General features: G+C 61.8%; 52 protein-coding genes and 1 pseudogene (1 of these 53 only partly in view). 28 read left to right on the plus strand and 25 right to left on the minus strand.

The annotated features are described in order from the left end of the window. A pseudogene (locus tag KH208_RS01705) lies at positions 1–168 on the minus strand (helix-turn-helix domain-containing protein); the annotation flags it as partial. A gap of 127 nt (positions 169–295) precedes the next feature. Here KH208_RS01705 and KH208_RS01710 point away from each other — a divergent pair. Both KH208_RS01710 and KH208_RS01715 read left to right on the plus strand, forming a co-directional pair. Beyond that, entirely contained in the window at positions 296–829 is a 534-nt protein-coding gene (locus KH208_RS01710; RefSeq protein WP_291433259.1) for a helix-turn-helix transcriptional regulator, read from the plus strand. 60 nt (positions 830–889) lie between these two features. Then, entirely contained in the window at positions 890–1,441 is a 552-nt protein-coding gene (locus tag KH208_RS01715) for a DNA-binding protein (RefSeq protein WP_291433261.1), read from the plus strand. Positions 1,442–1,947: 506 nt separating this feature from the next. Here KH208_RS01715 and KH208_RS01720 read toward each other — a convergent pair. Further along, the gene (locus KH208_RS01720) at positions 1,948–2,940 is read right to left on the minus strand and encodes a GyrI-like domain-containing protein (RefSeq protein WP_291433262.1); all 993 of its coding nucleotides are present in this window, start codon (positions 2,938–2,940) and stop codon (positions 1,948–1,950) included. Between the two features lie 298 nt (positions 2,941–3,238). Between KH208_RS01720 and KH208_RS01725 the strand changes: the two genes are divergently transcribed. Together KH208_RS01725 and KH208_RS01730 are read left to right on the plus strand one after the other, a co-directional pair. Further along, positions 3,239–3,646 carry a thioesterase gene (locus KH208_RS01725; RefSeq protein ID WP_291433263.1) on the plus strand — a complete coding sequence of 136 codons (408 nt, stop codon included), beginning with the start codon at positions 3,239–3,241 and terminating at the stop codon, positions 3,644–3,646. Positions 3,647–3,832: 186 nt separating this feature from the next. Continuing rightward, positions 3,833–4,381 (plus strand): NADPH-dependent FMN reductase, encoded by a 549-nt coding sequence (locus KH208_RS01730; protein WP_291433264.1) that lies wholly within the window; start codon positions 3,833–3,835, stop codon positions 4,379–4,381. Between the two features lie 120 nt (positions 4,382–4,501). On the opposite strand, the gene KH208_RS01735 is transcribed toward KH208_RS01730, so the two are convergent. From KH208_RS01735 to rnhA, 4 genes are read right to left on the minus strand one after another with little or no spacing between them, the layout of a single operon-like run. Further along, complete coding sequence (locus tag KH208_RS01735; RefSeq protein ID WP_291433266.1) at positions 4,502–5,797, minus strand: hypothetical protein; 1,296 nt, start codon at positions 5,795–5,797, stop codon at positions 4,502–4,504. Then, complete coding sequence (locus KH208_RS01740) at positions 5,794–6,234, minus strand: C-GCAxxG-C-C family protein (protein ID WP_291433268.1); 441 nt, start codon at positions 6,232–6,234, stop codon at positions 5,794–5,796. The genes KH208_RS01735 and KH208_RS01740 overlap by 4 nt, the downstream gene beginning before the upstream one ends. A gap of 12 nt (positions 6,235–6,246) precedes the next feature. After that, on the minus strand, positions 6,247–7,221 hold the full coding sequence (locus KH208_RS01745; protein WP_291433270.1) for a hypothetical protein: 975 nt from the start codon (positions 7,219–7,221) through the stop codon (positions 6,247–6,249). A 13-nt stretch (positions 7,222–7,234) separates the two neighbouring features. Further along, a complete protein-coding gene (rnhA, locus tag KH208_RS01750; RefSeq protein ID WP_291433272.1) occupies positions 7,235–7,714 on the minus strand; it encodes a ribonuclease HI in 480 nt (159 codons plus the stop codon). Positions 7,715–7,878: 164 nt separating this feature from the next. Between rnhA and KH208_RS01755 the strand changes: the two genes are divergently transcribed. The 4 genes from KH208_RS01755 to ltnD all read left to right on the plus strand — a co-directional run bounded on the left by KH208_RS01755 (position 7,879) and on the right by ltnD (position 10,340). Then, the gene (locus KH208_RS01755; RefSeq protein ID WP_009303380.1) at positions 7,879–8,061 is read left to right on the plus strand and encodes a hypothetical protein; all 183 of its coding nucleotides are present in this window, start codon (positions 7,879–7,881) and stop codon (positions 8,059–8,061) included. 72 nt (positions 8,062–8,133) lie between these two features. Continuing rightward, the gene (locus tag KH208_RS01760; protein ID WP_367114932.1) at positions 8,134–8,538 is read left to right on the plus strand and encodes a hypothetical protein; all 405 of its coding nucleotides are present in this window, start codon (positions 8,134–8,136) and stop codon (positions 8,536–8,538) included. Positions 8,539–8,625: 87 nt separating this feature from the next. Beyond that, positions 8,626–9,417 (plus strand): 2-oxo-tetronate isomerase, encoded by a 792-nt coding sequence (otnI, locus tag KH208_RS01765; protein WP_291433277.1) that lies wholly within the window; start codon positions 8,626–8,628, stop codon positions 9,415–9,417. 29 nt (positions 9,418–9,446) lie between these two features. Further along, the gene (gene ltnD / locus KH208_RS01770; protein WP_291433279.1) at positions 9,447–10,340 is read left to right on the plus strand and encodes an L-threonate dehydrogenase; all 894 of its coding nucleotides are present in this window, start codon (positions 9,447–9,449) and stop codon (positions 10,338–10,340) included. A 29-nt stretch (positions 10,341–10,369) separates the two neighbouring features. Here ltnD and KH208_RS01775 read toward each other — a convergent pair whose 3' ends face one another. Beyond that, positions 10,370–10,567: a hypothetical protein gene (locus KH208_RS01775; RefSeq protein WP_291433281.1), complete on the minus strand. Its 198-nt coding sequence runs from the start codon at positions 10,565–10,567 to the stop codon at positions 10,370–10,372. A gap of 268 nt (positions 10,568–10,835) precedes the next feature. Between KH208_RS01775 and KH208_RS01780 the strand changes: the two genes are divergently transcribed. Next, positions 10,836–11,744, plus strand: a complete 909-nt coding sequence (locus KH208_RS01780; protein ID WP_291433283.1) for an AraC family transcriptional regulator — start codon at positions 10,836–10,838, stop codon at positions 11,742–11,744. 79 nt (positions 11,745–11,823) lie between these two features. On the opposite strand, the gene KH208_RS01785 is transcribed toward KH208_RS01780, so the two are convergent. The 5 genes from KH208_RS01785 to KH208_RS01805 form a co-directional block, all read right to left on the minus strand. Continuing rightward, the gene (locus KH208_RS01785) at positions 11,824–12,339 is read right to left on the minus strand and encodes a hypothetical protein (RefSeq protein ID WP_291433285.1); all 516 of its coding nucleotides are present in this window, start codon (positions 12,337–12,339) and stop codon (positions 11,824–11,826) included. Then, on the minus strand, positions 12,320–13,735 hold the full coding sequence (locus KH208_RS01790; RefSeq protein ID WP_291433287.1) for an HD domain-containing protein: 1,416 nt from the start codon (positions 13,733–13,735) through the stop codon (positions 12,320–12,322). The genes KH208_RS01785 and KH208_RS01790 overlap by 20 nt, the downstream gene beginning before the upstream one ends. Positions 13,736–13,920: 185 nt before the next feature. After that, the gene (locus KH208_RS01795; RefSeq protein WP_291433289.1) at positions 13,921–14,469 is read right to left on the minus strand and encodes a pyruvate kinase alpha/beta domain-containing protein; all 549 of its coding nucleotides are present in this window, start codon (positions 14,467–14,469) and stop codon (positions 13,921–13,923) included. A gap of 108 nt (positions 14,470–14,577) precedes the next feature. Beyond that, positions 14,578–15,999, minus strand: a complete 1,422-nt coding sequence (gene ahcY / locus KH208_RS01800; RefSeq protein ID WP_291433291.1) for an adenosylhomocysteinase — start codon at positions 15,997–15,999, stop codon at positions 14,578–14,580. A 211-nt stretch (positions 16,000–16,210) separates the two neighbouring features. Beyond that, positions 16,211–17,134 carry a metalloregulator ArsR/SmtB family transcription factor gene (locus KH208_RS01805; RefSeq protein ID WP_291433293.1) on the minus strand — a complete coding sequence of 308 codons (924 nt, stop codon included), beginning with the start codon at positions 17,132–17,134 and terminating at the stop codon, positions 16,211–16,213. Positions 17,135–17,237: 103 nt separating this feature from the next. Between KH208_RS01805 and KH208_RS01810 the strand changes: the two genes are divergently transcribed. Together KH208_RS01810 and KH208_RS01815 are read left to right on the plus strand one after the other, a co-directional pair. Then, positions 17,238–17,795, plus strand: coding sequence for a DUF721 domain-containing protein (locus KH208_RS01810; protein ID WP_291433295.1), 558 nt, complete (start codon positions 17,238–17,240; stop codon positions 17,793–17,795). Positions 17,796–18,242: 447 nt separating this feature from the next. After that, on the plus strand, positions 18,243–18,614 hold the full coding sequence (locus tag KH208_RS01815) for a hypothetical protein (RefSeq protein ID WP_291433297.1): 372 nt from the start codon (positions 18,243–18,245) through the stop codon (positions 18,612–18,614). A gap of 271 nt (positions 18,615–18,885) precedes the next feature. Here the strand turns inward: KH208_RS01815 and KH208_RS01820 are convergent, their stop codons facing one another. Continuing rightward, positions 18,886–19,761, minus strand: a complete 876-nt coding sequence (locus KH208_RS01820) for a hypothetical protein (RefSeq protein WP_291433299.1) — start codon at positions 19,759–19,761, stop codon at positions 18,886–18,888. 516 nt (positions 19,762–20,277) lie between these two features. Here KH208_RS01820 and KH208_RS01825 point away from each other — a divergent pair. Beyond that, the gene (locus KH208_RS01825; protein WP_291433301.1) at positions 20,278–23,823 is read left to right on the plus strand and encodes an FAD-binding and (Fe-S)-binding domain-containing protein; all 3,546 of its coding nucleotides are present in this window, start codon (positions 20,278–20,280) and stop codon (positions 23,821–23,823) included. A 397-nt stretch (positions 23,824–24,220) separates the two neighbouring features. Here KH208_RS01825 and KH208_RS01830 read toward each other — a convergent pair whose 3' ends face one another. After that, the gene (locus KH208_RS01830; protein ID WP_291433303.1) at positions 24,221–24,889 is read right to left on the minus strand and encodes a methyltransferase domain-containing protein; all 669 of its coding nucleotides are present in this window, start codon (positions 24,887–24,889) and stop codon (positions 24,221–24,223) included. A 385-nt stretch (positions 24,890–25,274) separates the two neighbouring features. Between KH208_RS01830 and KH208_RS01835 the strand changes: the two genes are divergently transcribed. From KH208_RS01835 to KH208_RS01860, 6 genes are all read left to right on the plus strand, one after another. After that, positions 25,275–25,949, plus strand: a complete 675-nt coding sequence (locus KH208_RS01835; RefSeq protein ID WP_062254113.1) for a site-2 protease family protein — start codon at positions 25,275–25,277, stop codon at positions 25,947–25,949. A 175-nt stretch (positions 25,950–26,124) separates the two neighbouring features. Continuing rightward, positions 26,125–26,562, plus strand: a complete 438-nt coding sequence (ruvX, locus tag KH208_RS01840) for a Holliday junction resolvase RuvX (protein WP_035073122.1) — start codon at positions 26,125–26,127, stop codon at positions 26,560–26,562. Beyond that, positions 26,559–27,611: an endolytic transglycosylase MltG gene (mltG, locus tag KH208_RS01845; protein ID WP_291433311.1), complete on the plus strand. Its 1,053-nt coding sequence runs from the start codon at positions 26,559–26,561 to the stop codon at positions 27,609–27,611. The genes ruvX and mltG overlap by 4 nt, the downstream gene beginning before the upstream one ends. Before the next feature lie 30 nt (positions 27,612–27,641). Then, positions 27,642–27,878, plus strand: coding sequence for a hypothetical protein (locus tag KH208_RS01850; RefSeq protein ID WP_062254109.1), 237 nt, complete (start codon positions 27,642–27,644; stop codon positions 27,876–27,878). Positions 27,879–28,134: 256 nt separating this feature from the next. After that, on the plus strand, positions 28,135–29,733 hold the full coding sequence (locus tag KH208_RS01855; RefSeq protein WP_291433314.1) for a cobyrinate a,c-diamide synthase: 1,599 nt from the start codon (positions 28,135–28,137) through the stop codon (positions 29,731–29,733). Positions 29,734–29,742: 9 nt separating this feature from the next. After that, the gene (locus KH208_RS01860; protein ID WP_291433315.1) at positions 29,743–30,393 is read left to right on the plus strand and encodes a precorrin-8X methylmutase; all 651 of its coding nucleotides are present in this window, start codon (positions 29,743–29,745) and stop codon (positions 30,391–30,393) included. A gap of 23 nt (positions 30,394–30,416) precedes the next feature. Here the strand turns inward: KH208_RS01860 and KH208_RS01865 are convergent, their stop codons facing one another. Together KH208_RS01865 and KH208_RS01870 are read right to left on the minus strand one after the other, a co-directional pair. Continuing rightward, positions 30,417–31,043 (minus strand): DUF4272 domain-containing protein, encoded by a 627-nt coding sequence (locus tag KH208_RS01865; protein ID WP_291433316.1) that lies wholly within the window; start codon positions 31,041–31,043, stop codon positions 30,417–30,419. A gap of 598 nt (positions 31,044–31,641) precedes the next feature. Next, positions 31,642–32,520 carry a hypothetical protein gene (locus tag KH208_RS01870; RefSeq protein ID WP_291433317.1) on the minus strand — a complete coding sequence of 293 codons (879 nt, stop codon included), beginning with the start codon at positions 32,518–32,520 and terminating at the stop codon, positions 31,642–31,644. Between the two features lie 113 nt (positions 32,521–32,633). On the opposite strand from KH208_RS01870, the gene KH208_RS01875 reads away from it, so the two are divergent. The 4 genes from KH208_RS01875 to KH208_RS01890 all read left to right on the plus strand — a co-directional run bounded on the left by KH208_RS01875 (position 32,634) and on the right by KH208_RS01890 (position 40,419). Next, the gene (locus KH208_RS01875; protein ID WP_291433318.1) at positions 32,634–33,653 is read left to right on the plus strand and encodes an NAD-dependent epimerase; all 1,020 of its coding nucleotides are present in this window, start codon (positions 32,634–32,636) and stop codon (positions 33,651–33,653) included. Next, positions 33,650–35,830, plus strand: a complete 2,181-nt coding sequence (locus KH208_RS01880; RefSeq protein ID WP_291433319.1) for a peptidase U32 family protein — start codon at positions 33,650–33,652, stop codon at positions 35,828–35,830. The genes KH208_RS01875 and KH208_RS01880 overlap by 4 nt, the downstream gene beginning before the upstream one ends. A 423-nt stretch (positions 35,831–36,253) precedes the next feature. Continuing rightward, positions 36,254–37,066 carry a methyltransferase domain-containing protein gene (locus KH208_RS01885; protein WP_291433320.1) on the plus strand — a complete coding sequence of 271 codons (813 nt, stop codon included), beginning with the start codon at positions 36,254–36,256 and terminating at the stop codon, positions 37,064–37,066. Between the two features lie 8 nt (positions 37,067–37,074). Further along, positions 37,075–40,419, plus strand: a complete 3,345-nt coding sequence (locus KH208_RS01890) for a UvrD-helicase domain-containing protein (protein ID WP_291433321.1) — start codon at positions 37,075–37,077, stop codon at positions 40,417–40,419. A gap of 235 nt (positions 40,420–40,654) precedes the next feature. Here KH208_RS01890 and KH208_RS01895 read toward each other — a convergent pair whose 3' ends face one another. From KH208_RS01895 to KH208_RS01905, 3 genes are all read right to left on the minus strand, one after another. Further along, positions 40,655–40,912, minus strand: a complete 258-nt coding sequence (locus KH208_RS01895; protein WP_291433323.1) for a hypothetical protein — start codon at positions 40,910–40,912, stop codon at positions 40,655–40,657. A gap of 141 nt (positions 40,913–41,053) precedes the next feature. Continuing rightward, positions 41,054–42,496: a sigma-54 dependent transcriptional regulator gene (locus KH208_RS01900; protein WP_291433325.1), complete on the minus strand. Its 1,443-nt coding sequence runs from the start codon at positions 42,494–42,496 to the stop codon at positions 41,054–41,056. Further along, positions 42,496–44,868, minus strand: a complete 2,373-nt coding sequence (locus KH208_RS01905; RefSeq protein ID WP_291433327.1) for an ATP-binding protein — start codon at positions 44,866–44,868, stop codon at positions 42,496–42,498. The genes KH208_RS01900 and KH208_RS01905 overlap by 1 nt, the downstream gene beginning before the upstream one ends. Positions 44,869–45,106: 238 nt before the next feature. Between KH208_RS01905 and KH208_RS01910 the strand changes: the two genes are divergently transcribed. The 4 genes from KH208_RS01910 (at position 45,107) to KH208_RS01925 (ending at position 48,871) form a co-directional block, all read left to right on the plus strand. Further along, the gene (locus KH208_RS01910; RefSeq protein ID WP_008682949.1) at positions 45,107–45,574 is read left to right on the plus strand and encodes a NapC/NirT family cytochrome c; all 468 of its coding nucleotides are present in this window, start codon (positions 45,107–45,109) and stop codon (positions 45,572–45,574) included. After that, the gene (locus KH208_RS01915) at positions 45,567–47,138 is read left to right on the plus strand and encodes an ammonia-forming cytochrome c nitrite reductase subunit c552 (protein ID WP_291433332.1); all 1,572 of its coding nucleotides are present in this window, start codon (positions 45,567–45,569) and stop codon (positions 47,136–47,138) included. Before KH208_RS01910 ends, KH208_RS01915 begins: the two co-directional genes overlap by 8 nt. 332 nt (positions 47,139–47,470) lie before the next feature. Continuing rightward, the gene (locus KH208_RS01920) at positions 47,471–47,869 is read left to right on the plus strand and encodes a C40 family peptidase (protein ID WP_291433334.1); all 399 of its coding nucleotides are present in this window, start codon (positions 47,471–47,473) and stop codon (positions 47,867–47,869) included. Between the two features lie 411 nt (positions 47,870–48,280). Next, positions 48,281–48,871: a MerR family transcriptional regulator gene (locus KH208_RS01925; protein ID WP_291433336.1), complete on the plus strand. Its 591-nt coding sequence runs from the start codon at positions 48,281–48,283 to the stop codon at positions 48,869–48,871. Between the two features lie 231 nt (positions 48,872–49,102). Here KH208_RS01925 and KH208_RS01930 read toward each other — a convergent pair whose 3' ends face one another. The 3 genes from KH208_RS01930 to KH208_RS01940 form a co-directional block, all read right to left on the minus strand. Beyond that, on the minus strand, positions 49,103–49,564 hold the full coding sequence (locus tag KH208_RS01930) for a GNAT family N-acetyltransferase (protein ID WP_291433337.1): 462 nt from the start codon (positions 49,562–49,564) through the stop codon (positions 49,103–49,105). A gap of 1 nt (position 49,565) precedes the next feature. Then, positions 49,566–50,378 (minus strand): thioredoxin domain-containing protein, encoded by an 813-nt coding sequence (locus KH208_RS01935; RefSeq protein WP_291433338.1) that lies wholly within the window; start codon positions 50,376–50,378, stop codon positions 49,566–49,568. A 497-nt stretch (positions 50,379–50,875) separates the two neighbouring features. Then, a complete protein-coding gene (locus KH208_RS01940) occupies positions 50,876–51,253 on the minus strand; it encodes a response regulator (protein ID WP_291433373.1) in 378 nt (125 codons plus the stop codon). Between the two features lie 560 nt (positions 51,254–51,813). Between KH208_RS01940 and KH208_RS01945 the strand changes: the two genes are divergently transcribed. Further along, a complete protein-coding gene (locus KH208_RS01945) occupies positions 51,814–52,602 on the plus strand; it encodes a ParA family protein (RefSeq protein ID WP_291433340.1) in 789 nt (262 codons plus the stop codon). A gap of 5 nt (positions 52,603–52,607) precedes the next feature. On the opposite strand, the gene KH208_RS01950 is transcribed toward KH208_RS01945, so the two are convergent. After that, on the minus strand, positions 52,608–53,012 hold the full coding sequence (locus KH208_RS01950; protein ID WP_291433341.1) for a hypothetical protein: 405 nt from the start codon (positions 53,010–53,012) through the stop codon (positions 52,608–52,610). A 120-nt stretch (positions 53,013–53,132) separates the two neighbouring features. Between KH208_RS01950 and KH208_RS01955 the strand changes: the two genes are divergently transcribed. Next, positions 53,133–54,059: a ParB/RepB/Spo0J family partition protein gene (locus KH208_RS01955; protein WP_291433342.1), complete on the plus strand. Its 927-nt coding sequence runs from the start codon at positions 53,133–53,135 to the stop codon at positions 54,057–54,059. A 271-nt stretch (positions 54,060–54,330) separates the two neighbouring features. Here the strand turns inward: KH208_RS01955 and KH208_RS01960 are convergent, their stop codons facing one another. Then, positions 54,331–55,731, minus strand: a complete 1,401-nt coding sequence (locus KH208_RS01960) for a transcription antitermination factor NusB (RefSeq protein ID WP_367114933.1) — start codon at positions 55,729–55,731, stop codon at positions 54,331–54,333. After that, positions 55,728–56,415, minus strand: the 3' portion of a protein-coding gene (locus tag KH208_RS01965) for a DUF116 domain-containing protein (protein WP_291433346.1). Its footprint extends 146 nt past the window's final position; only the last 688 of its 834 coding nucleotides appear in the window; its start codon lies beyond the right edge, outside the window; its stop codon occupies positions 55,728–55,730. The genes KH208_RS01960 and KH208_RS01965 overlap by 4 nt, the downstream gene beginning before the upstream one ends.

Genomic DNA, 56,415 nt, shown 5'->3' on the forward strand with positions numbered 1-56,415 from the left:
CAGCTTTTCAAAGAGCGTCATATACCAGGCCCCCGGCACGGATTGCCGTCTTTTGGCGTCGGCAATGCTCGATTGCCTGATCGCAAGGATTTCAGCCAGGTCGTTTTGGGTGCGGGTGCGGGTTACAGCCTTAATCCGCTCTATCGTTTTTTCATAGATATGATCCATTTCATACTCCCCGCGAATAGAATTTGTATGATCGCCCTTGTTTCAAAAAATATAACATTTTTGGGTTAATTCAAAGTATGATTTAGACCGTCTAGCTTGATTCAGTATTTTCTGGCAATAATTTTTAATGGGTAAAAAAGTATGTATTTTTGGCCGGTTATTTCGAGAAGTCCGGAGAAACAGCGAACTTTCTCAATGGAATGCTTCAGTTAAGGCCGGAATTCATCTCAGTAGTGTCCACCAAATTGAAGCAGGCCATCAGGAGCCGCGCATCCTTGTGGCGATGCGGCTTGTCAGTGCATGCGGCGCGGATTTGAATTCTTTTTTTTCAGAATTAGCTGAAAGAATGGGTTTGTATTCTCATGCGGTACGAACAAATTCTTTCATGGAAGAACTGGAAAAAGGCAAAACTTCTTATTCTTCTGAATCCGTTGAAATTACCGGATATGGGGGCTTACTGCGCTACTGTCGAACCCAAAAGGGACTGTCCCAGAAGACTATAGCAAACAGCATTCATTACGACTTAAGAAGCTTGCAGCGCGTTGAGAAAGGAGAACAAGAGCCGAAGGTAACGACTGCGGTGAAGCTCGTTGCCGCAGTCGAAATGCCACCGGGGCAGTTCTTTGAGTGGTTAGGATTTTTTTTATCCCATATTGGGTAAATACCAAGTATGCTTTCAACCATCTAGTATGATTTCAGGCTTTGGGGCATTTGCTATGACATGGGCAAGGAATCATGCATATTCGGCAGCCTTTTTCAGGCAGTTCGTTCTCAAACCACGTTGTCACAGTGGGAGATTTCCGTCAGGGCGGGAACCCATCTGAGCAATGTGAATCAAGTAGAAGCCGGAAATCAAGAACCTAATGTTATTATTGCAGTAAAGATGCTTCTTGCCGCAAATGCCGATATACAATCTTTTTTTACTTCTTTATCATCACAATTATTGCAATCTATTGAATCTTCAAAAATTCCTGTCTTGTCTCAAGATGAATTTAAAAAAGAATTAAATTCCACTTCTCTCCCATCAGATGAGACTAAATTTTTTGGAATACTTTTATTTAAATGCAGATCTATAACAAATTTATCACAAAATTACATTTCTTCTATAGCAAAATATGACCATAGAAGCCTGCAAAGAGTAGAAAAAGGGATACAAATTCCCGGCGTTATTAATGCAACAAAGATTGTTGCAGCCACAGGTATTGATGTTGGAATATTTTTTGATATTTTTAGCAAAAAATTGCAAGAAATAAATTCAATAAAAAATAAATAAAAAATATACAATATATAGCAATATCATTATCAAATTATATACAGAGTGACGATTAAAGACTTGTTTGATGAGCGCGCTGTTTCCCATAAACAAACAGGCCGACACGTTTCCTCATCGGCCTGACTGAGTTTTACACGTTTTCTTCAACTCCGCGGCGGCTCTTTATCCCCAATCCCCCACCTTCCAAGATGCTAACTTAAAGATTCTGATTGACAGCGCCCGGCCCGTTCGACGGGGCACCACATCCACCTGGACTACGAGCGGCCCGGTTGCACAGATCGAGAGAGTGCCCGCTACCGGAGTTTAAGCGGCAGGCCGGATGCAATACAGCATTTTCAGTGGGGAGAGGAATGAAGGAAGCCTGCCCGCTCCCCCGGCAAAAAGGGACCAGTCGCGCGGCAGCCGGGATGTCCCCACCGCCAGGGTATAACAAGCCCCGGTCGCGACGAAAATCGTGACCGGGGCTTGTTATGACAGTATTTCCCCCTGCTTCCTTGCGCGAAGCGTCAGTCCTGCCGCCGCACCATAAGACAGATGCTCACGTCACAAGCCAAGTCGGGATCTTCGCTGCAGACCAGAGGCGGATGATAGTATTCAAAGCCCGGCCCTGTGACTTCATAGCCGCTCTGCGGCAACCAGACGCCGATCAGTTCATTCCAGGCCGCCGTATACTCATCCATGCGGATGGGCCGCCGGTAGCAGGCATACAGCCCGGCGGGCAGGCTTTGCAGGCAAATGCCCTCCTGCGCCAGGGCCTGCTCGTCCGCCGCGAAGCCTTGGGGCAGCACCACGCAGGCGTCATAGCGGCAGCGCTCGGGCGGGGTCAAAGAGGGATTGTCCCAACTGACGCCCAGTGCCGCCGTGTCCGGTCCCGGCAGGCCGTTTTTTCCGGCCCACGCCATGATCCTTTCCCAAGCCTGAGCCAGGGCCGGGCCGTACGGGCCGATCTGCCGCACATAGGCCACGCGGTATTCCGGCAATTGTTTCACATCCACTTTCATGTCCTCTCCTTTGGCCAGTACGGCCAGGTTGGGTTCAAGCTGCACGCGGGCCGCAGCGCCCGCCTGGTCCGTGGTATACGTCAGATCATAGGGGCGCGCGTTTCCCGGCTTGCGCTTTTGGCCCGGCGGCACGGGCGGCGTCCCCTGCCCACAGGCCGCGCGGAACGCGCCGGGGCTCATGCCCATCCATTCTCGGAACACGCGGGCGAAATTCTGGGAGGAGGAAAAGCCGCAGGCCAGGGCAACGGCCGTGATGTTCAGGCTTGAGGAAAAACGCAGCAGATTGGCGGCTGTTTCCAGGCGCAGCCGACGGATACAGGCCGCCAGGGTTTCGCCGGTCATGGCGCTGAATACCCGATGTAGATGGAAGGGCGAGAGGCAGGCAATCCCGGCCAGCTCTTCCAGGGAAAAAACGCGCGCCGGATCAGCTGAAACGGCGTTCAGAATTTTGTTGATGCGTTGCTCGTAGGAAAAATGCGTGGACGCGCGGCGCGCCATACTGACTCCTGTTTCCGGTGTCTGATTGCAAAAATTTCGAGCATAGCCATGCTCTCAATTTTCACAGGATCGTCAGCGAAAAAACGTGATTTTCGCTGACTCTCGGCGGTTGCGCCGCCGCAAAACCTGTAGAGTCTTGCGCGCCTGGTTTTTCACATCAGGCATTGGTTTCAAGCGGCTTGCCCGCGCGGGCGTTTCCGCGCGCCGGGCTTGAATCCACGCCTTTACTCTTGACATGAAGGCCGCCCCCCGGACAAGACATATCTGAACAGTTTTTAATCTGATATGAGGTAGATAGATGAAAACAGCATTGCAAGTGGGGCTGAAAGGCCAGTCGGAAACAGTGGTCGGCAAGGAGCTTCTGGCCAGCGAGGTGGGCAGCGGCCTGGTGATGGTGTATTCCACGGCCATGATGATTGCGGGCATGGAAGGCACAGCCGTGGCCTCGGTGCAGGACGCGCTGGAGGAAGGCCAGACCACGGTGGGCACGCGCGTCGATGTCGCGCATCTTGCGGCCACGCCCTGCGGCATGAAGGTCCGCTTCGTCACGGAACTGGCCGCCATCTCGCCCAACGGCAAGGGACTGACCTTCAATGTGGCGGCTTATGACGAGGCCGGGCTCATCGGCGAAGGCGTGCACGAACGGGTGGTGGTCAACAAGGAAAAATTCGAGAGCAGAACCAGGGATAAGGCCCGCCAGGCCTGAGTCCCGCTGCCGAGGGACGCCGCCCTTCTTCGTGCGGCCGCTTGCGGCATTGCGGGATTGCGGCGGGAACCGGCAGTGGGCTTTCCCGCAAAAATCGTGTACGCTGCATACACAACGCGGATCGCGGGCTCAGGCTCGGGGCCGGGCACAAGCGAACCGCAGACCATATATCCCCAGGAGTACACGATGGATACGCTTACGTTTGTGGGCATGACGGGCAGTCTGCGCCGCGCCTCACGCAACAAAGGCCTGCTGCGCTGTTGCGCCGCGCACCTGCCGGAAGGCGTGCGCATGGAAATCGCGGATATTTCCGCCCTGCCCTTTTATAATGAAGATATAGAAAAACCCCAAGCCGTCAAAGATCTGGTCGCCCAGGTGACCGCCGCCGACGCCCTGGTGCTGGCCTGCCCGGAATACAATTATTCCATGGCCCCGGCCCTGAAAAACGCGCTGGACTGGCTCTCGCGCGAGCCAAATCTGGCCCCGCTCAACGGCAAGCCCGCCTGCCTGCTGGGAGCGGGCGGCGGCATGGGCACGGCGCGCAGCCAGTACCAGATGCGCCAGACCTGCGTATATCTGAACCTGCTTCTGCTGAACAAGCCGGAATTCTTTTCCAACGCCTTTTCTCCGGCTTTTGACGCCGACGGCGATCTCGTTGACGAGGGGCTGGTCAAGCAGGTAGCCGCGCTGATGCAGGCTCTGGCCGACTGGACGCGCTTTCTGAAAAACGCCTAGCGTTCCGCATGGACGCCCCGCGCCGGAAGTCCGGCCGGAAGCCGACGGCAGCGGATACTAACAGGCAGGCCATGGGATACGCCCACGCCTGCCTGTTAGCATTTTTTGGAGGAGAGTGCCTTACCCCGACGAAACCACCTTGCGTACCAGCAACTCGTCGTCCGGCCAGATACGGCGGTCCGGGGTGAGCAGTTCGCCCTGACGGGCCACCAGGGCGGTTTCCTCGGCCAGGCCCAGAGCTTCCAGCAACTGGCGAGCTGTTTTGGGTCTGGGCAGGGAAAGGCGGCGTTCCTCGGGCTGCACAAGCACGATGACGCGCGCGCCGCCGTGCTCCGGCCTGACGATCTGGATGTGGTTTTCCGCTTCGGTTGCCGTCATGGATGTTTCTCCGTTCCGCATGCAAAGGTTATCCTCAATCTCCCGCCCGTCGCCGTCACGGACCGCATATCCGGCACGCCGAAGCAGCCGCACGGCCCCGGCGGCGGAAAAGGCCTGCCAGTCCCGCTCGGACGGTGCGCTGTCGCGCGGAATGGCTCCTTTTTCCACCACCACGATATTGGCTCCGGCGGTCATATTTTCCAGAGCGGCCGGATGCGCGCAGACTCCGGCCAGACGCCCGCCCCCGGCTAGGCGGAAAATCGCGGCCAGCTGAGCCAGACGCGCCGGGCTCAAGGGCGGCTGGTCGCCCAGGGGCGTGCCCGGCACGGGCACTCGGGCCATAACGCCGGAAATGCTCGCTCCCGTGGTCATGATCCGCAAAAAACAGTCCGCCAGTTCCTGATCCGCGTGTTCCGGGCCCACCGGCTCCACCAGGGCCACCAAACGCAGGCCCGCGCGAACCGCCGCCAGCATGGCGGCTTCGCGCACATCCGGGTCAAAGGCCGTATCCCGCCCCTCGCGCACGCGGATGGTGTGATAAACGCCCGAACCACCGGCCCGGCGCACGGCCAAAGCCGCGTCCGCGTCAAACTCGCCGGTGTTCAGAATGATCTCATAGCCGCCGGGCACGGCCTTGCGGATGGCGGCCAGCATGCCGCAGAGCGCGTCCAGGCCGTAGAACTGAGTGGTGCGCAGCACGACGAAACGCGCGCCCGCTTCAACATAGGCCCGCGCGTGGGAGATGACCTCCGCCTCCGTGTAACTGTGCGGCGCGTCGATAAGCCTCCAGGCTTCCCCCAGGGAACAGAAGGCGCAGTTCATGGGGCAGGGCGTATAGTCCAGGCCCAGCGCGCCCCAGAGGTACGCGCGGCCCCCATCCAGAGCCAGGGCGGCCTTGTGCGCGGCATGGCGCAGATACAGGGCCTCATCCGAGGCCGGAGGCACGGCCAGCAGTTCCAGCAGGGCCTCCCGCTCCAGAGCCTCGCCGCGCAGGCAGCGCCGCAGGGCCATGTCCGCCAAGGCCCGCGCTACGCTCACAGCAAATCCTCAAGCATATCGCAGGCGGCACAGACCAGAGGCGCGCAGACCGAGGCGAAAAGGCCTTTTTCCACAATCAGGGCGCGCTGCTCGGGAATGGTGAGGTCATAGCCCAGAATCTCCCGGCAAAGCAGGCCGTTATGGGCCTCGGCAAAGGCGGCGGTAAAGGCGTCCCGCCGGGCGTACAGACTCCGCTGCTCGGCGCGCGAGCACGCGCCGCCGTGACCGTGGGCCAGGCCCAGAACCATGAGCGCGCCCGTCACGCAACCGCAGACATCCGCCCGGCCCAGGCCGGAGCCGAAGCAGGACGCCGTGCGCAGCGCCACGTCCGGCGCGATGCCCAGGCGGTCGGCAAAGTGCGCGAAGACCTGTTGCGCGCAGACGATGTGCTGTCCGAAATCGGCCTGTGACTCCGCCACGGTTTTGCTCTTGGTCATGCCCTCTCCTCCTTACGAGAAATAATACAGCAGCGTCACCAGCACCATGCTGAAGGCGCGCAGGCCCTGATTGGCCAGAATCAGGCGCAGGGCCAGGGCCGGGCGGAAAAATCCCGTGTAGGACGGCAGTTGGTGCCGGATGGCGCGCATGGGCGTGGACAGGATGTTGCCCACCATCAGGGCCAGCACCACGTCGCGCGGCGAAAGCGCCCCGGTCTGGAGCACGCTGCCCGCCGCGCCCAGGGCCGCGCCCAGCTCGGCGGCCAGATGCAGCACGATGATGCCCATGGCCTGCGGCTTGAGAAAAGAGAGCCACCCCATATGGGCGGCCAGCCATTCCTCGGCCAGATTGAAAAAACCATAGAGCTGCAAGAGATACATCAGCACATAGACCGGCACCGTAAAGTATACCAGCTTGGGCAGACGGCGGAGAAAACGCTTCCAGGCCTTGCGCAGCGCCGCGCCCCAGTCCGTGCGCGTGTCGTCGTCCGCCTTGCAGACCAGACAGCCCGGCGGAGGCGGCGGCAGCAGGCGGCGCGACAGCAGCACGGTAAAACCGGTGCGCCCGGCGGCGGCCAGCAGGGTAAGCCCCACATAGGTCACGGCGGGCGCGCCCAGCACCGGCCAGGTCAGCAGAAAAATGGTGGGCGTATGTACCAGATAGGCGGGCAGGCTGTTGAACAGGTTCGCCAGCATCAGCTCGCGGCCCGAAATTTCACCCGCGCCGTGGCTGTCGGACAAAAGGCCGTTGGCCGCCGCCGGGGAGACAAAAGCCAGGGAAAACGACGCCCCGGCCACTTCGCGCAGATGGGCCGTGCGGGCCAGGGGCGCGGCCAGACGCGCCAGATAGCGCGTCCAGCGCAACGCCTCCAATAAATTGGCGATAAGCAGACCCACGGCCAGCCCCAGCAAAAGGCGCAGCAGGGGCCAGAACAGGGCGTGCCAGAGGGCGGCCAGGGAAAAGGGGGCGTCGGGGCTCGGCAGCATGGCGCTACGGGTCTCAGGCGTCTTCGGGGCTGAAGCCGGGGTCCGGCGGCAGATCCCGCCGCCCCGCGTAGGTGCGGGCCAGAACGTCGCAGCGTTCGTTTTCCGCATGGCCCGCATGGCCGCGCAGCCAATGCAGACGCACCGTATGCCGCCCCAGCTCGGGCAGCAGTTTTTGCCAGAGATCCACGTTCTTGACCGGCTTTTTGTCCGCCTTGACCCAGTTTTTCTTCTGCCAGGACTTGAGCCAGCCTTTTTCCACCGCATTGCGGACGTATTGCGAATCCGTATAAAGCTCCACCGCGCAGGGCTCCCTGAGTGCGGCCAGGGCTTCCAGCACGCCGGTGATCTCCATGCGGTTGTTGGTGGTCAGGCGGAAGCCGCCCGCCAGTTCCTTGCGGTGATCCGTGCCTTCCAGACAGAGCACGGCGGCCCAGCCGCCGGGGCCGGGATTGCCCAGGCAGGAGCCGTCGGTATGGATAACGACCTGCTTCATCGACTGTTTGCATCCTTGCTGTTGCGTTGGGAAATTGCCATGGCGGCAGCATACACGTCTCGCGCCGGGCGGGCAAATGCGGTGGGGAGGGAGCAGGCAGGTTCATCTACGGGTCTGTTGACCATCCGGTACGCACTTCGTATTCTACGACAAAGGAGATCGCCATGCAGCTGACCCTGGAAGAAATCGTCATGATTGCCGTGGAAAATCAGCACATCATCCTTGAGCAGGAATTAAAAAAAGGCGTGCCGCTGAACTATCTTGACGACAATGGGCAGTATGTCCTGCGTTATCCTGACGGACATATGGAGGCAGCAGACCTGCCGGAAATCCGGCAGGCAGGATGACGTATGCCCCGGCTGCTGTGCATCTGCGGCCCCAACGGGGCCGGCAAGAGCACGTTTTCCCGAGCCATTGCCATGCGGGAAAACCTGCTGGTCATTGATCCGGATAAACTTGCGGCGGAAGGGCTTTCACCCATTGCCGCAGGCAAAGCCGCCGCGCGCATGAGCCGCCTCTTTCTTCAGGAAGGCGTCTCCTTTGCTCGTGAATCCACACTGACGTCACATTTTGATTTCGTGCTGATGGGAGAAGCCAAGCGGCTTGGTTATGAAGTGGAGCCTGTCTATATCCGCCTGGCTTCCCCCGCCTTGGCTTTGGAGCGGGTCGCCGCACGCATGGGCCGTGGCGGACACGGCGTTCCGTCTCAGGATGTGGTACGACGTTTTTCGCGAAGTCTCGAAAACCTGTCCAAGGCTGTGAGACTGGCCGATAAGGTCACAATTCTGGATAATTCCTCCGGCAACTATATCAAATTCGCATAGCTTGCACGCGTCCGCGAAGAACCCGATTTCCCTTGGGGAGCCGGGTCAATGAAGCGGCCCGGCCCGCCATGTCGCCAAGGAGAGATTATGCCTGTTTTCGCCGCCAATCTGACCATGATGTTCACGGAACTGCCCTTTCCTGACCGCTTCAGCGCGGCGGCGGATCAGGGCTTTCAGTGGGTGGAGTTTCTTTTCCCCTATGATTTCGCACCCGAGGCCTTGGCCCGCGCTCTGGAGCGCAACGGCCTGCGGCAGGCCCTTTTCAATCTGCCGCCCGGCGACTGGGCCGCCGGGGAGCGCGGCCTGGCCTGCCTGCCGGGCAGGGAAAAGGAATTCGACGACGCCGTGGAAAAAGCCGTGCCGTACGCCAAAGCCCTGAACTGCCCGCGCCTGCACGTCATGGCGGGGAATCGCCCCCCGGCTGTTCCGGATGCCGTGCCGGAACAGACATATCTGGCGAGCATCCGGCGGGCGGCGCAGCGTCTGGCCGACGAAGGCCTGGAGCTCTGCCTGGAACCCATCAACCACTACAGCATGCCGGGCTATTTCCTGCGCACCCAGGAGCAGGCCGCCGCCTGCATCGAAACGCTGGGCCTGCCCAACGTGCGTTTGCAATTTGACTTTTTTCACTGCCAGATGGAACAGGGCAACGTCTCCGGGCGGCTGCGGCGTTTTTTCCCGCTTGTGGGGCACTGCCAGCTGGCGGGCGTACCTGAACGGCACGAGCCGGATCAGGGCGAGCTCCACTATCCCTGTCTGTTCGCCCTGCTGGACGAGCTGGGCTATCAGGGCGTGGTGGGTTGCGAGTATATTCCGGCGGGCGATACCGCAAAAGGCCTGTCCTGGGCTCGCGCCCACGGCCTGACGCCCCGGCGCTGAGACATTTTTTCAGACACAAGGAGCATTCTATGCCGCAACGGACATACGCTGTCGTCGGCTTGGGCGCCATCGGCCTGGGCATGGCGCAATCCCTGCTGCGCGCGGGTCTGAACACCATCGGCTGCAACCGCGGCCCCAGGCCTCTGGAAATCTTCGCCGCCGACGGCGGCCGGACCACCCATGACGCAGCCGAAGCAGCGAAGGCGGCGGATGTGTTTTTTCTGGCCGTGGTCAACGCCGCGCAGGTGGAGGACGTGCTCTTCGGCCGGGGGCAGGCGGCGCGGGCCCTGAAACCGGGCAGCCTGGTCATCGACTGCGTCACGGTCAAACCCGCCTTTGCCCGGGAGATGGAACGTCGCCTGGCCGAACTCGGCCTGCTCTATCTGGACGCGCCGGTTTCCGGGGGCCCGGCCCAGTCCGCCGCCGGGCAACTGAGCATCATGGCCTCGGGCGGGCCCGAGGCTTTCGCCGGAGCGGAAACCGGGCTCAAGGCCGTGGCCGCCGTGGTACACCGCTTGGGCAACGAGGCGGGCAAGGGCTCGGCCATGAAGGTGGTCAATCAGCTGCTGGCCGGAACGCATATCGCCGTGGCCGCCGAAGCCATGGCCCTGGGCCTGCGCATGGGCCTGGCGGCCGAGGACGTCTATGCGGTCATCACCAGCGCCGCCGCCAATTCCTGGATGTTTGAAACCCGTATGAAGCACGTGCTCAGCGGCGATTATACGCCGCTGAGCGCCGTGGACATCTTTGTCAAGGATCTGGGCATCGTCAGCGAGACCACGCGTGAGCAAGCCATGCCCGCGCCCTTGGCCGCCGCCGCGCTGCAACAGTTTGTGGCGGCCCAGGCGCGCGGTCTGGGGCGGGAAGCCGACGCGGCCGTGATCAAGACCTTTCCCGGCATCGAACTCCCTTCAAAAAAATGAGGGGCGTCGGCCTCTTCCCCGCACAGCCGTCAGGCGTCGATCCGACGTTGCGTGAAAGGATCGGCGCGATGCCCTTCCAGAGGGACGGCGGCCAGCGCGGAGTCGAACGCCCGCAGTTCCGCCCGGGAAAGCCGCAGCGCGGCCGCAATGACAGGATGCGGCACGCAGATCGCCAACGCGGTCGCCAAGCCCGATGCGTAAAAAATATTGCGAAATTCCACAAACATGCGTTCTCCGGTTGTGTTCATGAGCCGCAATGCGGATATGGGTCGGCTGCCCTGCTCATCCCCGGATTGGGCGGCTGCGGGACATGATCCGGTTATAGTGACGGCGGAAGCCCCGGCATAGAGCGGATTACGGCAAAAAATTGCCTGATTATGTCAAAAGGCTGTACAGTCAAAAAATTCCTTCTTATAAAAATGTCAGTCACAACCGGTTTCCTCGGCGGAATGGGATGCGGAAATGGAAGGGGGCAAGCGAAAAGGCGGAATCGTTATGGAGAAACAGGAACGTGAGAAAGCGGCGGCCGTCAATGAAGAACTGAAACGGCTTCTGCTGCGGCATCTGGAGCAACCGGCCATCCGGCCGACCGCCGTTGCGGGCCTGACCCTGGTCCGTCGCGAAGCCGCCAACAGTTCGGAGCGCTGCTTTGAAAAACCCCTGGCTTCCATTCTCGTGCAGGGCAACAAGCATACGGTCATCGGCACGCACGCATTCAGCATTGCCGCAAAACAATGTCTGGTTTCCGGCGTGGACATGCCCAGCACGTCATATGTTGTTGATCCGACGCCGGAAAAACCTTTTCTGGCGCTTTTCTTTTACCTGGACAGGCAGCTGATTACCGATCTGGCTATGGAAATGGAGCAGGACTTGCCGCCTTCCGGCGAAGACAGCCTGGGCGTGGCGGTTGCCGATGCGGAGCCGGACCTGCTGGAAGGCGCGGTGCGCCTGGTAAAACTTTTGGACAAGCCGGAGCAGATCCCCATGCGCGCGCCCATGATCATGCGCGAGCTGCATTATCTGCTGCTTGCCGGCCCGCAGGGCGGCATTTTGCGGCGACTGCATACGCTGGGAACGCAGAACAACCAGATCGTGCAGGCCATCTCACTGCTGCGGCGCAATGTGACCGCAGCCGTGCGAATGGACGATCTGGCCCGGCGGGTGAATATGTCCGTCTCAAGCCTGCACCGGCATTTTAAGACAGTTACGGGGCTCAGCCCGCTACAGTATCACAAGCAGTTGCGTCTGTACGAAGCGCGGCGCCTGATGCTGACGCAGCAGGAAAACGCGACCGGCGCGGCCCTGGCCGTGGGCTATGAAAGCCCCACCCAGTTCAACCGCGAGTACAAACGCATGTTCGGCGAGCCGCCGCATCGGGATATAAGCCGCCGCCACGCGCAGTGACGGAGGGCTCACTTGCAAAAAACGGACAGAAGCCGCCTCCTGCCCGTGAATCTTTTTGCCTGCCCGCTGCCTGTTGTGATCAAATTTCCGGCAGACCGGGAGCAATCCCCCGAAGCTCCTGATAAAGCTGTTTGGCATTTTCCAAACGGCCGTCCTCGGCCTTGTCGGGTTTTCTCCTGGCAGTCTCGCCCCAAGGATCGTCTTCTCCTTCATGAGCCAGATAGGCTGCGGTGGTCGCCAGTTCCAACGTAATGGCGTTGGCTGTTGCCGCCTTGTGGATGAGCGCACCGCGCACAGGCTCGGAAGCTGATGTGGCATTGTGTTCTGAGCTTGTATAAACGGAGTACCTCCCACCCCACTCGGCCCTGTGCTCTTCTTCATGGATACGATTCATGGCAGAGGCCAGAACAGCCGCATGGGCGAGCTCTTCGGAATAGGGGCCATAATGATGGTAGTCAAAGTGAAAACCTTCGCCGTGGCCGGCCAATTCCAGCAAACAGGCCGTCTTTTGCAGACGCGTTCGGCCCACGAGTTTGCCGCCCGCATCGCGGATGATATCCACAATTTTTTCGACGTCATCTTTCTTCGTACACATGTTTTTGCTCCTCAATGGCGTCGTCAACGACTTTTCTGGCGTCCGAATCATCAGAGGCCACGTAAACACGAAAGAATTCAAAGGTTCGGATAGAGAGAATAAGTTCGGAACAGTCCGTAATCTCTATAATGTCTCCCGAAGGCTCCTGAATCAGGATTTGATCGAGCAACGAGCTCTGCCCGTCCTGAAAGCGTTTATACGGATTACGTCGGCCTTCATCCCGTAAAATACGGGGGAAATCCTGACTATGTTCGGCCGACCATTCTCCAAGACGATTTTTGACGGCCTGTTGGGCAATGACAAGCCTTTGTTCGCTATCTTCATTCTTGCCAAGAGCGTGACGCAGCCGCTCACGCACGTCAATGCATTTGAAAAGCCGACGCTCCAGCAGGCGCCTGGCAAAGTCCGCGACAAGTTTGTCTTCTGCTTCGGCCAGCAGTGGCAAAGCACCCATAACCACACTGTCGTCCAGCGCCATTGCCCGTTCCAGTTTTTCCGGTTCTTCGGCAAACAGTTTCAATGGATGGCGAGAGGGAAGATTGGTTTTTGCACAGTCGCCTTCACGCACCAAACTGAAAGCACGCACCAGCAATTCCGAAAAAAGTTTTTCAGCCCCGCGCGTGGCCTTATGAAAATAAACCGTGGGATACATCTGAAACAGGCCGATAATATACGCTTCAGAGGCATGAATCGCTTTGGGGCCGAGCACAAAGGTCTTGCGTTTGCCGCCTTTTGAATCGTCCGCGCTCCAATCCACCTCGCCTATTCTTAAATTGGACAGCAGCCAGGTACAGTCAAGGCTGCCGCCTACCTGAGTGCCCGTCATGATCCGGTCGCGCTGCATATAGTCCAGGCGGTCGGCGTCAAACTGGCTGGAAACCACAGCCCCGTAAATGCCGCGCGATGCGCCGGAAGATTTGATCAAATCCGCTACATTGGCGCTAAAGCCTGTGCCGAATTCATCATCCAAGATTGCCGCGATCTGCCGGTGGCGAATGACCGCGTCACTGACATCTTCATGTTTGGCCAGCTTGAATCCCAGCCGCTTCCCCACATCTTCAAAGGCGTGGCTGAAGGGGCCGTGTCCTATATCGTGCAGCAAAGCGGCGGCCTTGGCGTATCTGCCGAAGGAACTATTATAGTCGCTTTCATCCTTTTGGCGGATGATTTCCAGCAGGCGTTTGGCAATATGGTAGACGCCAAGACTGTGGGAAAAGCGGGTATGCGTGGCCCCCGGATAGACAAGCTCGGAAAAGCCCAATTGCTTGATGCGTCGCAGGCGCTGAAAGTCGGGAGTTTGAATGACGCGCCAGAGCGCCTGATCAAATTGCTTCTCATCAAAAGCAATGAGATTGTGCAGTGGGTCGCGAATCCGCTGTGGCTTGCCCATACGCATGTCTAGACTTTCCGCCCAAAAACGTCAATGCGCTCTTACGGATTTAGGAGCAAACTGATTTTGGAAAAATTCCGCAACCCCAGGTCAGCCTGCGACTTTGCCGCAGGCTGACCTGGGGCGCTTTGCCTTGCTCCCGCGCTGCCCGGCACGACCAAGCTGTTTTTTCCGGGAGCATGCCGCGAGTCTCAAAAATTTTTCGGCTTGCAGACTATCTCGTTGATCTTCGTATCCAGGATATTGTTGGCATGCGCCGGGTGCATGATGACGGCGGTGTCCGCCCCACGGCCGCTGCCCGCCACCCCCAGGATTTCCTCACCGTGGGGAATCAGGCCCGCGTCCAGGGCCATGACCGCGATCTCCACGCAGACCTTGACGCCCTGGCCGAGCATGCGCAGGGTGTCGGCCATCAGTTCCACCGGGCTCACGCCGCCGTGCTTTCTGCTGATGCCCCGCTCCGCGCCGCTGAGCACATGGGTTGCGGCAAGCACCCGGATGCCCGCGCGCTCAAGTTCCTGCCGGGCCGCGTCCGTCATTTTCGTCTTGCCCGGTTCCTTGAAGCCATAGGCATTGGTCACGCACACGACATGCGCGCCCTTCGCGCCGATGAACAGTCCGGCGGTGTCTCCGCTGCCGCTGGCCACGACGATGTGCCTGATGTTTCGTTCCGCCGCCGTCTTCAGAGCCAACGCCACGCACTGTTCGGTATTGCCCGCGCCTTTTTCGTCAAAATACACGGCAGTTCTCTCCTTGCTGAAACGACCCGGCAAACGTGAACAACACGCTTGCCGGGCCAGGGCCGGACTTCTTTAGTGCTTTTTACACTAAATACGGGTAGGCGAAAATCAATACCTGTACATCTCGGCCTTATACGGGCCTTCCACCTGCACGCCGATATAGTCGGCCTGTTCCGGGGTAAGCTTTGTCAGCTTGGCGCCCAGGCGGCCCAAATGCAGGCGGGCCACTTCCTCGTCCAGTTCCTTGGGCAGGGTGTAGACCCTCTTTTCCAGGTTTTCCTTGGCCAGCTTGATCTGGGCCAGGGTCTGGTTGGTGAAGCTGTTGGACATGACAAAGCTGGCGTGGCCCGTGGCGCACCCCAGATTGACCAGGCGGCCTTCGGCCAGGATCAGAATGCTGCGGCCGGACTTGAGGGTCCACTTGTCCACCTGGGGCTTGATGTTCAGCCTGCTCACGCCGGGCGTGCTTTCCAGGTAGTTCATGTCGATTTCATTGTCGAAGTGGCCGATATTGCAGACAATGGCCTCATCCTTCATGCCTTCCATGTGCGCGCCGGTGATCACATGGTAGTTGCCGGTGCAGGTCACGTAAATGTCGCCCAGGGGCAGGGCGTCTTCCACGGTGGTCACTTCATAGCCTTCCATGGCGGCCTGGAGCGCGCAGATAGGGTCGATCTCGGTCACCAGCACGCGCGCGCCGAAGCCGCGCATGGACTGGGCGCAGCCCTTGCCCACGTCGCCGTAACCGCAGATCACCACCACCTTGCCGGCCACCATGATGTCCGTGGCACGCTTGATGCCGTCGGCCAGGGACTCGCGGCAACCGTAGAGGTTGTCGAACTTGGACTTGGTCACCGAATCATTGACGTTGATGGCCGGAAAGAGCAGCTTGCCTTCCTTTTCCAGCTGATACAGGCGGTGCACGCCGGTGGTGGTTTCCTCGGAAACGCCCTTCATCCCGGCAGCCACCTTGTGCCAGTGCCGCGGATCTTCCTTGAGGCGCAGGGCCAGGCGATCCAGCACGCACTGGAATTCCTTGTTGTCGGTCTTCTGCTCCAGAATGGAGGGATCGTTTTCGGCCTCCACGCCCTTGTGGATGAGCAGGGTGGCGTCGCCGCCGTCGTCCACGATGAGATCCGGGCCGGAGCCGTCGGGCCAGGTCAGGGCCATTTCCGTGCACCACCAGTAGTCCTCAAGGGTTTCGCCCTTCCAGGCGAAAACCTTGGCCAGGCCCTGCTCGACGATGGCCGCTGCCGCGTGGTCCTGGGTGGAAAAAATGTTGCAGGAGGCCCAGCGGATGTCCGCGCCCAGGGCGTGCAGGGTTTTGATCAGCATGGCCGTCTGAATGGTCATGTGCAGGGAGCCCGTGACCTTGAGGCCTTGCAGGGGTTTCTGGGGACCGTATTTTCTGATGCATTCCATAAGGCCGGGCATTTCCCGCTCGGAAAGCTGCATTTCCTTCCCGCCGAAATCGGCCAGGCTGAGATCCGCCACTTTGTGCGGCAGGCTTAAATCCAGTGCTTTGGTCATCTCACTCTTCTCCTTGGAAGTTTTTGGCGTGTGCGGCGCATTTGATCAAGTTGGAATGCTCCAATGTCTGATTACAAAAATTTCGAGCATAGTTATGCTCTCAATTTTCGCAGGATCGTCAGCGAAAAAGCGTGGTTTTCCGCTGACTCACGGCGGCTACGCCGCCGCGGCATCCCGAGGATTTCGCGTTTCTAATTTCTCAAATCAGGCACTAACGGGCTTCCGCGCCCATCAGCAAAAGCGCAAGCCCCCGTCCCACGGGCTGCCGTGCGCTGTCCAGAACGGCAAAACCGGCCCGCTCCAGGCCCGTCGCCAATTCGTTTTCCTCAAAGCCCAGCCAGCGGTCGCCGTAACGGCTGCGCATGGTTTCGTCGTTGTGGCGCAGAAAATCCGCCACGAACAGACAGCCGCCGGGGGCCATGATCCGGCGGATCTCGCGCAGGCCTTCCTCCGGCGCGGACAAATGGTGGAGCACAAGGTTGATGCAGGCGAAATCCGCCTCATGGTCGCGCAAAGGCAGATGGCTGAGCTCACCGATGCGCAGGGAGACACGGCCTTCGGCCAGGTCCTCCTGGCTGAAGCGGCGGCGGCAGAGTTCCAGCATGCGGGCCGAGCCGTCCACCCCGATGACCCCGCGCGCCAGGGGCAGCAGGCGGCTGAGCACCGCGCCCGTGCCGCAGCCCAGATCCACAGCCGTGCCGCAACCTTCGGGCACGGCGGCGCGGACGGCTTCGGGCAGATCGAAAGCCCCGAGCACCTCGCGGTTGAGTTCGTCCCAGTCTTCGGCAATGGTATTGAAAAACTGGCGAGTCTTGCGGGCGCGCTCTTCCAGAATCTGAGCCGCCATGGACAAATCCGCGCGCATGATGGCGTCGGCGGGCACAAAGGGCATGACCGCCCGCAGAAAATCGCGTTCCTCACCGGCGCGCGGCGCGGCATAAAACACCCACAGCCCGTCCCGGCGCGAAGTCAGCAGACCGGCCTCGGTCAGGATTTTCAGATGCCGGGAAACCCGCGACTGGCCCATGCCCAGAATGCTCACCAGCTCGTTGACCGAGAGCTCGTAATGCAGCAGAATATGCACAAGCCGCAGCCGGGTTTCATCGGAGAGGGCCTTGAAATGCAGCAATGCCATGGAACGCCTTTTCCCTGGGTAAATCAAGTTAGATTGATGTAAATATCCGTCTATCCGGATATAGTCAAGCGGGCCGCCTTGCGTGCGGCGGGATGATCGCAGCATGGAGCGAAAAACGCAAAACCAGAGTCAGCGGAACTGGACGCGGCGCAAGCCTCGCCCACGGCGCAAAAACAGCGGTCCGGCACAAGCCGGGGATGTGCTGTCCGCACTGCTGGCCTCACTGGGCGGCGGCCCGGTGCGCGCCCGCCTGAGTCTGCTCTGGCAGAACTGGGAGCCGGTCATGGGGCCGGAACTGGCCCCTCTGGCGTTGCCGCTGGGCCGCCATAAGGATATTCTGCTGATCGGCGCGGAAGACGCCATGCTTATGCAGGAGCTGCACCTGATGAGCGGCGAAATCCTGGAACGGGTCAACGCCTTTATGGAAAGCCCTTTTTTCAGCAGCATAAAAGTCTCTCTGGTGCTGAACAAAACCGTGCTGCGCACAGCCGAATCCCGGCCCGCGCCCGAAGCCCGGGCCAGACCCGACGTCCCCCCGCCCCGGCCCAGCGGCTCTTTCCTGTCGAAGATGGACCCAGCCTCGCCGGTGGCCCGCTGCTATGCGCGTTTCGCCGGAAAACGGGCCGCCCGGAGTGCCTCGCGGAAGAACGCGATAGACTGAAACCCGGCTCCATTCCCCACTTTTCAGACAGTTAAAGCAAGGCTTCAAAGGCACTACTTTAAAACCGCAATGCGAAGTTCGCCGCCGGCTGGGGTAACGGCAATCTGCCGAAAGGGACGCCCGGCGGCTCTAACGGCGAAATGCGGCCAGTAGCGCGGCTGTGGGCGGCCCCCCGTTTCTTGATGCGGATGGAGCGCGCCGCCGCGCAATCCAGGTTTATTCACAAGTTTTTTTGGTGAACCGCAAGATTATTTCTAGACATAAATTTCATATTTTTTCTTTGATGGCAGCCAGTTATAAAAATACGACGGCGAAGTGCATGCGATTTTGCTGTTTGGTTGCTGCGATCATTGACAAGGTTTTGCCTGCAATGCTAGTTTGCCTCCAGACAACACCCGCCAGCGTCCGGTCTCCGTCCGGCAAGAGCACGCGGAGGAAGGAGTGAACGTGCAGAAAAATATGGAAGAAATCTGTCTGAAACATGACAACGGCAGCGATCTTCAGTTTCGCGGCCGCCTTTTTTCGGAGTGCTCCTGGTACGACGAGGAGCACGGCATGCTCACCCGCCAGAAGCTCTATGTGACGGATAACGACGAACAGGTCTATTATATCGTGCGCTCCAGCGGCCAGGAACGCAGCCGCCACGCCTACCGCCTGTCAGTGCGCGGCGACAATTGCATCATTGACAACGGCGTGACAGAAATGGCCCTCCAGTTCGATATGCTCATGCTGGCCGTGCGCGGGCTCTGCGGCCTGGAAGCCGGCGCCACGCCCACCCTGTCCATGGTGGAGGAAATGCTCAAGGCCGCCAATGCCTAGTACTGCCGCCGCATCCTGATTTTCCGCCGCTCCCCAGGGGAGCGGCTTTTTTTATGCGCATCCATCCCATGCTCATTGCCGTTACCCCGCCTTTCCTCTCTCCTTTCCCCGCAGACCATCTCCCCGCCTTCCGGCCAGCTGCTTCGTCCGCTCAAAATGCCTCTTTTGGCAGACGACGCAGCGGCATTAGGGAAGACATGTAAAAGCCCATCCGGCGTAATGCCGGATGGGCTTTTACATGTCCGTGGAGACGGCGAAAGCGGCCCCGGCCTCAGCTTTCACCTGTTTTGCTTTCCGGCTCCAGATTGGGGCTGAAATGGTTGGTGCCCCAGGTCAGAGCCAGGACAAAAAGCGCGGCGAACAGGCCGATGGCCGGGCTCCAGAGCGGCGGGGCCGAGAGCGAAAGCCGCATGAGCAGAGTGCCGATCACAAAGCCCGAATTGCGAAACACCGCATGGTAAAAGGGCATGTAGCGCTGGGCGATGAGCACCATGGCGATATCCGCGAAAATCAGCACCGTGTAGATGGTCTCAAAAAAATGCTGTTCCTTGCCGGTTCGCAAGTGAAGCACCAGATCGTGCATGCCGACGGCGAAAAAGATCACGAACAGGGTCAGAGCCAGCAGTTTTTTGCTCATGACATAGCGCATGCGCATGTCCGAACTCTGGATAAAGCGCTGCCGCCGCGCGATGCGCCGGTACATGCCCAGGCAGAGAAAAACGCACAGCGCCCCGGCCCCGGACACGCCGATCTCCACCACCCGCCAGATATTGTCGATATTGACGTAAACCGGTTCCGGCAGGGCGGCCAGCTCCTTGAAAGCATTGCGCAGCAGGATCAGGGTCAGGATCTCGAACTGCTTGCCCATGGACTGAGACAGGGACGAGGGGATCACGAAGATCAGGCTCATGACCTCCATGGCCAGAATCAGGGTGAAGGCGAGATGGATGGCGTAAAAATGGCTTTCCGGCGGCTGGGGCAGCCAGAGCGGATAGAGGCCCAGGCGTTTCAGTTCCACGCCCGCCAGGGCGGCCAGATAAAACCAGAGCAAAAACAGGGCGATGCGCCGCTGGGTGGACGGGCGCTCCCAGAAATGGTGCAGCCAGTCGAGTATGTCGGTGAGCGGCTGGAATTTGTGAATCAGCATAAAGCCTCTGTACTGCGCGCGTTGCGGCGTTATTATTCAAGCAGAGCAAAGCACGACGAAACCACGTTCCCGCCGCGGGTTGAGGGCAACGTCAATCTCCTAAGATTACTGACAGGCAAGAAGATAGCCGGACGGACGCAAATGTCAAAGGAGGGGATGTGTCTTTTCAGCGACAACCCGTAAATCGCCATGCCGGGGCAATCGCATGAATAGAGCGAAGAAGAAAAATGCTCTTGCGTCAGCTTTGCTGTAACTTTGCGGTTATTTTACAAAATCCGCCTTTTCCGCGCGGGCGGCGTTACCGGCTGTGTTCGCGGGAATTTAAAGAAGGAAGGCTCAAGGAAGGCTCGCGGTGGAAGCAAATGGATATCCGACGATTGAGGCCTTCACGCGATTGCCCTGACCGCCATGCCCGCAAGGCTTGCCATCCGTGCCCAGAAAACGTAGAAAAAAGGCTTCCCCCACGATCCCCCATACCTTGCGACAGCATATCCGCAGCACATTGAGGTAGAGATCATGCCCCATAAGGGTCCGCATATTTCCATTTCGCCCGATTATGTGGTCAACCGCATCCTGAAGATCAATATCGACGACTTCGCGGAATGGCCTGAATCCGTGCGCAATCTCGCCATTGCCATCGCCGAGGAACTTTTCCTGGTGGCCTACAACCCCTTTATCGACGCCGACACCGTGCGCGGCAGCGTGCGCGAGAGCTTCGAGCGGGAATCCGTGTCCCTGGCCCACTATTACGCCACGGCCATCGGCGAGGGCATCACCATGTTCTGGTCCGCCTATGAGGCGGAAGCCGAGTTCCGGGGCAGGCTCATCGACGCCCTGCGCCGCGTCCTGCCCGAGGAATGCATTCTCGTCGAACCCTCGGCCCTGGTGGAAACGGCCACCGACGCCACGGACCTGCGCATGGAGCTGCCCCTGCTGGTGGTGGAGCCGGACAATACCGAACAGGTGGCCGAGCTGGTCAAGCTGGCCAACGACATGAAGTTCGCGCTGATCCCGCGCGGCGGCGGCTCGGGCATGACCGGCGGGGCCGTGCCCGCGCGCAAGCGCACCCTCATCGTCAGCCTGACCCGCTTGACCCGCATCGGGCCCATTGATCCGGAAGAAATGGCCGTCACCTGCCAGGCCGGGGCCATCACCCAGGAAGTCATCAACGCGGTGGACGCGGCGGGTGCGCTTTTTTCCGTGGACCCTGCCTCCAAGCAGGCTTCGTCCATCGGCGGCAACGTTTCGGAAAACGCGGGCGGCCCCAGCGCCTTTGAATACGGCACCACCCTGGACAATCTGCTCTGGTGGCGCATGGTCACGCCCACGGGCGAAATCATCACCGTGGAGCGCGAGAACCATCCCCGTCACAAGATCCTGCCCGACGAAACCGCCGTCTTTGTGGTCAAGGACGTCAGCGGCGGCGTGCGCAATGTGGTCCATCTGCGCGGCGACGAAATCCGCCTGCCCGGTCTGGGCAAGGACGTGACCAACAAGGCCCTGGGCGGCCTGCCCGGCATGCAGAAGGAAGGCGTGGACGGCATCATCACCGAAGCCTGTTTCATCATCCACAAGAAGCCGCAGCACAAGCGGGTCATGGTCCTGGAATTTTTCGGCCGCTCCATGCATCCGGCGGCCGTGGTAGTGCGCGAGCTGGTGGCCCTGCGCAACCGCATCCGCCGGGAGGGCGACTACGCCCACCTTTCGGCCCTGGAAGAATTCAACGCCAAGTACGTCCAGGCCATCGAATACAAGCGCAAGTCCGAAAAATACGACGGACTGCCCATTTCGGTGATCATCCTCCAGGCCGACGGCGACGACCCCTATCTGCTGGACAAATGCGTGGGCGACATCGTCAGCGTGGTGGAACAGCAGGAGAATGTGGACATCATCGTGGCCGGGGACGACAAGGAGGCCGAACGTTTCTGGGAGGATCGCCACCGCCTGTCGGCCATTGCCAAGCGTACCTCGGGCTTCAAGCTCAATGAGGATGTGGTCATCCCCATGGAGCGCATTCCGGATTTCGCGCTTTTCCTGGAGCAGCTCAACCTGGAGTGCACGGCCGCGTCTTACCGCCACGCCTTGCAGGAAGTAGGCCGCCTGCCCGGCTTCCCCATGGAGGACAAGGACTTCAACCGCGAGTTCTCCCAGGCTTCCAAGGCCGCGTCCGGCGACGTGCCGGCCGCGGACGTCTCGGACATTGAAATGGGCGCGCGGGCCGAAGCCTTTCTGGACCAGCTGGCGGAAAAATATCCCCACCTGGCCAAAAAGATCGCCAAAATCCGGGCCTACATGGAGGCCAGCCGCATTGTGGTTGCCAGCCACATGCACGCGGGCGACGGCAACTGCCACGTGAACATCCCGGTCAACTCCAATGACGCCCACATGCTGGAGGAAGCCGAGGAAACAGCGGCCCGGGTCATGGCCGAATGCCAGGAAATGGGCGGCGAGGTCTCGGGCGAACACGGCATCGGCATTACCAAGATCGCCTTTTTCGGCAAGGACAAGATGGATGCCCTGCGCGCCTTCAAGGAGCGCGTGGACCCCCGCGACGTCATGAACCCGGCCAAGCTGGTGCACCGCGAGCTGCCGGTGCGGCCCTTCACCTTTTCCTTCAACCGCCTGATCAACGACATCCATGCCAGCGGCCTGCCGGACAAGGAAAAGCTCATCAGCCTGCTCACGGCCATCCAGATCTGTACCCGCTGCGGCAAGTGCAAGCAGGTCTGCTCCATGTGCTATCCCGAGCGCTCCATGCAGTACCACCCGCGCAACAAAAACATGGTGCTGGGCATGCTGCTGGAGGCGGTCTATTACTCCCAGGTCAACAAGGGCCGCATTGACGAGCGCCTGCTCAAATGGCTGCGCGACCTGGTGGAGCACTGCACGGCCTGCGGCCGCTGCATGGCCAACTGCCCGGTGAAGATCCCCTCCGGCGAGGTGGCTCTGACTCTGCGCGCCCTGCTGGAACACGAGGGCGCGGGTGGGCACCCCATCAAGGGACGCGCCCTGGAATGGCTGGTGCGCGACATTCCGCACCGGGTGCCCAAGGCAGCCAAGATGGCCTCACTGGGCCAGAAGATGCAGAACAAATTCCTGGGCTTCATGCCGGAGATATGGAAGCGGCGCATGCAGAGTCCGCTCTTTTCCGGGCGCGGACCCAAAATGGGCTATACCAATCTCTACGAGGCCCTCAAGCTGCATCGGGGCTCGGTCTTCGCCCCGGCGGAACCGCAACCCGGCATGCCCTGCGCGCTCTACTTTCCGGGCTGCGGCGGCGCGCTGTTCTACGACCGCATCGGCCTGTCCTCCATCATGCTTCTGCTCAAGGCCGGTTTTGCCGTGGCCGTGCCGCCCCGGCACCTCTGCTGCGGCTATCCCCTGCTGGCGGCGGGCATGGATACGGCCTTTGAGGACAATCTGGCCCAGAACCGCCAGTATCTGGCGGCCATGTTGCGCAACCTGGCCAAGCAGGGCTTTGACTGCAAATGCCTGGTTTCAGCCTGCGGCTCCTGCCGGGACGGCCTGGAGCGCCTGCACCTGGAAGAGCAGTTCCCGGACCTGCTGCGGCGGGACGTGAGCCAGCTCGTGCTGCCCCTGCTGGACAAGAGCGCCATACAGGCCGCGCCCGAGGGCAAAAATCTGGTCTATCACGGTGCCTGCCATTGCGAATGGGCCGACGTGCACAAAATCAAGGGTCAGAAGCAGCTGGTCAAGGCCCTTGGCGACTTCAGCGGCCTGACGGTCAGCCTCAATCCCGGCTGCTGCGGCGAATCGGGCATGGGAGCCATGACCTCGCCGCAGATCTACAATCTGCTGCGCTCGCGCAAGCAGGCCCGCCTGGGGCAGGCCTTTGCGGACAATTATGACGGGCCGGTAGTGGTGGGCTGCCCCTCCTGCAAGATCGGCATCGCCCGCAGCCTGATCAAGATGCACGACAAGCGGCCCGTGCTGCATGTGGCCGAATGGCTGGCCGGGCTGCTGGACGGCGAGGACCGACGGCAGAGCTTCCGCAAAAAGGCCAATGAGTCGCGCGGCGAAATCCGCGTGGTCGAGCTCTAGCATCGGCGAATGCGCGCGTAGGGAAAAAGGCCGGAACCGCTGTGCGGTTCCGGCCTTTTTATTTCCGCATTGCGGTTACGCTCTTCCCGGCGTCTGATTGCAAAGATTTCGAGCATGGTTATGCTCACACTTTTCGCTGGCTCACGGCGGCTGCGCCGCCGCAACGCCCTTCGGGTTTTATGTGTCTGATTTTTCAAATTAGGCACTATTCCAAACTAGAGAGTTTTGCCTTTCCAGCGAGGAAACCGAGCTTTTTACGACGGGAGCATACTCTTGCCTCAGTCGTTGCAGCGAAGCTGCTTACGAATGAGGACAGCAGCGATCCGGTATTCGACCAGCGTGAAAAGCGACGTTTGACGAAGCTGGAAGGTAAAAGAACCAATTTAGAAACAACCCCCTAGAAAGAACGGAAGCACTCCACCTTGGCGGGCGGCAGGTTGCGCAGGACCAGACCGCGTTTTTCGCGACGGCAGCCCGCGCGGACCAGGGGCGAACGTCCCCAGAGCGCGTAGGTGAACTGGATGATGCAGCCGCCGTGAGCCGTGGCCGCGCGCATCTGACCCACAACGGCCTGTTGCACGGGCCCGGGCAGACTGAGCAGGGGCAGGGAGGAGACCACGGCAGCCACGGGCCGGTTTGGGGGCAGATAGTCGGCCAGGCGCGTCGCGTCGCCCCGGATGACGGTCAGTTCGGGAAAACGGCTGCGCAGGACGCGGCAGAACGCGGGCAGACGTTCCAGCACAAGGAGGCGCTCGGGAGCCACACAGGCTTGCAGCGCACGAGTCACCGCGCCGGTGCCCGCGCCCAGTTCCACCACCAGACCGTCGCCCGGCGGCAGCATGGCGGCCATGCGCCGTGCCAGATGGACGCCGCTGGGACAGAGTGCCCCCACGCTGCGCGGCGCGCGGGCCCACTGTCCCACAAAGGCCTCCGCCCGCCCAAAGCGATCCAGCAGAAGGGCCGGCCGCAGAGAAGGGGCCATCCCCTCCAGGGTCTGCCGCCCCAGGTTCAGTGCCAGAGCCGCCAGACGCTCCCGTGCCGCAAGCGCGCAGGAAAATATTTTCATCGCTCACTCCTGGTTGGAAAGAACAAGCTGTGCGGGCAAAGACGTAGCGCGAGCGGCGTCAGCAAAGCGTCAGGCCGGATGCGGGACACATCCGGCGCGGCTCACTCCCGTTTCAGGCCGTCTGGGAAAATGCGCCTTCAACGTCAGCGCCGTTTCGCCTCCGCGCGCCGACACTGGAGCATTCACCACTTGAAATGCCCGCCTGCTCGCATTTCGCGGCAAGGAGTCGCAGACAACTCCTTGCTGTAGCCCGCCGCCGTAACACGGCAATGCCGCGAACGGCCCCCTGCAGTCGGAACGCAAAGCAACGGCTGGCAGGCTGCCACGCCCGACGCCTTCGCGACCCCGTATCGACATTCAGGCTCGAACATGATACCCGCCAAGCATGCTTAATATTGATTTTTCCCAAGCTCTCCACACGCTGGCCATCGCCCTGGTGCCCGCGCTGCTGGGCATCATCCTGCACGAAGTGGCCCACGGCTGGGTGGCCGAACGCTGCGGTGACCCCACGGCCCGCCTCATGGGCCGCCTGACCCTGAACCCCCTGCCGCATATTGATCCCATGGGGCTGCTGGTCTTCGGCCTGACCAGCCTTTCCGGCGCGTTTGTTTTCGGCTGGGCCAAGCCCGTGCCCGTAAACGCGCGCTATTTCCGCCATCCCGCCAGGGACATGATGCTGGTGGCTCTGGCCGGGCCGCTGACGAACTTCCTGCTGGCCGTGCTTTTCGGCGTGACCCTGCGCCTGGTGCTGGCCTTTTTCCCCTTTGACGCCTGGCAACAGCACAACTTCTACATTTTCGTCCTGTCTTCCCTCCAGGCCGGCGTGGTGATCAATTTCGGCCTGGGCTGGCTCAATCTGGTGCCTATTCCGCCGCTGGACGGCAGCAAGGTTGTGGCCTATTTTCTGCCCGGCGAAACGGCCTGGCGCTACCTGAGCATGGAGCGCTACGGTTTTATCATTCTTTTGCTGCTGCTGTTCACCGGAGCCCTGGGCTACGTGCTGGGGCCGCTGGTCAGCGGCAGCGCCAGAGGGCTTCTGTCCCTCCTGGGCTTATTGTAATCCAAAGGGAACACTGATTAATGGCCTTGTTGCCGCCTGCCTCGGCAGAGAACAAAACCCCTCATTAATCAGCGCTTCCCGGAGCAGATTCACTTTGAAATTTTATAAAGTTCAAAGTGAAATTGCTCTAAGACCTCCCCGCCGCAGGCGCGGGGAAAAACGGGGCATTACGCGCTTGAAATACGTGGGCATCGATTACGGTCTGGCCCGCACGGGTCTGGCCGTGTCCGACCCGGAAGGGCGGCTGGCCTTTCCCCTGGTCACCCTGCGCCTTGAGGAATACCCAAACCGTAAGGACTTCCTGGCGGCCCTGGCCGCCAGAATCACTGCGGAAGAGGCAGAAGCCGTGGTCATGGGCCTGCCCCTGCTGGACGACGGCACGGACAGCCTGACCACCCGCCAGGTGCGCAATGTTACCGAGCGCCTCAAACGCCGGGTGGACCTGCCAGTCTTTTACATGCCCGAGCTGCTGAGTTCCGAAGAGGCTTGGTCCGACCTGCGCGACGCCGGGCTCACGGCCCGCAAACGCAAGGCCGTGCTGGACCAGCAGGCGGCGGTGCGCATCCTCGCTTCTTTTCTGGCGCTGCCCCCCGAACAACGGAGACCGGCATGAAAACCATGCTGCGCATAGTGGGCCTGCTGTTTGTGCTCGCCCTGGCGGCCTGCGGCTGGCTGTGGTACGAAGCCCAGGTCTTTCTGAACAGCGCGCCCGAAACGCCGGGCCGCGAAATCTTTTTCGACGTGACGCCCGGCGCGCGCCTGGGGCAGGTTTCCGCCGCTCTGGCCGAAAAGGGCCTGGTTACCGATGCCCGCAAGTTCAGCCTGCTGGCCCGCTACAAACAATGGGAAAACCGTCTCCAGGCCGGGCGCTTCGCCCTGAACAGCGGCTGGACGCCCGAGCAGGTCTTGGACGCCCTGGTCAACGGCAAGCCCGTGCTTTTCCGTATCACGGTGCCCGAAGGTCTGACATGGTGGCAGACCGGCCGCCTGCTGGAAGAGGCCGGGCTGGTCCGCTTCGCGGATTTCCGGGACGTGGTCACGGACCCGGATTTTCTGCGCCATTACGGCATTCCCTTTGCCACGGCCGAGGGTTTTCTGATGCCCGACACCTATCTGCTCAAAAAAACCGACGAGCCGGACGACGCGCAGTTCAAGGCCCAGGCCCGCGCCGTGGCGGGCCGCATGGTGGACAATTTCTGGCGCAAAACCGCCGCCGTCTGGCCCGGCAAGGCCAGGCCCAAGCCCGACGATCTCAAAAAATGGGTGATTCTGGCCTCCGTGGTGGAAAAGGAAACCGCCATCGACGCGGAGCGGCCCCGTGTGGCCGGGGTGTACCGGAACCGCCTGGCCCGGCAGATGCTGCTCCAGGCCGATCCCACGGTGATCTACGGCATGGGACCGGCCTTTGACGGCAATCTGCGCCGCAAAGACCTGGACGATCCGAACAACCCTTACAACACCTATCAGCGGCCCGGCCTGCCGCCGGGGCCCATCTGCTCCTTCGGCACGGCGGCCCTGGCCTCGGCCGTCAATCCGGAAGCCCACGATTTTCTGTACTTTGTGGCCAAGACTGACGGCGGCGAACACGTCTTTTCCACCACACTCACGGAACACAGTCGCGCCGTGCGCCAGTATTTGCAAAACCGGCGCGGCGGGCGTTAAGGTGGGCGTAACGCAACGCCAGGAGGCCGTATGAACTATCTTATTGTGGAAGACTTTTCCGGCCAGGCCGTGCCCTTTATCTTTCCGCGCCGGGTGGACCACGGCGACATGCGCGAACAGTTGCCCTACGGCCAGGTACTCTCCTGCGGCGTGCTGGAACTGGGGCCCGACGGCTTCATCTGCTCCGGCGGCAACAATGAACTGGGCGTCAAGGCGCGGCCCGAGGAGGATGCGGCGATTATCGCTGAGGCCCTCCGGCGGCGGTGAAAGTAGACGCCCGCGCCGGAAGCCAAGGCGCCTTTAGCCGTTCGCGAGCAAAGCGAGCGTTGCTGTCCTTCTCCGTACGGTTCCTTTGTCGCCAACGGCTAAGGCAAGGCCTTCGGCCAACGGCTGCCGCAAGGACAGCGGCGCTACGGATGACGACAACAACAACGACAGGCTGAAGGCAGCGTCAACTTCGAGAATGTCGATTCTTAAAGGCAATCTGTTCTAGACGGGTCCGCCCCGCAGTCAAGGCTCTTGCATGATCCGCTCCGCCCCGAACCGCGTTCCCGGCCTCGTCGTGGGCGGAACCGGCAGCAACGCCGGTAAAACCGTCACCACCCTGGCCCTGCTCTGCGCCCTGCAGGCCAGGGGCCTGCGGGTCCATGCCGCCAAGACCGGCCCGGACTTCATCGACACCGCCTTTCACGCCGCGTTGACCGGCGCGCCCGCCGCCAACCTGGACGTCTGGATGTGCCGCGCGTCCCGGCCGAACCGCGCGGGAGAGCCGTTGCGCCGCATCCCCCAGGGGCTGGCCCGGATCTTTGCCCGCATGCGGGCCCCCGGAATGGACGGCCGGGCCCCGGATATTCTGCTGGTGGAGGGGGCCATGGGCCTCTACGACGGCGGCGCTGGAGGCTCCGGCTGCACGGCCCAGTTGGCGGCCCTGCTGGGCCTGCCCGTGCTGCTGGTGCTCAATGCCCACGGCCTAGGCCAGTCCGTGGCCGCCCTGGCGGAAGGCTTTCTGCGCCATCGCCCGGCCTGGAGCGCAGGCACGGGACAACCCGCCTTTGCCGGAATGATCTGCACCCACGCGGGCAGCGAAAAGCACAGGGAAATTCTACGCCAGGCCCTGGCCCCATTGGTTGCGGATACGGGCGTGCCCCTGCTGGGCCTTTTACCGCGCGACGGCGCGCCGAGGCTGGAATCCCGCCATTTGGGCCTGGTGGAGGCGCGCGAATCCCTGTCCGGCCTGGACCGGGGCGCGCTGGCCGCCTGGCTGGAAACGCATTGCGATCTGGACGAGCTATTGTGTAACCTGGGCGCGCCCTTGGGCAACAGGCCCCAAACCGCCCTCCAAACAACGCCATCAACCGTTTCCGCCGCTGGGAGCACAACGGCCGCAGCAGCCCGCTTTTTTCCGCCCCGCGTCCGCGCCGGGGAAAACGCGGGCCCTGCCGCACGACAAGTCCGGCCTCTGCTGGGCGTGGCACGAGACGCGGCCTTCAGCTTCTGCTATGCGGATCTGCCCGCCCTGCTGCAGGAACTGGGCGCGGACCTGGCTTTTTTCTCGCCGCTCAGTGATGCCGCGCCGCCGTCGGGCTGTTGCGGGCTCTATTTTCCCGGCGGCTACCCCGAGCTGCATGCCGCCCAGCTGGCCGCCAATACCGCCATGCGCGCGGCCCTGCGAGACATGGCGGCCCAAGGCCTGCCCATCTACGGCGAATGCGGGGGCTACATCTACCTGATGCGCGAACTGCGTCTGGAGGGACAAGGCCACGCCATGAGCGGCCTGCTGCCGCTGGATTGCCGCATGGGCGACCGGCTGGCGGCGCTGGGTTACCGTGCGGCCCAGACCTTGCCCGGCTGGCCCGCCAATGTCGATATCCCGGCCGGCATCATACGGGTGCGCGGCCATGAGTTTCACTATGGCCGCCTGACTCAAACGGAACTGCCGCCCGGCTGCGCGCCCCTCTGGCAGCTGAGCGACAGCAAGGGCGCGCCCCTGGGACCGGAAGGCTGCCGCCGGGGTTGTGTGGCCGGTTCCTGGCTGCATCTCTACCCGGAAGGCGCGCGGAACTTCTGGCGGGCCTGGCTCGCCGCCCTGCCCGCGTCCGGCATTCTAGCCGGTAAGCCCTGAGAGGAACATATGCCTACCGTAGAACTGGACCCGGCCTGCACGCCGCAGGAAATTGAAGCCCGCTCCTTTGCCATTATCGACGCGGAAATTCCCGAACCGCGTCCCTTCAACGGCGGGCTCTGGGAGGTGGCCAGGCGTTGCGTGCACACCTTGGGCGATACGGAGATCATTGCGGATTTGCGCTTGAGCCGGGACGGCCTTGCGGCGGGCGTGGCGGCTTTGCGCCGGGGCTGCACGGTCTATACGGACACGCGCATGGCCGCCGCCGGGCTGCCTCTGCGCCGCCTGACCCCTCTGGGCGTCACGGTGACGCCGCTCATGGGACTGCCGGGACTGGAAGAGATCTCCCGCCGCCGGGGCGTCACGCGTTCCCGCGCGGGAATCGATATGATCGCGGACAGGCTGGCCGGGCAGATCATGGTCATCGGCAATGCGCCCACGGCCCTGCTGGCCCTGTTGGAGGCGCTGAACCAAGGCGCGCCCGCGCCCGCCCTGGTTGTGGGCATGCCTGTGGGATTTGTGAACGCGGCCCAGTCCAAGGAACTGTTGCGGCAAAGCCCCTGGCCGCATTTCACTTTGCTGGGCCGCAAGGGAGGTTCGGCCGTGGCCGCCGCCTGCGTCAACGCGCTGGCGGAACTGGCCCTGGCGAAGAACGCCTGATCCCGGAAAAAGGGGACGCCACGCTACGTGTCCGTACGCACGTCATCCCAGGCGGCGTCCATGTAGCGGATGAGCCAGTTGAACATTCTGTGCCGTTCCACGACCACGCCGGGATCAAGCCCGGCCGGAGCGTCCCGGCCGTTGACCCGCGCGTCCGCGCAGGCCCAGTCATAGCGGTAGGTGCGATCTGCCTCGTCCAGAATCCGCGACGGCGCGCGCAGGCGGCAGGACCGCAAAAAACCCGGATAATCGCCGCAGTCACGGACCATGGCGGCCATGCTTCCGGCATCACAGACAGCCCCCGAATAGACGAGCGTATCCACAAAACCGAGGGCCCACAGGCCGACCCAGGCGCATTCATAGCGCCGGGTGAAGTCGGCGAGACTCTGCTCATCCGGGGCCGGACCACTGATGAAGGCCCGCTCCCCGGGGCTGAGAAATTCTTGGGCGCCGTACCGCTCGAGCAAATCCGCAATGCTCTCGCGCGCGGTCTCCACGCCCCGACTGGAAACAAGCTCCGCAAACACCGAAGTGAGCAGGATGCCCAGCGTGCGCCGCGCCACCTCCTCCACGGAACGCGGCAGATAGGCCGCATCGTCCACAATGGAGGCAGGGCGGCGCAGACGGGCACGCCCTCCGCAGCCAGGCACTTGTTGCTGCGCTCCTTGCGCGCTTCGCCCGATGCCGTGGCCTTGGACGGAACAAGCAGGACCGCGGGCGCGGTGACGGTCCAGGAGTCGAAATCCGATTCCCCGTCGGCGTTGAAGACTGTCGCGCCGTCAGCGGTGTACAGATCCGCCGGGGGCAGAAAAATCAGCCCGTGCCCTTCGCCCGCGACAGTCATGACGGCTCCGAAAGTGGCGTCGTCCATATCCTTGTCCGCCACTACGCCCACGCAAAGCGTGAAAACTTTTATCTGGGCCAGCAGGGATTGTTTCAGACTTTCCTTGTCCGTGGGAATGGCGGCGAAGAAATCATGCATGCCCCGCATCATTTCTGTAAAAGACGCGCCGTCCGCATCACGCGACTTCAGATGGAAGGCTATGCGTTGCCGGGACAGCAGCTTCCGTCTGGCGGCAATCAGCGTGTCGCCGCTATTTTCAAGGGACCAGCCGGAAAACAGCCTGGCCAGAAGAGGAAAAAAAAAATCATCTCTGGAGGCCAGCGTCATATACAAGGTGCACTGTTGCATCCTTCCCTCCGGTCCGCTGTGTTTTTCTCAAAAAAAAGCCCGGCGCACGTCCCGGGCTACTTCTGGTCCGGCCCGTCCCGCGCGTCGCCCGGAACCGGCGGTTCCGAGACGTCATCCGATTCCGTACCCGGTTCCGCGCCGCCCACATCCAGTACCGGCGGCAGCGCTTTCACATGTTCCGCCTCCACCAGCATGGCGCGCTGCTCCTCGTTCCGCGGCAGGGGCACGCAGCCCTTGTCCACCAACACGATGCCGGTGCGCTCCAGCACTTCCCGGCGGAAAGCGTATTCCTGCTCCATGCGGCGCTGGCGGTAGACGAACCAGCGGTGCCCCAGAAAACAGACGGCCAGCAACGTCGCCGCGCTGCCCACGATCCAGGGGATATAGGCCGTCAGCGCGCCGCCCAGGCGGACCAGGGCGGAAAAAGCCCCGTCCACAAAGAAGAGCCCCGCGCCCAGCAGAAGAATGCCCAACAACAGCACAACCGTGGGCGCGTTGCGCACCATGGCGTAAAAACGCTGCAGGCGTTCGGGCACCACGGCACTGTCCGCGCCGTCCTGCTCCCCTTCCAGCGTATGGGAAAGCCAGCGGCCCGTGAGGTGCACCACCAGCAAAAGAGCCACGGGCGCGAGCACGGCGGCCAACGCCCAGATCAGCCAGGGAAAGCGGGCTACCGGCGGGCCGCCGGGCGCCTCGGGCGCGGCATGCACCAAGCCGTAGAAAAAAGAGACGCCGCCCACGATCATCTCCACGAAAAGCACGGCGATCAGCAGATAAAACAGCGTATCCTTATGCTCTCCGGCATACCAGGGCCGGACGCGGCCGCGCGTCGTCCCGCCGGGTGCGGCCTGGGCGTCGGCGGTCTTTTCCGCACCGGCATCCGGTTGGGAAGACCCTCTGAAATCTCGGGAGGAATGGTCGGGAGACGTCTTCATGACATACCTCAATGCGGCAAAGCATACGTGTCCGGTCCGCTTCCGGCAAGTCCCCGCCCTTGCCCCCGGCGGCCATCTGGCTTACCCTACGGCGTACAGGCAAAGGGGGCGACATGCATGTTCTGGTAACCGGCGCTGCCGGCTTCATCGGCTATCATCTGGCCCGGCGGCTGCTGGCTGACGGGCACACTGTGGTAGGCATCGACAATTGCAACGACTACTATGACGTGCAGTTGAAAAAGGACCGGCTGGCCGGCCTGCAAGCCCTGCCCGAGGCCCCCGCCCGCTTTCGCTTCGAGCTTCTGGACCTGGCCGACGGCGGGGGCATGGCCGAACTTTTCCGGCGCGAGCGTTTCAGCCACGTGGTCAATCTGGCGGCCCAGGCCGGAGTGCGCTACAGCCTGCAAAATCCCGCTTCCTACGTCAATTCCAATCTGGCGGGCTTCGGCAATCTGCTGGAAGGCTGCCGCCACAACGGGGTGGAACATCTGCTCTTCGCCTCCTCCTCCTCGGTCTACGGCCTCAACGCCGCCCGCCCCTATTCCGTGCACCATAACGTGGACCATCCGGTGAGCCTGTACGCGGCCACCAAGAAGAGCAACGAACTCATGGCCCATGCCTACAGCCACCTCTACCGCCTGCCCTGCACGGGCCTGCGCTTTTTCACGGTCTACGGCCCCTGGGGCCGCCCGGACATGGCCCTGCATCTCTTTACCACGGCCATTGTACGCGGCGAAGCCATCAAGGTCTTCAACGAGGGCCGCATGCGCCGCGACTTCACCTATATCGACGACATCGTGGAAGGCGTGGTCCGCCTGCTGCCCCTGATTCCCGCGCCCGACCCGGCCTTCGACGCCGCCGCGCCCGACCCGGCCTCCAGTTCCGCGCCCTGGCGCATCTATAATATCGGCAATAACCAGACTGTGGAACTCAACGAGTTCATCGCCATACTGGAAGAGGCCCTGGGCAGGACCGCCCGCAAGGAGCTGCTGCCCATGCAGCCCGGCGACGTGGAAGCCACCTGGGCCGACATCGACGCCCTGACCGCCGCCACCGGCTTTGCCCCCGTGACCCCCCTGCGCGAGGGCATCGCCCGCTTTGTGGACTGGTACAAAGAGTATTACAAGCTATGAGCACACAGGACATGCAGCCCGCCACGCCGCGCAGGCCGGAAATCCTCGCCCCGGCCGGGGACACGCCCTCCTTTCTGGCCGCCCTGGCCGCCGGAGCCGACGCTGTCTATCTGGGCCTGAAACATTTTTCCGCCCGCATGCAGGCGGAAAACTTCGGCCTTACCGAATTGTCGCGGCTGACGGATCTGGCCCATGCCGAAAACGCGCGCGTCTATGTGGCCATGAACACCTTGGTCAAGCCGGGCGAAAACGCCGCCGCCTATCGTCTGGCCGCGCGTCTGGCCCGGCAGGTGCGCCCGGACGGCCTGATCATCCAGGATCTGGCCATGCTGGATCTGGCCCGGCAGGCCGGTTTCGAGGGCGGGCTGTTTCTGTCCACCCTGGCCAACCTGACCCACCCCGAAGCGCTGGCGCAGGCCAAAGCCCTGGGCGCGAACCGCGTCATTCTGCCGCGCGAGCTGTCCATCGACGAAATCCGACGCATGGGCGAAGCCTGCCCCGAGGGCCTCGACCTGGAATGCTTCATCCACGGAGCCCTGTGCTACTGCGTGTCCGGGCGTTGCTACTGGTCCAGCTACATGGGCGGCAAAAGCGGTCTGCGCGGCCGTTGCGTGCAGCCCTGCCGCCGCATCTACCGCCAGGGCGGCGCGGCGGCCCAGGCCCTTTTCCGCAATGCGGAAAACGAGGAGCGCCAAGCCGCCCGCCGCGACGGGAAAAAGACGCGCGACGGACGTGACGGCCGTTCCTCCCGCGACGTCCGCCCTTTCGAGCCTGAGAACAGGTTCTCGCGCCAGCTGCGCCCCCCGGCGCGCGGCAAGGAACACAGCGGGCGCTTTTTTTCCTGCCTGGATCTTTCCCTGGACGTGCTGGCCAAGACCCTGCTGGACATCCCACACCTGGTATCCTGGAAAATCGAAGGCCGCAAAAAAGGCCCGCACTACGTCTACCATGTGGTCACGGCCTACCGCATGCTGCGTGACAACCCCGGCGATTCCAAGGCCCGCAAGGTCGCTGAGGAAATTCTGGAAATGGCCCTGGGCCGCCCCGGCAGCCGGGCGCGTTTTCTGCCCCAGAAGAACAACGTGCCCACCACGCCCGACGGCCAGACCAGTTCGGGCCTGCTGGCGGGCAAAATCCGGGTGGAGCCCGACGGCCGCCTTGTGCTCAAGCCGCATTTCGAGCTGCTGCCGCAGGATTATCTGCGCATAGGCGTTGAGGACGAGCGCTGGCATGCCACCCTGCCCGTGACCCGGCGCATCCCCAAGGCCGGAAGCCTGATCCTGCGCCTGCCCAAGCACAAGACGCCCAAGGCGGGCACGCCTGTTTTTCTTATCGACCGGCGCGAGCCTGAACTCATGCGCCTGCTCAAGTCCTGGCAGGCCCGGCTGGACGCCCTGCCCGGCCGCCCCAGCAAGGCCGTGGACAGCGCCCCCCGCCTGCCCAGGGCTGTGAAACCCAGGTCCAGGGCGGACATGCTGCTGCGCGCCAGCCTGCCCCAAGGCCGTGAAACGCGCGGCGGGCGCAATCAGCTGCTGGCGCTCTGGCTTTCGCCGCGCAGCGCGGAAATTTCACGCACCGTGGCCCCGCGCGTGGCCTGGTGGCTGCCGCCCGTGGTCTGGCCCGAAGAGGAAGAAGCCCTGCGCCGCATGGCTACCCGCCTCTGGCGCGACGGCGCGCGGCATTTTGTCTGCAACGCGCCCTGGCAGCGCGGCTTTTTTCCGGATGCGCTGCCCGAGGATGCCGACCTGCTGGCCGGGCCCTTCTGCAATGCGGCCAACGCGCCCGCCTTGGGCGTGCTGGCAGGCATGGGCTTTACCGGGGCTTTCGTCAGCCCGGAACTGACCCGCGAGGATCTTCTGGCCCTGCCGGAACAGAGCCCCCTGCCCCTGGGCGCGGTGCTCAGCGGATTCTGGCCCGTGGGCCTCAGCCGTTTCGGCCTGCTGGGCGTCAAGGCCAACGAGCCGTTCATGAGTCCCAAGGGCGAGGTCTTCTGGGCTCGCCAGTACGGCGGCAACGTCTGGATATATCCCGGCTGGCCCCTGGATCTCACGGCCAAACGCCAGGAACTGACGGCCGCGGGCTACGGCTTTTTCGTCCATATTCAGGAGAATCCGCCCGCCGGTCTGCCGGAGGCGCGGCGGCAGGGGTTGTTCAATTGGGACGGCGCCCTCCTTTAGAGGGTGTCGTCATGAGTGTCTTTTCGGTTATCTCTGCGTCGAACTTCGCCTTTTATTCCAGTCGAGTACCAGAAAAGTACACTCCTTCCATAAAAGGCTTGTTCTCCTTGATATAACACGAAAATCCACCTCATGACGACACCCTCTAGTGTCTAATTTGAAAAATTAGACACATAAAACCCGTAGGGTTTTACGGCGGCGATGAAGCCGCCGTGAGTCAGCGAAAAACCACCTTTTTTCGCTGACGATCCTGCGAAAATTAAGAGCATAATTATGCTCGAAATTTTTGCAATCAGACACTAGAAACAGCTCCCAAGAAGCGGCAAAAATTCTCATTACTCGACGCTTCCTCCAGAGCTTTCCTTACCGGCGACACAAAATCTTGAATGGGCATTGGGGATACGGCGGATCAGCACGATAAAAATGAACGAGCAAGAAAGCATCAGCGCGGCCCGCGCCGCTTTTCCGCGCGGGCTGGAGCAGCCCGGCGGGGCCCTGCGCTTCGGACTGGACGCCCTCTTGCTGGCGGCCTTCGCGGCCCGGCATTGCGAGGAGCGCCGCGCCCGCCTCTCTTGGGCGACGGCCCGAACCTTGCGCCTGCCCGTTGCGGAACTGGGTTGCGGTTGCGGTGCGGCCCTGCTGGCCCTGGTCCTGCGTTGCCCCGAAGTGAGCGGCCTGGGACTGGAACGGGAGGAAAGCCTGTTGGCGGCTGCCCGGCGCAATGCCGTCGCCTTGGGCCTGGAACAGCGTCTGCGCTTTCTGCATGCGGACCTTGCTGATTTGCGGCCTGAACCGGGAAAAAAGACCGCGCCGGATCTGGTGCTGGCCAACCCGCCCTACGGCCTGCCGGGCCGGGGAAGGATGTCGCCCTCGGCCATGCGGGAGCGCGCGTTGCGCGACGCCGACGCTCTGCGCGTTTTCTGCCGCGCCGCCGCCCGGCTGCTGCCCTATCGGGGACATTTTTTCTGCATTTTCGAGGCCCGTTCCCTGCCCCGGTTCTGCGCGGCGCTCGATGAAGCCCGCCTGGGCCTGCGCCGCATCGTTCCCGTGCGGCCCCACAGCCACAGCCCGGCCACGCGCCTGCTGGCGGAAGCCCGCAAGGACGCCGCCGCCGAGCTGCGCCTGGAAGCTCCGCTGACCCTGCACCGCAAACAATCGGGCCGGACCGCGCAGGCCCGGCCTTCCTGGACTTCGCGGGCTCTGGCTTTCTGCCCTTGGCTGACCGCCACAACATGAGGTTACACATGAATTTTATTGCGGACCTGCACATCCACTCGCGTTTCTCACGGGCCACCAGCAAGCAGCTCAATCCCCGCCATCTGGCGGCCTGGGCGCGCTGCAAAGGCATCGACGTGCTGGGCACCGGCGATTTCACCCATCCGCAATGGCGGACCGAGCTGCGCGAGCAACTGGTCTTCGACGAAGCCAGCGGCCTCTACCGTCTGAAGGGCGAGCCGGAGGAACTGGACTTTCTCGGCGGCGCGCGGACCCGCCCGCATGAGGGCGGCAAGGAGCCGCTGTTCTGCCTGCAGGCGGAAATCAGTTCCATCTACAAACGCCACGGCAAGGTGCGCAAGGTTCACAATCTGCTCTTCGTGCCCAGCCTAGAGGACGCGGACCGCCTTTCCGAACGCCTGGCCCAGATCGGCAACCTCAATTCCGACGGGCGTCCCATTCTGGGCCTGGATTCGCGCGATCTGCTGGAAATCATGCTCGAAACCGTGCCGCAGGGCGTGCTGGTGCCCGCCCATGTCTGGACGCCCTGGTTCGCCCTGTTCGGCTCCAAATCCGGCTTTGATCGCCTGGAGGACTGCTTCGCCGACCTTTCCGGGCATGTTTTCGCCCTGGAAACCGGCCTCTCCTCGGACCCGGCCATGAACCGCCTCATCAGCGGACTGGACGGCTATGCCCTGATTTCCAATTCCGACGCCCATTCCGGAGCCAACCTGGGTCGCGAGGCCAATCTTTTTACCGGGCCGCCCTCCTACGCGGGCATGTTCACGGCCCTGCGCGCGGCGGCCAGACGCGAATCCCAGGAAAACCTGGACTGCCGTTTTCTGGGCACCATGGAATTCTACCCCGAGGAAGGCAAATACCATCTGGACGGGCACCGGGCCTGCAACGTGGTGCTGGAGCCGCGCGAGGCCCTGGCCCTGAACAATATCTGCCCGGTCTGCGGCAAGCCCCTGACCGTGGGCGTGCTGCACCGCGTGCTGGAACTGGCCGACCGCGAGACTCCGGCCCGGCTGCCCCTGGAGCCCGAGGCCCGGCCCCTGATTCCCCTGCCGGAGGTGGTGGGTGAAATTCTGGGCGTGGGCTCCGGCTCGCGCAAGGTGCAGGAGCGTTACAGCCGCCTGCTGCGCGAATTGGGACCGGAGCTGGACATCCTCTGCCACCTGCCGGAAGCGGATATCCGCGCCCACTGGGAACCTCTGGGCGAGGCCGTAGCCCGCATGCGGCGCGGCCAGGTTATCCGCCAGGGCGGCTTTGACGGCCAATACGGCGTGGTGCGCGTGTTCGAGCCCGAGGAACTGCGCGACGTGCGCGGCGGCGGGCAGAGTCTGCCGGGCCTGGAACGCCCCGCCGCCAGGCCCGGACGCCCGCGCAAGGCTGCCGCCACGGTTTCTGCCGCAAGCGGCGCGGAGAACGGCCTGCCCTTGCTGGCTCTGGCCAAGCCCACGCCAGGCAAGGATCATGAGACGCAGCACACCGGATTCACGGGGCACCCTGAACCGGCAGAGCAGGCCGCGTCCGCCATGATGTTCTCCGAAGAACAGAATGCGGCCCTGAATGCGGGGCCCGGCCCGGTGCTGATTCTGGCCGGTCCGGGCGCGGGCAAGACCCGCGTGCTCATCGGCCGCCTGCAACGGCTGCTGGAAGAAGGCGCGCGACCCCAGGACCTGCTGGCCGTGACCTTTACCCGCCGCGCCGCCGGGGAACTGCGGGAACGCCTCGGCGCGGCCCTGCCGCATTTGTCCCGCCTGCCGCAATGCGACACCCTGCACGGCCTAGCCTGGGGCGAACTGCGCAAAGCGGAGCCGCACTGCCTGCTTCTGGCCGAGGACGCGGCCTTCCGCCTGTTCAGCGCGGCCAATGCGGACCAGCCGCGGCGGCTGCGCACGCTCTGGGACGCCCTGAATCTGGCCCGCGAAAGCCTGAAGGAACCGGCGCGGGGCAGTGATCTGGCCGAGGCCGCCGCGCGCTACCGGCAACGCAAAAACGCCCAGAGCGGCGTCCGCTATGTGGATTACGCCGATCTGCTGGACTGGCTGCTGGAGCATGCGCCCGATCCGGCCCGGAGGCCGGACGGGCCCTGGCGGCATGTGCTGGTGGACGAGGTGCAGGATCTTTCACCCGTGCAGCTGGCCGTGATTCGCGCCCTGCTGCCGCCGGACGGCCGGGGATTTTTCGGCATCGGCGACCCGGATCAGGCCATTTACGGCTTCCGTGGGGCCACGGGCCAGAGCGAGGATTCCCTGCGGGCCTGCTGGCCGACGCTTACGGTGTACAGGCTGGGACAAAGCTACCGCGCCAGCCAGGACGTACTGGACATGGCCCAGAATCTTCTGCAGGGCCGGGGCCGATGCGGCAATCTGCACGCGGCCAGGCCCCTGAGGGCCCAGTTGCAGCTTTTCGCCGCGCCGGACGAGCGGGCCGAGGCCCGCTGGCTGGCCGGGCGCGTGCAGCGGCTTATCGGGGCCACGGCCCACACCTTGCTGGACCAGGCCCAACAGCGCGCCGACGCCGGAGAATTGGACAGCAGCCTGTCGCCGGGCGACGTGGCCGTGCTGGTACGCCTCAAGGCCCAAATCCCCCCCCTGCGCGCGGCCCTGGAGCAAATGGGCATCCCCTGCGCGGCCCCGGCCCAGGAGGAATTCTGGCAGGAGCCGGTCTGCGCACGTTTTCTGGCCCTGGCCGCCGGGCATTGCGGTTTTGCGGATGTTGCGCCCACCCCGCCGGATCTGCCTGCCCCGGCCGCCCCGGCGGAGCCTTTGCCCTGGCCCGCGGGCAATCTGCCCAAACCGCAGGAGATGGCAAGCTGGCTGGGCGCTCAGGCCTGGACCGGAGAACTCTTTTGCCAGAGCCGCCAGTGGCGATCGCTCTGCCGCCTCTGGCTGGAATGCGGCGGCTGGCACCCCCTTTTCCAACGCCTGGCCTGGCTGCATGAAGCGGAACTGGTACGGGCCAAAGCCGAGCAGGTCCAGATTCTTACTCTGCATGCTTCCAAGGGCCTGGAGTTTCAGGCGGTCTTTCTGCCCGGCCTGGAAAGCGGCCTGCTGCCCCTGCGACGTGAACTGCTGTTTGAAAACACGGCGGAGAACGCTACAAAAGATGCGGACGCAGCCGTTCCGGGAGGGGAAGAGGACCCGGAGGCCCGCCTTGCGGAAGAGCGCCGCCTGCTTTACGTGGGCCTGACCCGCGCCGCGCGGGCGCTGTTTGTGAGCTATTGCGCTCGCCGCACGCTGTACGGCAGAAAACTGCGTCTGGCGCCGTCGCCCTTTTTGGCCCAGATCCGCGATTTCTGCCGTCAGAGCACCCTGACCCCGCACAAACGCAAATCAGAGGAGCATCTTTCGCTCCTGGGATAGTGGGCAATAATTCCCGTTCCGGATAACCCACAGGGAATTTTCAGCAGAACGGCCTTGCGTGCGCGCAGGTTCCCGCCGGAATTGAGGAGAACAAGAAAGGAGCGGGACGCCGCGTGGCGTCCCGCCTGTATTTGTGCGGGAGCACGGGAAAAAACATCGACTCGAAAAGGCAGCGACTTCCAGACAGGATTCCCAGAGCCGCCGAGGCGGTTCCGGGCCGTCAACGGGAAGCGCGCTATTCCTCAAGCCAGGAATCGTCTTCCAGAACCTTGTAACCGCGCACAGTGAGGTAGAACACGCCATCCACCTCTTCCACCAGGCCGGTGACCTCCACGGGCACGCTGACCTCGTCGGCCAGATCCATCCCGGCCCCGCGCGGCATCACGCGGTATTCCACATCATCCTGCACCACGGCCACTCTGGCCTGGCGCTCATCCACGGAACGCGGCACAGCCGCGACATAGCCTTTAACGGTAACGGGGCTCTTATTCATGCTCTGACATTGCCTCTGCAAGCCTTTTTTTTGGCCTATAGCGCCTTTTGCGGCACGAGGCAAGCAAGTAGAGCCATAAATCGGCCTCCGGCGCGGCCTGACGGTCATTTTTACCCATGGACGCGCCTGCCCCCGCCCCGGTCAGGCATGATATTTTTTGACCAGCTCATACCAATGCCCGCGCGAGATGCCGGCCACGCCGGCGGCCCGGCGCGCGTCGCCCGCGCTCACGGTCATGACCCGGCGCACATACTCTTCCTCGGCGCGGGATTTCCACTCCCGCAGGCTGGGCAGATCGCCGCTGCCGCCCGCGATGGCGGCTGCCCCGGCGCGGCCGTTTTCCGCATGGGCCGCGGGCAGCGTCCGTGCCGGGGGCGGCACGGGCTCCGGGCTTTGCTCCCGGCCGCGGCTTACCCGGTGCCGGGCCACGGCCACCCGCATCTGGGTGGGCAAATGGCCGGGCAGGATCAGGTCCCCTTCCCCGGCGGCGAGGCAGGCCCGCTCCAGGGCGTGGATCAGCTCCCGCACGTTGCCGGGCCAGGGATATTCCATCAACATGTCCAGCACGGGTTCGGCCAATGCTTTTTCCGGCAGATCGTTGCGCAGGCAGAAGGCGGTGACGGCCTGGCGGGCCAGGCCAGGGATTTCGTCCCGCCGTTCGCGCAACGGCGGGATCACGATGGTAATGCCCTGAAGACGATAGAGCAGGTCGCCCCGGAACTGGCCGGTGCGCGCCATTCCCTCCAGATCCCGGTTGGTGGCCGCCACCAGGCGGAAGTCGCTGTCCACCTCGTGCACTTCACCCACCGGGCGGAAGCGGCGCAGCTCCAGGGCGCGCAGAAACGCGCCCTGCATGACCAGGGGCAGGTCCCCCACTTCATCCAGAAAAAGCGTGCCCTTGTGCGCGGCCAGCAAAAGTCCCTCGCGGGCCCGCTCCGCGCCGGTGAAGGCCCCCCGGCTGTGGCCGAAAAGGTGGCTTTCCACCAGGGTTTCCGGCAGGGAAGCGCAGTCCACGGTCACAAAAGGCTGGGCCGCGCGCCCGCTGTTGCGGAACAGGGCTTTGGCGAACAGTTCCTTGCCCACGCCGGTTTCGCCCAGAATCAGCACATTGACTTCGCTCTGGGCGGCCTGGGCCAGCAGTTTGAGGGCCTGGGCCATGCCCGGTCCGGAGCCCAGGATGTGCCCGCTGTCCACTTTGAGGGAGGCCGGGCCCGGTTTGCGGCCCTGGCGGAACGCCAGAATGTGCCGCAGGCATTGTTCGATGTCGCGGATCTGCAAGGGCTTGGTCAGAAACTCCCAGGCTCCGGAACGCAGGGCCGCTTCCGCCGCGTCGCCGTCGCCGTGGCCGGTGATGATCACGATGTCCGGCTCTTCAGGCAGATTGGCGAACTCCCTCTGAAATTCCAGGCCGTTGCCGTCCGGCAGCCAGGCGTCCAGCAGCACCACGTCCACGCCTTGGCCGCCCAGGGCAAGGCCCTCCTTGATGGAAGAGGCGCACACGGCCTCATGCCCCATGCGCGTGCAGACCACTTCCACCATGGTGCGCATCAGGGCTTCATCGTCCACCACCAGAATACGCGCCATTATGCCTTCCCCCCTGTCTCCTTGGTCCGCGTTTCCGTCTCTGTTCCGCCCCCGCCGTCAACGGCGCCCAGCAGCGTCAGAGCCTCACGCATGGCCCGTTCCAATTCCCCCGCCCTTGCGTCCAGCGCCGCGTCTTCCGCTTTTTCCGTCAGGGCGGCCGTGCCGTGCAGGCGCATCAGGCGCATGGTGCCCGCTGAATTCTTGCAGGCATGGGCCAGCCGGCGGATGTTCTTTCGATCCCCCGCCGCCGCGGCTTTCACCAGCTGTCCCAGCATATTCCCCAGATCATCACGCAAGACCGCAAGCAACTGCGCAAAGATTGCCGCGTCGCCGTCCACGGCCGCCAGAGCGGCTTCCCGGTCCCAAAGCGGCAATTCAGTATCGTCAGCACGCCGGGCTGTCTCCGGCGGTTTTCTCCCGGCTGACTGAGATGTTTTTTCCGGCATGCCCGCGTTCTCCTCCGTCACCGTTGTCCCGTTGCCCCGCGCTGTCAGCAGTGCCGCCAGACGCTGCCGCAACAGCGCGAAACTGACCGGTTTGAACAAGATATCGTCGGGCCGCAACCCACGACAGCGCTCTTGCGCTTCGGCGTCCAGCGCCGCCGTGTACAGGACCACGCGTTGCCCCGCAGGCGCTCCGGTCCGGCCTTGCCGGATGCGCCCCAGCACATCCAGGCCGTCGGGGCCGGGCATGCGCGCGTCCAGCAGCACCACGTCCCATTCCTTCTCACCCAGAGCGGCCAGAGTGGCTTCACCGTCAGCGGTCACCACGGCCAGCGCGCCCTCCCGGCGTAAGGCCTGTTCCAGGAAATATCGGCTGGCCGGGTTGTCCTCGGCGGCCAGAATACGGCGTCCCGCCAACGCTCCCTTGCCAGCGGCGTCGCTTCCGGGCTCGGCATTCCGGTCCGCATCCGCGGGCGGGCATGGCCTTGTGTTGCCCCAATCCGTACGCAGAAGCACTTCCAGGGTAAAGCACGAGCCCTGACCCGGTTGGGAACTGACCCGCACATCGCCGCCCATGCGCCGGGCTATGGTCCGGGCGATGTTCAGGCCCAGGCCGGTGCCCGGCTGACACCCCGCGCGCGAGCCGCGCTGAAAGCTCTCAAAGATCCGTTCCAGCTCTTCCGGCTGCAGGCCCGGCCCGCTGTCCCGTACGCGCAGCCGCATCAGAAGGCGGCCCGTGCGTGCGCTTTCAGCTTCCACCTCCAGCCGCACGCCGCCCCGCTCGGTAAATTTGAGCGCATTGCTGACAAGATTGCCAAGGGCCTGACGCAGGCGGAAGGCGTCGCCGTAAAGATGGTCCGGCACTGAGGCGGGCACGTCCAACTCCAGTCGGAGGCCCTTGGACGCGGCGGCCGGGCGGTACAGATCAAGGCACTGCGAAAGCGCGGCACGCAGGCTGAAGGCGCTCTCATGCAAGGTCAGCGTGCCCTGTTCCAAAGCCGCGTGGTCCGTGATGTCGCTGACCATTTCCAAAAGCGCTCCGCCCGCCTGAACCAGATAACGCAGGGCGCGCTTCTTTTCCGGCGCGGCGCTGTCGCCTCGCCGCAGCAAGTCGCTCATGCCCAGGATGGCGGTAAGCGGCGTGCGCATGTCATGGCTCAGGCGGGCCATGAAGGCGCTTTTCATGCGGCTGGTTTCCTCGGCCTGCCAACGCCGCCTGGTCAGATTGAGGGTCAGGCCGCCGATAGCCAGCACGCCCGTCAGCCCCAGCAGAGCATAGAGCAGGCGCATATTGCCCTCCTGCTTCGCCGCGTTATGCAGATATGGACCGGCATCCTGACTGACGCTGATGCCGCCGAGCACTTCTCCTACCCGGCTGTCCGCGTGGCAGCGCAGACAGCTCTGCTGCGCCACCAGTACGGTGAGCAGACGCAGACGGCCCTGCCCGTTCTCATCCGGCGGGCTGAAAATTTCCTGACGGCCCTCCGTGCATTCGATGAGGGCCTCGCCCTCCCAGGCGTCGGATTGATTTTCAGGCCGCAGCGGCCTGCGCCCGATAATTGAAATGCTGATGCCCGGCCAGGAGGTGCGCTCGGCCAGCTGGCGGCTCATGTAGGCGGGATTCATCAGCACCAGGGTCCGCCCGTCGGCGGTTTTCAGGGTCCGCTCATGAAGCGGCAGCCAGGGATTGGGCCTGCCGAGATCGCTCTCCGGCACATAGACGCCGCCGTGCGCCGCATTCCAGTTGCGCGCGTCCAGCAGTTGCCGGGCCACGGTGGAAAGGCGGATGCGTTCCAGTTCCAGGCGGTGCTCTTCATCCACGCGCGCGGCACGGCTGTAAAGCCCCAGAATCAGACCCAGCCAAAGCAGACTGGCCAGAGCAGGCAGCCAGAGGACACGGAACCAGCGCCCGGCAAAGATATGCGCCATGCTTTCTCCAGGGGAAAGGAAGACCTTGTTTGTCAGCTTTTTCTGATTTTTTGTCTTTTTTTTCTGAACAATACAAGTCTGCTATTGATAATTATTACATTTTGTTTGCAAACCGGCAGTCTTTTCAGGATTAATTTTTTCCCCTTTTTTATCTTGCTCTGGCATGTTTTTTGATTCACAAAAAAGATAACGCCGTCATAGGGGCGGCAAGTTGTTGGAGTGAGTGAAGGAGGCTTCTATGGGAACACCCCGCAATGGACCCTGGCTCAAATGGTTGTTGGGCGGCGTTGCGGTGGGCGTGGTGCTTGTCGGAGTGCTGGCCTATGCCATGACGGCAACGGATCAGCGTCCGTTCTGCGCCAGTTGTCACATCATGCAGGAGGCGGCAGTGACCCACAAGCTGGGCACGCACGCCGACCGTTCCTGTAATGAATGCCACGCCCCGCACAATCTGTTGGCCAAGCTGCCGTTCAAAGCGCAAGCGGGCCTGAGTGACTTCATGGGCAACCTGTCGGGCAAGGACGTGCCGTATCCGGCCAGTGTGACCACGCGCGACGTGGTCAACGAGAACTGCAAGGCCTGTCACGCCCAAACTAACGTCAACGTGGCCAGTATGAACGCCAAGCCTTATTGCGTTGACTGCCACCGCAATGTGGCCCATATGCGCCACAAGCCCATCAGCACAAGGACGGTAGCGTATGAATAAGCATATCCGCACTATGGCTCTGGCCGTTTCGGCGCTGTTGGGAGCGGCGCTGCTCAGCGGCTGCAACGATGTTTCGACGGAATTGAAGGCCCCCACCTACAAAACCAACATCAAAGAAGACGAAACCCGCATTTCTGCCTTCAAGGCCGAATTTCCCGAACAATACGCCTCGTATCAGAAAAACAACGAATCCGAGGTGATGACCGAGTACAAGGGGTCCATCGCCTACCACAAGAATGACAATGTCGATCCCCTGCCCAAGGGCTTCAAACACGCCCAGCCCTATCTGAAAAACCTTTGGCTGGGTTATCCCTTCATGTACGAGTACAACGAAACCCGCGGCCACACCCACGCTATCGAGGATTTCGTGAACATCGACCGTCTGAACCGCTACGGCGCCGACGGCAAGGGCAAGATGCCCGCCACCTGCTGGAACTGCAAGACCCCCAAGATGATGAACTGGGTCAAGCAGTACGGCGACGAATTCTGGTCCAAGGACGTCAACGAATTCCGCGGCAAGGACAAGATCGACGGTATGGACGAAACCATCGGCTGCGCCAACTGCCACGATCCCAGAACCATGGAGCTGCGCCTCTATTCCGAACCGCTCAAGGACTGGCTGAAGCGCAGCAATCAGGACTGGAACAAGCTCTCGCGCAATGAGAAGCGTACCTTGGTCTGCGCCCAGTGCCATGTGGAATACTATTTCACGCATAAGGACAACGGCCCGGCCCTGCGCCCGGTCTTCCCATGGGATAACGGCAAGAACCCCGAGGACATGTACCAGTATTACAAGGGCCACGGCGCCAAGGGCGCGGACGGCAAGCCCGGCCCGTTCGCCGACTTCGTGCATGCCGCCTCCAAGGTGCCGATCATCAAGATGCAGCATCCCGACTACGAAACCTTCCAGGACGGTCCGCATGGAGCCGCCGGAGTATCCTGCGCTGACTGCCACATGCAGTACCAGCGTGTGGACGGCAAGAAAGTTTCCAGCCACTGGATGACCTCGCCCATGAAGGACAAGGAGATGCGGGCCTGCCGTCAGTGCCATGCCGACAAGACGCCTGAATATCTGCGCGAACGGGTCATCTACACCCAGCAGAAGACATTCGCTCAGCTGTTGAAGGCCGAAGCCATGTCGGTGAAAGCTCATGAGGCCGTGCGTCTGGCCAACAGCTATACCGGCGACCGCGCCCCCAACTATGACGAATTGATGACTGAAGCCCGTGAAATGGTTCGCAAGGGCCAGTTGTTCTGGGATTACGTCTCCGCTGAAAACAGCGTGGGCTTCCACAACCCGGCCAAGTCACTGGATACCTTGATGACCTCCATGGAATGCAGTCAGAAGGCCGTGGATCTGGCCGGTCAGGCCACCAATTACGGCATCGCTCCCGCTCTGGCCGGCGATATCGAGAAGATCGTGCCGCCCATTCTGGAAATGAGCCGCAAGCTCCAGCAGGATCCTGAATTCCTGCAAAAGAACCCCTGGACCAAGCTCCTGCCCGTACTGCCCAAGGCCGAACAGGTCTGGGACGGCCAGGAACGCCTGAATTCCGGCAAGTAGGTTTTCTGGCGCGGCAAGGCGCGCATGAGATGAAAAGCCCCCGCATCGCGGGGGCTTTTTTTGTCCAACCATAGATATATCTTCACATTTCTCTTTTTGACTTTATCTGCGGTTGCATGTATCGCGTATGACACTTAAGTTTTCCTTCGGCATGCCGAAAAGAACAGTAGGAAACTATGCCGTAACTTTCTAACACAGTGTGAAAAAATCTCTATATATTGTTGAGACAGTTTATGGACAAGGAACACAATAAACAGAAACAGTTCTGGCGCGTTTGCGTTCTCGGACCGATTTTGGCAATGCTTTTGTCCGGTTGCGGGATGTTTCGCCCTGTGGACAACGGCCCGGCGCCGGTCAAAGCGCAAAAAGTGGTTCACACCGCCTACAGCCAGATGGGCAAGCAATACCGCCTGGGCGGCGCCTCGCCGCAAAAGGGCTTTGACTGTTCCGGCCTGATCTGGTGGGCATACCGACAGAACGGCATGAGCGTGCCCCGAGTTACGGTTGACCAGGCCAGGGCCGGCCAGTCCGTGCCCAAAGGCCTGGCCCGTCCCGGCGACATTGTGGTTTTCCGCACCGGGCAAAGCCCGCGTGGTCTGCATACCGGCATTTACGCCGGAGGTGATTCCTTTATCCACAGCCCGCGCCGTGGAGAGCGCGTGCGTATGGAGAGCATGAATATTCCCTACTGGCGCAGCAAACTGATTTCCGTACGCCGGGTCGTCCGCTGAGCCATAGCGCGATTATTGGAACATGTAACACTTGAAAAGCTCGCTTACGTGAGCAAAGCCCGCCACTCGCTTTTTGGGCAAGGATTTGCCTGTAAATCCTTGCGGAGCAGTGGTCGCATTCCATGCGTGAACAGCTCTTGCGTAAAAACCCCCGCGCTATGATGACGCGGGGTTTTTTACGCAAGAGCGCAGCTTGCTATTATAGATTGTTTGAAGTAACGCTTAAAAACAGTTCGGCAAATCTTGAGTTGCGGTCTGCCCTCCCCCGCCATCCGCCGACCCGCAAGCACAAGGACTTTCTTCGGACCTGCTCTCAATCCGCGGATGGCGCGGCCCGGCGGCGGTATGGCGGGAACGGCTTTTTTGTGACGGCAACGGCAGCAATGCTGCTGCAAGCCAGCAGGAGGCGTCATGACGCGCACGGCATCCCCGACAGAGGGCCTTTTGAGCATTGCGGACATCTCCCGCCATTTTTCCCTGCCTGAATCCACCACCCGCTATTACTGTAAGCGCTTTGCGGCGTTTATCCCCAGCGTCGGCGAGGGCCGCAGGCGGCGCTATCGCCCGGAAACCCTGGAGGTCATTGCCGCCATTCTGGAGCAGATGCAAAAATCGCGCACGGCGGCCTCAGTGGAAAACGCCCTGCTGGCCCGCTTCCCGCGCAATGCGCTTGCTGTTTCCAAGCCTGAGCCGTGCCTGCCGCGAACGGAGCAGACTGTTGCGGAATTTCTGCCCGCGGCGGCCCTGCAGTTGCTGGAACGCCAAACACTGGCCCTGGAGGGTATTGCCCAACTTATCCATCTGGTTATTGAACGCCTGCCGCAGCCCGGCGTAATGTCGCCTGAAACGGTGCTGGAGAATCAGCAACTGCGCAAAGATGTGGAAAATCTGCGCGTGCTGCTGCATGCCTCGGAAAAAACTCAGCAGGCGGACCTGGACCAGTTGCGTGAATGGATGACCAAGGTTATCCGCAGTCGCGGCAAGGATGCGGCTTCGGCCTGAGGTCCGGATTGATCTTTTCTGAAAGCAATGCGCTTCTGAACGTATTTATTCCTCAACTCCGCATGAAGCAATGCCATTTGAAACGGATGAATCAAACCGTGTTTTAGCCTTGCTGTCGGCATCCGTAAAACCGGGATACGCGCCGGCAATGATCGGCCGGGCAACCATAAGAAAAAGGCGCATCGTTGGATGCGCCTTTCTGTTCTATTCAACCGCAATGCGGCCGGAACCCTATTTTTCCAGAAAAACCAACCGCAAGCCGGGTTCCGGCTCTTCTTCCCGAAACGGACGGTAGCCCGCCCGCTCATACAGGCGCAGATTGCGCAGGCTTTGCGTACTGGTGAACAGCTCGTAACGCGCCTGCGGAACCATGGACCCCATGGCGGACTCCAGGGCCGCCAGAAGACGCGTCCCCAGGCCCTTGCCCCGGCGTTGCGGGTGCACCATCAGTTTGCCCACATAAACCCTGCTCTGCTCCACACGGGCACGGACCGAACCCACCAGAGCGCCGTCCGTATCCGCGGCCTTAAGAAACACCATGCCCGCCTCAAACTGGCGAACCAGATCCTCAAGGTTCTCGCGCAAAGGCGGGATGCTGAAGTTGTTCAGGAGGCGCGCTTCGCTCTGATAGGCCAGATACTGCAAACGCAGAATTTCTTCCAGATCCGGGCGCTCCGCCCTGACAATGCACATCTTACTTGCCGTTCTGCTTAAGGGCCATGTCCACGGCGCCTTTGAACAGGTCCAGGGGCAGGGCACCGCGCACCACCATATTATTGACCAGGAAGTAGGGGGTGCCTTCCACGCCCAGCTTCTGCGCGTCCTGCTGGTCTTCAGCGAGAATGTCGCTGACCTTCTTGCCGCGCACATCACGGCCAAGTTTTTTCATGTCCACATCCAGCCCCTGGGCGGTCTTTTTCAAAAAATCCTCACCCTCGGTCACCAGGCGGTCCCGGTCGGCGAACAGGGCTTTATAGAACTTCCAGGCCTTCTCCTCGCTCTGCTGCGCAATGGCGACAAAATACGCCGCCGCCTGTCCGCCGGGCCCCTTCTCATCCAGCGGTAAATTCTTGAAAACCAGACTGACGTCCTTGCCATACTCTTGCAAGAGCGCGTCCACGGTTTTGGAAGCCTGCTGGCAGAAATGGCAGGTAAAGTCGGAAAAAGCCACGATGCGCACTTTAGCCTTGGACGAACCCAGCACCGGGCGCCCCTCCAGACGCACGTTCTTGGGGGTTTTCATATCCTCGCGCCACTGAACTTCCAGATTGTGTTTGCGCCGCATGTTGGACCCCTGCTGGGCGATATCCAGTACGGCCTCGCTATTGCGACGCAACACATCCAGCACGATATCCGGATGTTCGCGCAAGACTTTTTCCAGCAATTGCGGCAGATTATCTTCCGTCACCTGGCTGGAGGCCGCGCGGGCTTCCACGCCTGTCAGAGACATGCCCGCCAATCCCAGCAACAGGGCCGGAACAAAAAGAATTTTGTGGGTAATGCTCATAGAAACCTCATCTTTTGGAGTAGTTGACTCTTGAAATGCTCGTTTTGCGGCGAACAAAGCTCGTTTACTCGCATTTCGCGGCAAGGAGTTGAGGACAAATCCTTGCGCCGACCGTCGCGACGGATGCTTTGCGCGTGGTTTTTTCGTCACAACGCTTGGAACATTCGTAAACAGGCTGAGTCTGCTTACGGATAGTACGCTTGGGAACATTTCCTAACGCGGATTACAATATATATCCATTTATTCCTTCGGACGCATGCCGCAAATATGGACGGCATGCGTCCGGAAAACAGAACTTCTTTAGCGACGGAATGTTCCACACACGAGAATGACAACGGCGCGGGACAGCAACATTCAGATTGACGCCTGATTTCCCTCTCTTGAGCTTGGCCTGAGCCACACCCGGCAGAGATGGGACCGTGGCGTCAACATATTATTTCTCCGGACTGAACAGAGGCTGCTTTTGCCCATGTCGCATGTGAGGCTGCAAATCTCTTTCAGAACCGCGCCGCTGCATTGTCCGATTCCAGCCGGGTCTGAGTGGCGGCATCCTCAATTTTGAAAAGCAGCTCATCAAAGTCCACCGGTTTCATCAAATAGCCGAAAGCTCCTTGGCTCATGGCCTGCACCGCCAATTGCATGTCGGCGTGCCCTGAAAGCAGGATAATTTGCGCCTTGGGCCAACGCATGGCCATTTGCTGCAATGCGCCCATGCCGTCCAGCACCGGCATTTTTACATCCATAATCACAATAGGGAAAAACTCCCCTTCCATGGCATCCAGCGCCTCGCGCCCATTGGCGGCCCTGGCGCAGGCATATCCGCGTTTTTCCAGGCGCTTTGCCAGGATACGGGTAACATCCTCTTCATCGTCCACCAGCAAAATATGGGGCAGGCACATATACTCTCCCGGTCTGGAGCAGATTATCTTTGAAACGCGATATGTTTCAAAGGGGTCATTCCGGCAAAAACGCGGTTATCGCTGCTGTCGATCCCCGTATGGTTCCGCTGTTGCCAACAGGGACAGCTCTTCGGGCAGCATTCGGCCGCTTTGCCGGAATCCGCGCGCTTCGCGGCGCGCCTCACCGTGTTCGGCATCAGAGCATGTTAAAGATGAAATGCTCTAATGTGGTGCCGCTCGCGACATCCTGATATCTTTACTCAGATTACGAGCTCCCGGCAAGATACGGGTACGACAAAAAATTTTTTCCAGTAACGGCAAGCTCTGACGGAATATTGGGCCGCGCAGACCGTGCTTACGCCTTGACGACCATACGCGCCTCTTTTACAAACAGGCAGACGACACCTTACGGCGTTCTTTCCATCAAATGTTTCATGTGAAACGTTCAGGCCACTCAACAGCCATCAGCACTTTGTGCATCGCGGCAAGCAAAACACCAGCCAGCCGGTCCAAGGACAGGAAGCGGAGGTCAGCGTATGGCGCGCATTATTTCCATTGCCAATCAAAAGGGCGGCGTGGGTAAAACCACAACTGCCATCAATCTTTCCGCGGCTCTGGCCGTCATGGAAAAAAAGGTGCTGCTGGTGGATTGCGACCCGCAGGCCAACAGCACCAGCGGCCTCGGCCTGGGCCAGGAAGAACTGACCGGCGATTTGTACAGTACATTTTACTCGCCGGACAATGTGCGCCAGAGTATTGCTAAAAGCCGCACTCCCTTCCTGGATATTTTACCGGCCAGTACCAATCTTGTGGCGGTGGAACTGGAACTGGTAGACAAAATGGCCCGCGAATTCTATCTGGATGAATGTCTCAAGCGGGTCAATGACGATTACGAATATATCATCCTGGACTGCCCGCCTTCCTTGGGCCTGCTGACGCTCAACGCCCTGTGCGCGGCAAAAGAATTACTGATTCCCCTGCAATGCGAATTTTTCGCCCTGGAAGGCATCGTCAAATTGCTCCAGACCTACGAACAGGTCAAAAAACGGCTCAATCCCGATCTGGCCCTGCTCGGCGTGGTGCTGACCATGTACGACACCCGCAACAGGCTTACCCGTGAAGTCAAAAATGAAGTGCGCCGCTGTTTCCCGGATCATTTGTTTGAAACCGTGATTCCGCGCAACGTACGCCTTTCGGAAGCGCCCAGTCACGGCAAATCCATCATTCACTACGACATCAAATCCAAGGGAGCCGAGGCATATCTCGGCCTTGCCAAGGAAGTGGTGCTGCGGCGGCCCTCCAAAAAGAGCACGGTGCTGCAATAGCCGGGTTAAGCTTTGGGTGACGTATGTTCCAAAGCCAGATGGTCGCGGAAATGTTTTTGCCGGATGGTCGTGCCGCACGCCCGACAATGAAACACCAACAAGCCGCCCACATTCGCATTAGTGAGCCAAAACGGGTGTTCCGGATCTTCGCGCCAGTTTTGTGTGGACGCGCCGCAGTGCGGACAGCTCACCGCCGGATTGTAAGGATAGCGGAAGTCCCAGAACTGTAAAAATTCCTCAAAAGCCGGAATCGCCTCCTTCACCGGTTCGGCGGCGGGCGGGTCCGAAAGGGTCTCCAGCACGGGGCGGGCCAACGGTTCGATTTTCCGCCAGAGTTCCCAGGGAATCTGCACAGCCTGGACGCGATCTTCGGCATCGGTAAGATACAACAACGGTAATGAATCAGACATACGAGTTCCTTCAGCTGACTGAAATTCGCGCACCACAATGAAAGGCCGTACGCGGGATCAGGGTGCCGCGCGCCGGGGGCGCTTGTCAAGGCGCAGGCAGAGTCTGAACAAGGAGAAAATATGAGCAACGCAAGCAAAGGACTGGGTCGGGGACTGGATGCGCTTTTCAGCGGTTCCGAACCACAGCGTGAACAGAGCGGCGACGTCAGCATGCTGCCGATAACGGTCCTGCGGCCCAATCCGGACCAGCCGCGTCGGCATTTTGATCCTGAAAGCCTGCGGGAGCTGGCCGATTCCATCAAAGCCCAAGGCATCATCCAGCCGCTGCTGGTGCGGCCGATGGCCGACAACGCCACCTATCAGATCGTGGCCGGTGAACGCCGCTGGCGCGCCGCGCGCCTGGCCGGGCTGACGCAGGTGCCCGTCTTCGTGCGCGCCCTGAGCGACAAAGAAGTTATGGCCGCCGCCCTGATCGAAAACCTGCAACGCGAAGATCTCAACCCCGTTGAAGAGGCTCTGGCCCTGCAAGGTTTACGCGAAGCGCTGGAACTGACCCAGGAGGAACTGGCCGCCCGATTGGGCAAAAGCCGCCCGGCCATTGCCAACGCCCTGCGCCTGCTGCAACTGAGCCCCGGCGCACAGGAAGATCTGCGCGCCGGACGGCTCAGCGCCGGGCATGCCCGTTGCCTCCTGGGCGTGAACGATGCCCAGGCGGCAGAGGCTCTGCGGCGGCGCATCATCAGCCACTCGCTGACCGTCCGCGACGCCGAAGAAGCCGCCGCTTTCTGGCGGGAAAACAAATATTTGCCCTGGCAGCTTGAGAACGGGCAGCCCGAAGCCGACCCCCAAGCAGAAGCACCCGCTCGCGCAAGTCGCAAAAAAAGCGCGCAAATCCGCAACTTGCAGCAAAACCTCAGCAAGACCCTGGAGTGCAAAGCCCTGGTCAGCGGCAACGAGCGAACCGGCAAGATCACCCTGGCTTACGGGAGCGCCGAGGAGCTGCAAAGCCTGCTGGCGCGTCTGGGCGTATCACTGCCGGAAGCGTGATGCCAACAAAAGAAAGCAGCCGTGCCATAAGCTTTTTTGGGGCTAACGGGCACGACAGCAGCGATAACCGCGTGTTAACGTTGCTGTCCGGCATTCGGAGCAATGCTGTTCTTATCTGCACGGCTTCCGCACCGCATACGGCCCAAACGCAACATGCCGTGGAGGCTAAAAGCCGTCGCATTCGGCGACGGCTTTTTTTGACGCGAAGAACATCGCAAAAACAGCTGTCGATTTCTCCCCAACCGGTTGCGAAACGACAGTCCGGCAATAATCAACGCCGGCGCAGAACAGCTCCGTACATTCCCTCCAGCCAGGAATGCTCATGCGGGGTCTGCCACTGGCGCACCAGCGCAAGCTCAGGCCGTGCCGCCAGCAGGCGTCCTACAGCCGACTCATTTTCCGTGGGGTTCAAGGTACAGGTGATGTAGGCCAACTCACGACCCTGCTGAAGCAAGGCGCTGAGCGTGAGCAGCATACGGTCCTGCAATGCCGCAAGCTGTCTAAGGTCAGCCGGAGTCCGCCGGGAGCCTTTGCGGATATCCGGCCGCCTGGCCAGTACGCCCAGGCCGCTGCACGGGGCGTCCAGAAGAATATGCCCGTTCCAGCCGGTCAGCGGCGGCGCACAGGCGTCCGCCAGACAGACAGCCGGACGCGGCAACCGTAACTCCCGGCACAGATCCGGCAAGTGACGCAAACGGGACCAGGAGCGATCCGTGCACAAAGTTACCTCAATGCCCTGCTCCAACAGAGCCGCGCTCTTGCCGCCGAAGCCCGCGCAAGCATCCCAGACCGGAGCCTTCCAGCGGTCAAGCTCCAGAGCCTGTACTGCCAGTTGCGAGCCAGCCGACTGTAAAGAAAGCGCCCCGCTCTTCCTCCAGCGGTCCAGGCTCTGCCCCAGAACGTGAGCGGGCAGCTCGCCCGGCGCAAAAGCCACGCCCCAGCGCCCCACGGCCTCTCCGCAGCCATTTTCCGCGCTGTGCAGCAAGCCAGCGCGCAATTCTTCGGCCGCCTCGTGCCGGGCATTGACCCGCACACCGCTCCAGGGCCGGGCGAAAGAACGCCGCATCAGGTTCAGCGCGACTTCCGGGCCGTAGGCTTCATGCCAGAGATCCCCAAGCCAGCGCGGCAGACTGTAATAGCGGCACAAGCCGTCCCATGCGTCCGCAACCGCGTTTTTTTTGTCCACAACATAAAATTCCGGCGTATCCGTCGCCGCGCCGAGACGCTGGATGGAACGCAATGCGCCGTTGGCCACCCGCGCGAGAGAGCGGCCGAACAAACGCTCCGCCTGCTCCACCGCGTTGTGCACCGCCGCATGATCCGGCACACGCTCCTGAAACAGCAGGGCATAAACCGCAAGCTCAAGAATATGCCGTATGGGAAGCGGCAAACGCTCCGGCTTGGGCAACACCCGACCCAAAAGATACGCAATGCGGATTTCCGCACGCAAGCAGCCATAGACCAGTTCGGAACACAAATGCCGTTCCTGCTCGGGCAAGGCTGCAACAGCCTTGCCGCCCTGCCCCGTCCCCGAGGGCCCGGACAGGGCGTCGGCAAGCGCCTCCTGGACGCTGAGGCCGGAATCCGCCAACAAAAGTGCGTGCAGCGCGGCCGTGCGGCCATTGCGCGGCAATTTCTTCAAGGACCGCAAGAAAGATGAACGCCCGCTCACGTCCGGCTCCCGGCATGCAAAGGTTCAGAGGGTGCGGAACAGCCCAGAAAGAGACGGATGACATCTTCCAGTGCGCCCAGAGGCACAAGCGTATCCAGACAAGGGCCACAAGGCCGCTGGTTGAGCACGCCGAACACCGGCAAGGGGTAACTGTCCTGAATGCCGGAGGTCAGATCCCGTTCACAGGCCACGGCCACAATGCAACGCGGCCGGGTCTGGACCACAATACGACGGGCGATGGTGCCGCCGGTGGCAATGGCCAGTTGGATGCCGTAGCGGTCGCGCAGGACCAGCAGGCTGCCCACCGGGCATTGACCGCAACGCACGCAATTATCCAGCTTGTGGGTCAGGCGGCGCGGACACGCACTGCTTTGCACGCAATGCGGCAAGAGCAGCAATAACTCGCGCGGAGCCACGGGCTTGCGATCTGCCAGCACCAGCTCGTTATTCACCTTGACGAAAGAACGCCGCACCTTGTTGCGGTCCATGCCCACGGCCTTGGCCAGCAATTCCATGAGAGGAAAGAACAGACGGATGATCACATGCCGCACGCCGCGCACGCCCGGCAGCGGCAGGCCGGTATAAATATGAAAGATCAGGGTCAGGCACATCCAGGCCAGCACCGCAATGCCCAGCACGCCCACCGCCATGCTGAGCAGGGGCAGCCAGTGCAGAACGGCGCCC

Source organism: Desulfovibrio sp. (genome assembly GCF_018379785.1).
Taxonomy (GTDB): Bacteria; Desulfobacterota; Desulfovibrionia; order Desulfovibrionales; family Desulfovibrionaceae; genus Desulfovibrio.

What these genes read in the sequence shown, in the direction of transcription:
- KH208_RS01710 (WP_291433259.1), top strand. Translation starts at nt 296, where the DNA reads ATGGGTAAAAAAGTATGTATTTTTGGCCGGTTATTTCGAGAAGTCCGG.
- KH208_RS01715 (WP_291433261.1), top strand. Translation starts at nt 890, where the DNA reads ATGGGCAAGGAATCATGCATATTCGGCAGCCTTTTTCAGGCAGTTCGT.
- KH208_RS01720 (WP_291433262.1), bottom strand. Translation starts at nt 2,940, where the DNA reads ATGGCGCGCCGCGCGTCCACGCATTTTTCCTACGAGCAACGCATCAAC.
- KH208_RS01725 (WP_291433263.1), top strand. Translation starts at nt 3,239, where the DNA reads ATGAAAACAGCATTGCAAGTGGGGCTGAAAGGCCAGTCGGAAACAGTG.
- KH208_RS01730 (WP_291433264.1), top strand. Translation starts at nt 3,833, where the DNA reads ATGGATACGCTTACGTTTGTGGGCATGACGGGCAGTCTGCGCCGCGCC.
- KH208_RS01740 (WP_291433268.1), bottom strand. Translation starts at nt 6,234, where the DNA reads ATGACCAAGAGCAAAACCGTGGCGGAGTCACAGGCCGATTTCGGACAG.
- KH208_RS01745 (WP_291433270.1), bottom strand. Translation starts at nt 7,221, where the DNA reads ATGCTGCCGAGCCCCGACGCCCCCTTTTCCCTGGCCGCCCTCTGGCAC.
- rnhA (WP_291433272.1), bottom strand. Translation starts at nt 7,714, where the DNA reads ATGAAGCAGGTCGTTATCCATACCGACGGCTCCTGCCTGGGCAATCCC.
- KH208_RS01755 (WP_009303380.1), top strand. Translation starts at nt 7,879, where the DNA reads ATGCAGCTGACCCTGGAAGAAATCGTCATGATTGCCGTGGAAAATCAG.
- KH208_RS01760 (WP_367114932.1), top strand. Translation starts at nt 8,134, where the DNA reads ATGCGGGAAAACCTGCTGGTCATTGATCCGGATAAACTTGCGGCGGAA.
- otnI (WP_291433277.1), top strand. Translation starts at nt 8,626, where the DNA reads ATGCCTGTTTTCGCCGCCAATCTGACCATGATGTTCACGGAACTGCCC.
- ltnD (WP_291433279.1), top strand. Translation starts at nt 9,447, where the DNA reads ATGCCGCAACGGACATACGCTGTCGTCGGCTTGGGCGCCATCGGCCTG.
- KH208_RS01775 (WP_291433281.1), bottom strand. Translation starts at nt 10,567, where the DNA reads ATGTTTGTGGAATTTCGCAATATTTTTTACGCATCGGGCTTGGCGACC.
- KH208_RS01780 (WP_291433283.1), top strand. Translation starts at nt 10,836, where the DNA reads ATGGAGAAACAGGAACGTGAGAAAGCGGCGGCCGTCAATGAAGAACTG.
- KH208_RS01785 (WP_291433285.1), bottom strand. Translation starts at nt 12,339, where the DNA reads ATGTGTACGAAGAAAGATGACGTCGAAAAAATTGTGGATATCATCCGC.
- KH208_RS01790 (WP_291433287.1), bottom strand. Translation starts at nt 13,735, where the DNA reads ATGCGTATGGGCAAGCCACAGCGGATTCGCGACCCACTGCACAATCTC.
- ahcY (WP_291433291.1), bottom strand. Translation starts at nt 15,999, where the DNA reads ATGACCAAAGCACTGGATTTAAGCCTGCCGCACAAAGTGGCGGATCTC.
- KH208_RS01805 (WP_291433293.1), bottom strand. Translation starts at nt 17,134, where the DNA reads ATGGCATTGCTGCATTTCAAGGCCCTCTCCGATGAAACCCGGCTGCGG.
- KH208_RS01810 (WP_291433295.1), top strand. Translation starts at nt 17,238, where the DNA reads ATGGAGCGAAAAACGCAAAACCAGAGTCAGCGGAACTGGACGCGGCGC.
- KH208_RS01820 (WP_291433299.1), bottom strand. Translation starts at nt 19,761, where the DNA reads ATGCTGATTCACAAATTCCAGCCGCTCACCGACATACTCGACTGGCTG.
- KH208_RS01825 (WP_291433301.1), top strand. Translation starts at nt 20,278, where the DNA reads ATGCCCCATAAGGGTCCGCATATTTCCATTTCGCCCGATTATGTGGTC.
- KH208_RS01830 (WP_291433303.1), bottom strand. Translation starts at nt 24,889, where the DNA reads ATGAAAATATTTTCCTGCGCGCTTGCGGCACGGGAGCGTCTGGCGGCT.
- KH208_RS01835 (WP_062254113.1), top strand. Translation starts at nt 25,275, where the DNA reads ATGCTTAATATTGATTTTTCCCAAGCTCTCCACACGCTGGCCATCGCC.
- mltG (WP_291433311.1), top strand. Translation starts at nt 26,559, where the DNA reads ATGAAAACCATGCTGCGCATAGTGGGCCTGCTGTTTGTGCTCGCCCTG.
- KH208_RS01850 (WP_062254109.1), top strand. Translation starts at nt 27,642, where the DNA reads ATGAACTATCTTATTGTGGAAGACTTTTCCGGCCAGGCCGTGCCCTTT.
- KH208_RS01855 (WP_291433314.1), top strand. Translation starts at nt 28,135, where the DNA reads ATGATCCGCTCCGCCCCGAACCGCGTTCCCGGCCTCGTCGTGGGCGGA.
- KH208_RS01860 (WP_291433315.1), top strand. Translation starts at nt 29,743, where the DNA reads ATGCCTACCGTAGAACTGGACCCGGCCTGCACGCCGCAGGAAATTGAA.
- KH208_RS01870 (WP_291433317.1), bottom strand. Translation starts at nt 32,520, where the DNA reads ATGAAGACGTCTCCCGACCATTCCTCCCGAGATTTCAGAGGGTCTTCC.
- KH208_RS01875 (WP_291433318.1), top strand. Translation starts at nt 32,634, where the DNA reads ATGCATGTTCTGGTAACCGGCGCTGCCGGCTTCATCGGCTATCATCTG.
- KH208_RS01880 (WP_291433319.1), top strand. Translation starts at nt 33,650, where the DNA reads ATGAGCACACAGGACATGCAGCCCGCCACGCCGCGCAGGCCGGAAATC.
- KH208_RS01885 (WP_291433320.1), top strand. Translation starts at nt 36,254, where the DNA reads ATGAACGAGCAAGAAAGCATCAGCGCGGCCCGCGCCGCTTTTCCGCGC.
- KH208_RS01890 (WP_291433321.1), top strand. Translation starts at nt 37,075, where the DNA reads ATGAATTTTATTGCGGACCTGCACATCCACTCGCGTTTCTCACGGGCC.
- KH208_RS01895 (WP_291433323.1), bottom strand. Translation starts at nt 40,912, where the DNA reads ATGAATAAGAGCCCCGTTACCGTTAAAGGCTATGTCGCGGCTGTGCCG.
- KH208_RS01900 (WP_291433325.1), bottom strand. Translation starts at nt 42,496, where the DNA reads ATGGCGCGTATTCTGGTGGTGGACGATGAAGCCCTGATGCGCACCATG.
- KH208_RS01905 (WP_291433327.1), bottom strand. Translation starts at nt 44,868, where the DNA reads ATGGCGCATATCTTTGCCGGGCGCTGGTTCCGTGTCCTCTGGCTGCCT.
- KH208_RS01910 (WP_008682949.1), top strand. Translation starts at nt 45,107, where the DNA reads ATGGGAACACCCCGCAATGGACCCTGGCTCAAATGGTTGTTGGGCGGC.
- KH208_RS01915 (WP_291433332.1), top strand. Translation starts at nt 45,567, where the DNA reads ATGAATAAGCATATCCGCACTATGGCTCTGGCCGTTTCGGCGCTGTTG.
- KH208_RS01925 (WP_291433336.1), top strand. Translation starts at nt 48,281, where the DNA reads ATGACGCGCACGGCATCCCCGACAGAGGGCCTTTTGAGCATTGCGGAC.
- KH208_RS01930 (WP_291433337.1), bottom strand. Translation starts at nt 49,564, where the DNA reads ATGTGCATTGTCAGGGCGGAGCGCCCGGATCTGGAAGAAATTCTGCGT.
- KH208_RS01935 (WP_291433338.1), bottom strand. Translation starts at nt 50,378, where the DNA reads ATGAGCATTACCCACAAAATTCTTTTTGTTCCGGCCCTGTTGCTGGGA.
- KH208_RS01945 (WP_291433340.1), top strand. Translation starts at nt 51,814, where the DNA reads ATGGCGCGCATTATTTCCATTGCCAATCAAAAGGGCGGCGTGGGTAAA.
- KH208_RS01950 (WP_291433341.1), bottom strand. Translation starts at nt 53,012, where the DNA reads ATGTCTGATTCATTACCGTTGTTGTATCTTACCGATGCCGAAGATCGC.
- KH208_RS01955 (WP_291433342.1), top strand. Translation starts at nt 53,133, where the DNA reads ATGAGCAACGCAAGCAAAGGACTGGGTCGGGGACTGGATGCGCTTTTC.